43 protein-coding genes (1 of these 43 running past the window's edge) are annotated in these 57,671 nt (G+C 32.7%); 26 read left to right on the top strand and 17 right to left on the bottom strand.

The window, feature by feature from the left end; genetic code table 11:
- The 7 genes in view from ACUUYC_RS13415 to ACUUYC_RS13385 are tightly spaced (at most 25 nt apart) and all read left to right on the top strand, a layout consistent with a single transcriptional unit that may run on beyond the window.
- Positions 1–496, top strand: partial view of a beta-glucosidase gene (locus tag ACUUYC_RS13415; RefSeq protein WP_474266435.1) — the final stretch only. It extends 1,607 nt beyond the left edge of the window; only the last 496 of its 2,103 coding nucleotides appear in the window; the start codon falls outside the window, past its left edge; it ends in the stop codon at positions 494–496.
- A gap of 18 nt (positions 497–514) precedes the next feature.
- Complete coding sequence (locus tag ACUUYC_RS13410) at positions 515–1,375, top strand: carboxylesterase family protein (protein ID WP_474266434.1); 861 nt, start codon at positions 515–517, stop codon at positions 1,373–1,375.
- Positions 1,376–1,400: 25 nt separating this feature from the next.
- A complete protein-coding gene (locus ACUUYC_RS13405) occupies positions 1,401–2,369 on the top strand; it encodes an SMP-30/gluconolactonase/LRE family protein (RefSeq protein WP_474266432.1) in 969 nt (322 codons plus the stop codon).
- A 25-nt stretch (positions 2,370–2,394) separates the two neighbouring features.
- A complete protein-coding gene (locus tag ACUUYC_RS13400; protein ID WP_474266431.1) occupies positions 2,395–4,686 on the top strand; it encodes a glycoside hydrolase family 3 N-terminal domain-containing protein in 2,292 nt (763 codons plus the stop codon).
- Entirely contained in the window at positions 4,687–5,181 is a 495-nt protein-coding gene (locus ACUUYC_RS13395; protein ID WP_474266430.1) for a gluconokinase, read from the top strand.
- Positions 5,174–6,565 carry an NADP-dependent phosphogluconate dehydrogenase gene (gene gndA, locus ACUUYC_RS13390; RefSeq protein WP_474266429.1) on the top strand — a complete coding sequence of 464 codons (1,392 nt, stop codon included), beginning with the start codon at positions 5,174–5,176 and terminating at the stop codon, positions 6,563–6,565. The genes ACUUYC_RS13395 and gndA overlap by 8 nt, the downstream gene beginning before the upstream one ends.
- A 6-nt stretch (positions 6,566–6,571) precedes the next feature.
- Positions 6,572–7,927 (top strand): GntP family permease, encoded by a 1,356-nt coding sequence (locus ACUUYC_RS13385; protein WP_474266427.1) that lies wholly within the window; start codon positions 6,572–6,574, stop codon positions 7,925–7,927.
- 22 nt (positions 7,928–7,949) lie between these two features.
- Here ACUUYC_RS13385 and ACUUYC_RS13380 read toward each other — a convergent pair whose 3' ends face one another.
- The 3 genes from ACUUYC_RS13380 to ACUUYC_RS13370 all read right to left on the bottom strand — a co-directional run bounded on the left by ACUUYC_RS13380 (position 7,950) and on the right by ACUUYC_RS13370 (position 9,575).
- The gene (locus ACUUYC_RS13380) at positions 7,950–8,531 is read right to left on the bottom strand and encodes a hypothetical protein (RefSeq protein WP_474266425.1); all 582 of its coding nucleotides are present in this window, start codon (positions 8,529–8,531) and stop codon (positions 7,950–7,952) included.
- A gap of 64 nt (positions 8,532–8,595) precedes the next feature.
- Positions 8,596–9,081 (bottom strand): hypothetical protein, encoded by a 486-nt coding sequence (locus ACUUYC_RS13375; RefSeq protein ID WP_474266424.1) that lies wholly within the window; start codon positions 9,079–9,081, stop codon positions 8,596–8,598.
- Positions 9,081–9,575 (bottom strand): DUF2867 domain-containing protein, encoded by a 495-nt coding sequence (locus ACUUYC_RS13370; protein WP_474266423.1) that lies wholly within the window; start codon positions 9,573–9,575, stop codon positions 9,081–9,083. Before ACUUYC_RS13370 ends, ACUUYC_RS13375 begins: the two co-directional genes overlap by 1 nt.
- A gap of 103 nt (positions 9,576–9,678) precedes the next feature.
- On the opposite strand from ACUUYC_RS13370, the gene ACUUYC_RS13365 reads away from it, so the two are divergent.
- On the top strand, positions 9,679–10,302 hold the full coding sequence (locus ACUUYC_RS13365; RefSeq protein ID WP_474266422.1) for a TetR/AcrR family transcriptional regulator: 624 nt from the start codon (positions 9,679–9,681) through the stop codon (positions 10,300–10,302).
- Positions 10,303–10,327: 25 nt separating this feature from the next.
- Here the strand turns inward: ACUUYC_RS13365 and ACUUYC_RS13360 are convergent, their stop codons facing one another.
- The 6 genes from ACUUYC_RS13360 to ACUUYC_RS13335 all read right to left on the bottom strand — a co-directional run bounded on the left by ACUUYC_RS13360 (position 10,328) and on the right by ACUUYC_RS13335 (position 25,185).
- Entirely contained in the window at positions 10,328–10,783 is a 456-nt protein-coding gene (locus ACUUYC_RS13360) for a GNAT family N-acetyltransferase (RefSeq protein WP_474266420.1), read from the bottom strand.
- Between the two features lie 36 nt (positions 10,784–10,819).
- The gene (locus ACUUYC_RS13355; RefSeq protein WP_474266419.1) at positions 10,820–14,125 is read right to left on the bottom strand and encodes a VCBS repeat-containing protein; all 3,306 of its coding nucleotides are present in this window, start codon (positions 14,123–14,125) and stop codon (positions 10,820–10,822) included.
- Between the two features lie 228 nt (positions 14,126–14,353).
- Entirely contained in the window at positions 14,354–15,895 is a 1,542-nt protein-coding gene (locus ACUUYC_RS13350; RefSeq protein ID WP_474266418.1) for a RagB/SusD family nutrient uptake outer membrane protein, read from the bottom strand.
- Between the two features lie 20 nt (positions 15,896–15,915).
- Positions 15,916–18,954 (bottom strand): SusC/RagA family TonB-linked outer membrane protein, encoded by a 3,039-nt coding sequence (locus ACUUYC_RS13345; protein WP_474266416.1) that lies wholly within the window; start codon positions 18,952–18,954, stop codon positions 15,916–15,918.
- A 602-nt stretch (positions 18,955–19,556) separates the two neighbouring features.
- Positions 19,557–23,732 carry a hybrid sensor histidine kinase/response regulator transcription factor gene (locus ACUUYC_RS13340; protein WP_474266415.1) on the bottom strand — a complete coding sequence of 1,392 codons (4,176 nt, stop codon included), beginning with the start codon at positions 23,730–23,732 and terminating at the stop codon, positions 19,557–19,559.
- 70 nt (positions 23,733–23,802) lie between these two features.
- Entirely contained in the window at positions 23,803–25,185 is a 1,383-nt protein-coding gene (locus tag ACUUYC_RS13335; protein ID WP_474266414.1) for a sugar porter family MFS transporter, read from the bottom strand.
- 380 nt (positions 25,186–25,565) lie between these two features.
- On the opposite strand from ACUUYC_RS13335, the gene ACUUYC_RS13330 reads away from it, so the two are divergent.
- The 4 genes from ACUUYC_RS13330 (at position 25,566) to ACUUYC_RS13315 (ending at position 29,270) form a co-directional block, all read left to right on the top strand.
- The gene (locus tag ACUUYC_RS13330; protein ID WP_474266413.1) at positions 25,566–27,704 is read left to right on the top strand and encodes a thioredoxin domain-containing protein; all 2,139 of its coding nucleotides are present in this window, start codon (positions 25,566–25,568) and stop codon (positions 27,702–27,704) included.
- A gap of 148 nt (positions 27,705–27,852) precedes the next feature.
- Positions 27,853–28,044 (top strand): hypothetical protein, encoded by a 192-nt coding sequence (locus ACUUYC_RS13325; protein ID WP_474266412.1) that lies wholly within the window; start codon positions 27,853–27,855, stop codon positions 28,042–28,044.
- 118 nt (positions 28,045–28,162) lie between these two features.
- Positions 28,163–28,348: a hypothetical protein gene (locus ACUUYC_RS13320; protein ID WP_474266410.1), complete on the top strand. Its 186-nt coding sequence runs from the start codon at positions 28,163–28,165 to the stop codon at positions 28,346–28,348.
- A gap of 553 nt (positions 28,349–28,901) precedes the next feature.
- Positions 28,902–29,270, top strand: a complete 369-nt coding sequence (locus ACUUYC_RS13315) for a hypothetical protein (RefSeq protein WP_474266409.1) — start codon at positions 28,902–28,904, stop codon at positions 29,268–29,270.
- Between the two features lie 64 nt (positions 29,271–29,334).
- Here ACUUYC_RS13315 and ACUUYC_RS13310 read toward each other — a convergent pair whose 3' ends face one another.
- The 5 genes from ACUUYC_RS13310 to ACUUYC_RS13290 all read right to left on the bottom strand — a co-directional run bounded on the left by ACUUYC_RS13310 (position 29,335) and on the right by ACUUYC_RS13290 (position 34,867).
- Positions 29,335–30,696 (bottom strand): pyridoxal-phosphate dependent enzyme, encoded by a 1,362-nt coding sequence (locus ACUUYC_RS13310; protein ID WP_474266407.1) that lies wholly within the window; start codon positions 30,694–30,696, stop codon positions 29,335–29,337.
- A 100-nt stretch (positions 30,697–30,796) separates the two neighbouring features.
- Positions 30,797–32,038: an ABC transporter permease gene (locus ACUUYC_RS13305; protein ID WP_474266406.1), complete on the bottom strand. Its 1,242-nt coding sequence runs from the start codon at positions 32,036–32,038 to the stop codon at positions 30,797–30,799.
- Between the two features lie 174 nt (positions 32,039–32,212).
- On the bottom strand, positions 32,213–33,451 hold the full coding sequence (locus ACUUYC_RS13300; RefSeq protein ID WP_474266404.1) for a glycosyltransferase family 4 protein: 1,239 nt from the start codon (positions 33,449–33,451) through the stop codon (positions 32,213–32,215).
- Positions 33,441–34,295 carry a sterol desaturase family protein gene (locus tag ACUUYC_RS13295; protein ID WP_474266402.1) on the bottom strand — a complete coding sequence of 285 codons (855 nt, stop codon included), beginning with the start codon at positions 34,293–34,295 and terminating at the stop codon, positions 33,441–33,443. The genes ACUUYC_RS13300 and ACUUYC_RS13295 overlap by 11 nt, the downstream gene beginning before the upstream one ends.
- Before the next feature lie 56 nt (positions 34,296–34,351).
- Positions 34,352–34,867, bottom strand: coding sequence for a YkgJ family cysteine cluster protein (locus tag ACUUYC_RS13290; RefSeq protein ID WP_474266401.1), 516 nt, complete (start codon positions 34,865–34,867; stop codon positions 34,352–34,354).
- Between the two features lie 302 nt (positions 34,868–35,169).
- Here ACUUYC_RS13290 and ACUUYC_RS13285 point away from each other — a divergent pair, with 302 nt between their 5' ends.
- Positions 35,170–35,874, top strand: a complete 705-nt coding sequence (locus ACUUYC_RS13285; protein ID WP_474266400.1) for a class I SAM-dependent methyltransferase — start codon at positions 35,170–35,172, stop codon at positions 35,872–35,874.
- Positions 35,875–35,935: 61 nt separating this feature from the next.
- On the opposite strand, the gene ACUUYC_RS13280 is transcribed toward ACUUYC_RS13285, so the two are convergent.
- Entirely contained in the window at positions 35,936–36,469 is a 534-nt protein-coding gene (locus ACUUYC_RS13280; RefSeq protein WP_474266399.1) for a DUF2059 domain-containing protein, read from the bottom strand.
- Positions 36,470–36,701: 232 nt separating this feature from the next.
- Here ACUUYC_RS13280 and ACUUYC_RS13275 point away from each other — a divergent pair, with 232 nt between their 5' ends.
- The 10 genes from ACUUYC_RS13275 (at position 36,702) to ACUUYC_RS13230 (ending at position 49,426) form a co-directional block, all read left to right on the top strand.
- On the top strand, positions 36,702–39,041 hold the full coding sequence (locus ACUUYC_RS13275) for a T9SS type A sorting domain-containing protein (RefSeq protein WP_474266398.1): 2,340 nt from the start codon (positions 36,702–36,704) through the stop codon (positions 39,039–39,041).
- Positions 39,042–39,202: 161 nt separating this feature from the next.
- Positions 39,203–40,717, top strand: coding sequence for a helicase HerA-like domain-containing protein (locus ACUUYC_RS13270; protein ID WP_474266397.1), 1,515 nt, complete (start codon positions 39,203–39,205; stop codon positions 40,715–40,717).
- A gap of 20 nt (positions 40,718–40,737) precedes the next feature.
- A complete protein-coding gene (locus ACUUYC_RS13265) occupies positions 40,738–41,334 on the top strand; it encodes a hypothetical protein (protein WP_474266396.1) in 597 nt (198 codons plus the stop codon).
- A complete protein-coding gene (locus ACUUYC_RS13260) occupies positions 41,324–41,695 on the top strand; it encodes a cupin domain-containing protein (protein WP_474266395.1) in 372 nt (123 codons plus the stop codon). The genes ACUUYC_RS13265 and ACUUYC_RS13260 overlap by 11 nt, the downstream gene beginning before the upstream one ends.
- A gap of 216 nt (positions 41,696–41,911) precedes the next feature.
- Entirely contained in the window at positions 41,912–42,127 is a 216-nt protein-coding gene (locus ACUUYC_RS13255; RefSeq protein ID WP_474266393.1) for a hypothetical protein, read from the top strand.
- 216 nt (positions 42,128–42,343) lie between these two features.
- Positions 42,344–43,393 (top strand): hypothetical protein, encoded by a 1,050-nt coding sequence (locus ACUUYC_RS13250; RefSeq protein WP_474266392.1) that lies wholly within the window; start codon positions 42,344–42,346, stop codon positions 43,391–43,393.
- Between the two features lie 186 nt (positions 43,394–43,579).
- The gene (locus tag ACUUYC_RS13245) at positions 43,580–44,425 is read left to right on the top strand and encodes an SH3 domain-containing protein (RefSeq protein WP_474266391.1); all 846 of its coding nucleotides are present in this window, start codon (positions 43,580–43,582) and stop codon (positions 44,423–44,425) included.
- Positions 44,412–47,462, top strand: coding sequence for a ligand-binding sensor domain-containing protein (locus ACUUYC_RS13240; protein ID WP_474268495.1), 3,051 nt, complete (start codon positions 44,412–44,414; stop codon positions 47,460–47,462). The genes ACUUYC_RS13245 and ACUUYC_RS13240 overlap by 14 nt, the downstream gene beginning before the upstream one ends.
- Positions 47,463–47,630: 168 nt before the next feature.
- Positions 47,631–48,383 carry a LytR/AlgR family response regulator transcription factor gene (locus ACUUYC_RS13235; protein WP_474266390.1) on the top strand — a complete coding sequence of 251 codons (753 nt, stop codon included), beginning with the start codon at positions 47,631–47,633 and terminating at the stop codon, positions 48,381–48,383.
- 476 nt (positions 48,384–48,859) lie between these two features.
- Complete coding sequence (locus ACUUYC_RS13230) at positions 48,860–49,426, top strand: hypothetical protein (RefSeq protein WP_474266388.1); 567 nt, start codon at positions 48,860–48,862, stop codon at positions 49,424–49,426.
- A 206-nt stretch (positions 49,427–49,632) separates the two neighbouring features.
- Here ACUUYC_RS13230 and ACUUYC_RS13225 read toward each other — a convergent pair whose 3' ends face one another.
- Entirely contained in the window at positions 49,633–50,487 is an 855-nt protein-coding gene (locus tag ACUUYC_RS13225) for a hypothetical protein (protein WP_474266387.1), read from the bottom strand.
- Between the two features lie 262 nt (positions 50,488–50,749).
- Between ACUUYC_RS13225 and ACUUYC_RS13220 the strand changes: the two genes are divergently transcribed.
- Both ACUUYC_RS13220 and ACUUYC_RS13215 read left to right on the top strand, forming a co-directional pair.
- Positions 50,750–51,589 (top strand): GLPGLI family protein, encoded by an 840-nt coding sequence (locus ACUUYC_RS13220; RefSeq protein WP_474266386.1) that lies wholly within the window; start codon positions 50,750–50,752, stop codon positions 51,587–51,589.
- A gap of 80 nt (positions 51,590–51,669) precedes the next feature.
- Entirely contained in the window at positions 51,670–54,378 is a 2,709-nt protein-coding gene (locus ACUUYC_RS13215; protein WP_474266385.1) for a carboxypeptidase regulatory-like domain-containing protein, read from the top strand.
- Positions 54,379–54,615: 237 nt separating this feature from the next.
- Here ACUUYC_RS13215 and ACUUYC_RS13210 read toward each other — a convergent pair whose 3' ends face one another.
- Positions 54,616–56,412, bottom strand: coding sequence for an AAA family ATPase (locus tag ACUUYC_RS13210; RefSeq protein WP_474266384.1), 1,797 nt, complete (start codon positions 56,410–56,412; stop codon positions 54,616–54,618).
- A gap of 372 nt (positions 56,413–56,784) precedes the next feature.
- Here ACUUYC_RS13210 and ACUUYC_RS13205 point away from each other — a divergent pair, with 372 nt between their 5' ends.
- On the top strand, positions 56,785–57,171 hold the full coding sequence (locus tag ACUUYC_RS13205) for an HU family DNA-binding protein (RefSeq protein ID WP_474266383.1): 387 nt from the start codon (positions 56,785–56,787) through the stop codon (positions 57,169–57,171).
- Positions 57,172–57,671 lie beyond the last annotated feature (500 nt).

Raw genomic sequence — 57,671 nt, 5'->3', positions numbered from 1 at the left:
ACATTCGTTTGGTGCAACTTCGTATCCAGGTGTTGATATGACACAAGAATACAAAGAAGATATCTTAGTAGGTTATCGTTGGCACGATACAAAAGAAATTGAACCACAATACGCGTTTGGTTATGGAATGTCATACACAGACTTTACCATCAAAAATATTGCGATTGACAATAAAAAACATACAAAAAATGGTACAATAACAGTTACCTGTGATGTTACAAATACTGGAAACAGTAATGGTGCAGAAGTTGTACAAGTATATATTGGAAAATCAAAATCGAAGGTAAAAAGAGCCGTAAAAGAACTCAAAGGATTCTCTAAAGTTTTCTTGAAAAATGGAGAAACGCAATCTGTTTCAATTAAAATCGATGTTGAAAAACTAGCGTTCTATGACGAATCAATTGCAGATTGGAATATAGAAGAAGGAACGTATGAAATCTATGTTGGAAATGCTTCTAACAACATTTCTAAAAAGCTAAAAGTAGCTGTAAAATAAACGTTTACAGTAAAATATATGAATGTATTTAAAAATGTATCAATACTAGTATTGTTATTTTTTTTAGGATGTAAAAACACTTCCGAACACAAAACGGAAACACTTACACCGGAAAAGATCGATTCATTATTGGTAAAAAATACATTCAAAGCTTCCAATGGGTTGGAAATGCCATATCGCTTATTCAGTCCAAACAATTCAAATGATCAACAAAAACCGTTGGTCATCTTTTTACATGGTCGCGGAGACCGCGGAACGGATAATGGTTCACAAATCTATCATGAAGCCGGAATGATCACAAATTCCAATTCATTACTAACAGCTGAAATGCAAGTCAAATATCCTTGCTATATCCTAGTTCCACAATGTTCCGACAAAACTAAAAATGAAGAATGGGCAAAATGGGTTGGAAACTCACCAGAAACTCCATTCAAAGGATTAGGAAAAGATGGTTCATACATCATGAATTCTATTCCTTCCGAATCTGGTGAAGCAGCCTTAGAACTAATTGAAAACACAATACAAAGCAATAACATAAATCCTACTAAAGTATATCTAGTAGGAATATCTATGGGCGGATTTGGCACTTGGGAATTTGTAGCACGAAAACCGCAGCTATTTGCAGCTGCTGTTCCAATGGCTGGTTATTCTGATCCATCAAAAATTGAAAACATAAAACACATTCCATTTTGGATTTTTCATGGAAATATTGACAAATGGAATCCAGTTGAAGGTTCACGAAACATGTATACATTATTATCAGAAAAAAATGCAGATGTTACGTATACAGAATATGAAAACACGCAACATGGAGAAGCTTTCAAAAAAGCATTCAAAGAAGATAAATTAATACCTTGGCTTTTTTCTAAATCAAAATAAAAGCATTCAAATACGAATCATACACATGAAAAAATATATTCTTATACTAGCAATGGCAACCATACTTACCAACTGTAATTCAAATGAAAAACAACCAGAGAAATCTGAAGAATCAACTAAACTTAATGAAATTACGGTTGCTTATAGAACTGATGCAGCGTTAGGAGAAGGCGCCATTTGGAATCATGAAACAAACGAATTGTATTGGATTGATATTGAAGGAAAAACGCTCAACATGCTAAACCCTAAAACGAAACTAAATCGTTCGTTTTCAACAGCTTCACAAATTGGTACTGTGGTTCCAAAAAACAAAGATGAAGCACTCATTGCATTAGTTGATGGTATTTACACGATGAATCTTAATACAGGTCAAACAACTGTATTTGCTGACATGGAAAAACAATTAGTAGGTTGTAGACTCAATGATGGAAAATGTGATCCTGCGGGAAGATTGTGGGTTGGTTCTATGAATTGGCAACAAGAAAAAGGAAAAGCAAAACTATTTATGGTTCAGAATGATCATTCGGTTACTACCAAAATAGACAGCGTAACTATTTCTAACGGAATTGTTTGGACAAAGGACAAAAAAACAATGTACTACATTGATACGCCAACATCTCAAATAAAAGCCTATGATTATGACAACACAACAGGAAACATTTCAAATGAACGTGTTGCTGTTCAGGTTGATTCAGCATTAGGTTTTCCTGATGGAATGACGATTGATGAAGAAGACATGGTTTGGGTAGGAATGTGGAATGGAAATGCAGTCATTCGATTTAATCCAAAAACTGGAAAACTACTTCAAAAAATAGACGTTCCAGCACACAATATTACTTCATGTGCATTTGGTGGCGAAAATTTAGAAACACTCTATATCACAACTGCCAAGCTAGATATGACACCAGAAGAGTTAGAAAAGTATCCACTTGCAGGTTCTGTATTTAAAGTGAATACTGGCATAAAAGGAGTAAAAAGTAGCTTCTTTAAATAAAATTCCAACATAACCAATCATAATAATGAACGTACACCAACCAATCAACCGCTTTATAAAACCATTCTTTTTTGTGCTACTAAGTTTTCTTTTTATAAACTGTGCAAACGAAGAAGCTTCAACTGCAAAAACAACTGCTGAAGATGACAAAATAGAAGTCAAAATCAACGAAATACTTGCCAACATGACGCTTGAAGAAAAAATTGGGCAAACCAATTTAAGAGGAACTTCAAGCAGGGTAAAAGGTCAATTGCCCGAAGAATTAAAAACTGCAGTGAGAAATGGTGAAATTGGCGCTTTTTTAAATGTAATGAACCTTGATTATGTAAAAGAATTACAAAAAATTGCTGTAGAAGAAAGCCCGAATGGAATTCCTTTAATTTTTGCACGTGATGTCATTCATGGATTCAAAACCATCTTTCCTATTCCATTAGGTTTAGCAGCTTCTTTTGATGCTGAAATCACAAAAAAATCATCCGAAATTGCAGCTTTTGAAGCAAGTTCGGCAGGAATTCGATGGACATTTGCACCAATGTTAGATATTGCTAGAGATAGTCGTTGGGGACGAATTGCAGAATCACCAGGAGAAGATCCATACTTAGCTGCTATCATAGGAAAAGCCTATGTGGAAGGTTTCCAAGGAAACGATTTAAGCAGTCCAACAACGATGGCAGCCTGCGCAAAACACTTTATTGGATACGGTGCAGCTATTGGTGGACGTGATTATAACACGGTAAACATGTCAGAATCTTTACTACGGAATGTATACTTACCACCTTTTCAATCCGCTATTGATGCAGGATCAGCAACAGTAATGACTTCTTTCAACGAAGTAAATGGAATTCCAGTAACTGGAAATGAATTTTTATTGAAGGATGTATTAAGAGGTGAATTAAATTTCAACGGTTTCACCGTAAGTGATTGGGATTCTACGGTAGAAATGATCTCACATGGTTTTGCCAGAGATCAAAAACATGTAGCAGAATTGTCTGCAATTGCTGGTTTAAATATGGAAATGACAAGCAAAGCATATGAAAATCATTTAAAAGAATTAATAGAAGAAGGAACAATCACAGAAGCTCGATTAGATGAATTTGTGAAAAATATACTTCGTATTAAATTACAATTAAATCTATTTGAAAACCCGTACATTCCAGAAGATCACACAGGGAATTTATATGCAGAGTCACATCTAGCGGAAGCAAAAAAAGCAGCTATAAAAAGTACTGTTTTATTGAAAAATGAGAACATTCTTCCATTAGCAAACACAACAAAAGTGGCGGTAATTGGTCCATTGGCAAACAAGCCACACGAACAATTGGGAACTTGGTCATTTGACGGCGAACGCGAACACACTGTTACACCAGTAGACGCATTCAAAAAAGCAAATACAAAGTATCAGTTTGTAGAAGGTTTAACGTATAGTAGAGACAAAACAACCAAAGGATTTAGCAAAGCTATCACTGCTGCAAAAAACTCAGATGTGATTCTATTTTTTGGTGGTGAAGAAGCCATATTATCTGGAGAAGCACACAGTAGATCTAACTTAGATTTGCCAGGCGCACAAATTCAATTATTAAAAGAATTGGCAAAAACAGAAAAACCAATTGTTTTGGTAATTATGGCTGGAAGACCAATAACAATTACAAATATTATTGATGATGTAGATGCTGTTGTAATGGCTTGGCATCCTGGAACTATGGGCGGAGAAGCATTGCACGAAATTATTTATGGAATCAGCGAAGCAGAAGGAAGATTGCCAGTTTCATGGCCAAAAAATGCTGGACAATTGCCATATTTCTACAATCATAAAAATACAGGAAGACCAGCAGAAGTTGATCAATTTGTACAGATGGATAGCATTCCAATCGGTGCATGGCAAAGTTCTTTAGGAAACGATTCGCACTATTTAGACATTGGATATACACCACATTTTCCATTCGGGTATGGTTTATCATACACAAATTTTAAATACGAAAACCTCACAGTTGCAAAAGATACTATTGGTTTTGATGAAGAGTTAACAATTACGGCAACCATTACAAATACTGGGAAAAGAGACGGAAAAGAACTTGCGCAGTTATATGTGCAGGATGTTGTGGGAAGTATTACACGACCAATTAGAGAACTCAAAGGTTTTGAACATGTATATCTAAAAAGTGGCGAAACTAAAGAAGTAAGCTTCAAGATTTCATCAGAAGATTTAAAATTTGTCAACTCAAAAATGATCAATGCTGCCGAAGAAGGAAAATTTAATGTTTGGATTGGTCCAAATGCTGCTTCTGGATTAAAAACATCATTCTATTTAAAAAAATAGATGGCAAATATCATACTTATTATGGGCGTTAGTGGTTGTGGAAAAACGACCATTGGAAAAAAATTAGCAACAGCATTAGAACTTCCTTTTTTTGATGGAGACGATTTTCATCCGAAAGAGAATATTGATAAAATGACGCATAATATTCCGTTAAATGACGCAGATAGACAACCTTGGCTGGAAATTTTGGCAATACAAATTAGAGAATGGTCAACAGCTTCGGGCGCAATCATAGCATGTTCGGCGCTAAAAGAATCGTATCGACAAATACTCGCAGCGCATGTTAACACTATAAATTGGGTGTTCCTTTCGGGAAGTTTTAAAACGATTCAACAGCGCATAGAACTTCGTGAACAACACTTTATGAAATCAACCATGTTGCAATCACAATTTGATGCACTTGAAATTCCTACCTACGGATTTCATATTGATATTGAACAAGAACAGGAAAAGATTGTTACTGAAATTATAGAAAAACTACACACAGATGCATAAAACAGATTTCGGTTTACTAGGTTTGGGCGTTATGGGGAAAAGTATCAGCTTGAATATTGCTGATAACGGTTTTTCTATATCAGTGTACAACAGAACAGAAGCAGATGAAGTACATGTCGTTGCTGAATTTATTCATGAAAACTCAAGCTACACAAACCTTTATGGATATACTGATATTGCTGAGTTTGTAGCTTCTATCCAAAGACCACGAAAAATTTTATTAATGATCAAAGCAGGAAACGCAATTGATGCTGTACTAACACAATTACTTCCTTTTCTTGATGCTAATGATATGATTATTGATGGTGGAAATTCGTTATACAAAGACACGATAAGAAGAACTGAAACCTTAGCTTCTAAGAACATTCATTTTGTAGGTTGCGGAATTTCTGGTGGTGAAGAAGGCGCGCGAAAAGGACCTTCTATTATGCCTGGCGGAAGTACGGAAGCATACAAATATATTGCTCCGATTTTAGAAAAAATTGCTGCAAAAGATAAAAATGATAAAGCATGTTGTATACATGTTGGAACTGATGGCGCTGGACATTTTGTAAAAACGATTCACAATGGTATTGAATATGCCGAAATGCAATTGTTGGCAGAAATCTATGCGATACTTTCCAAAACACACACAAATGAAGAAATTGCAAGTGTTTTAACAAAATGGAACTCAAGAAGTGAAGCCAGTTATTTGTTAGAAATTACAATTGCTATTCTGCAAAAAAAAGAAGGTGAAGATTATATTCTTGATCGAATTTTAGACAAAGCTTTGAGCAAAGGAACTGGATCATGGTCTAGCAAAGCTGCATTGGATTTAGGAATGCCTTCTACCATGATTTCTTCGGCTGTTTTTGCACGATATATATCTTCTTTTAAAGAGCAAAGAGTGAAATTTTCTAAACCTATTAATAAGTCGGATGTTACCGAAGGTATTGAATTTCAAAGTTTAGAAAACGCGTATCGTTTTGCAAGAATCATCAATCATCAACAAGGATTTGAATTGATTCAACAAGCTTCTAAAACATATAATTGGACATTGAATCTTTCCGAAATTGCACGTATTTGGACAAATGGCTGCATTATTCGTTCAAAATTCATGGAAGATTCTATAGGTATTCTAAAAAATCATCAAAATTATTTTGAAGACGAACAAACATTTGAATCGCTTCGTTCTTCTGAAAAACATATCGTAAAAGTATTGCAATGTGGTTTATCAAGTAGAGTTGCATTAGATGCTTTTAGTTCAGCTTATAACTATTGGGTTTCTATGACAACGGCAACATCATCTGCAAACATGATTCAGGCACAACGCGATTATTTTGGCGCGCATACATATCAACGAAATGATATTGATAGTACAGCATTTTTTCACACAAACTGGTAACCAACTATGATCGACTATTCTTTAATTTCAGCAGTATTTATCGGTATTTCCATTTTATTATTTTTAATTCTTAGACTTAAAATTCAAGCATTTGTTGCGTTGTTAATTGCGAGTATTGCTGTGGGAATTATTTCAGGAATGCAACCAGCAGCTATTATTACAACTATGAAACAAGGTATGGGAGATACGCTTGGTTTTGTAGCCGTTGTTGTTGGTTTGGGCGCTATGTTTGGCGCTATTTTGGAGCATTCAGGCGGTGCAAAAGCATTGGCTTCATATTTGTTAGAAAAATTTGGAGAAAAGAATGCTTCTTGGTCAATGGTTGTCACAGGTTTTTTTATTGCAATTCCTGTATTTTTTGATGTCGCATTTATCATTTTAGTACCACTACTCTATTCGCTACAGCGAAAAACAAAAAAATCATTGTTATTGTATGCTATTCCGTTATTAGCAGGTTTGGCAATTACACATGCCTTTATTCCACCAACACCTGGGCCAGTTGCCGTAGCAGATATTTTAAAGGCAGATTTAGGTTGGGTAATTTTGTTTGGTTTTTTAGTGGGAATTCCGACTGCGATTGTTTGCGGACCGCTTTTTGGAAAGTATATCGCGAACGAAATTTTTGTAGCTGCACCAGCTTCCGAAATTGAAGAAAACGATACTAAAGAAGCTGTAAAAAACTATCCTTCAGTACGCATGATTCTTGCCATTATTGGAATTCCAATTGTATTAATTGTAAGTAATACTGTTTTGAATAGTGCTTTGTTTGAACCAGAAACCATTCCTGTTGAAGTTAAGGATTGGTTGGGAATGATTGGTCATCCGTTTACCGCGTTGATTTTAGCAAATTTGATTGCTTGGTATTTTTTAGGCATTCGCCGAAATTTTACCAAAGAGAAACTTTTAGCGATTACTACAAAATCTATGGGGCCAGCTGGAATCATTATTTTACTAACTGGAGCTGGAGGCGTTTTTAAGCAGGTTTTAGTGAATACTGGAACTGGAGAGATGCTTGCCAACTATTTTGCAGATAAAGGTGTTAGCATATTGTTATTTTCGTTTTTAGCGGCTGCTATTGTACGTTTGTTACAAGGTTCGGCAACAGTTGCCATGATTACCGCAGCAGGAATTACAGCGCCTTTGTTAGCAGTTGATATTTCGGCTATTGATAAAGCATTGTTGGTCATTGCAATTGCTTCAGGAGCTTCTATTGCTTCTCATGTAAATGATAGTGGTTTTTGGTTGGTGAGTAAGTATTTAGGCTTGACCGAAAAAGAAACCTTTAAAAGTTGGACAATGATGACTACTTTACTTGCGCTTACTGGTTTTGTAACAGTTGCTATATTTTCGTTGATTTTTTAGATAACTTTTATCAACTTTAGTCTTAGTTATTTTCAATACTTTTTACAACACTACTGATTGGAGTTATTTGAACCGCTTTATTATCATTTTTTAGATAGAAAATATAACTACTATTGATGCCCATAATTTTCACATCAATTTTATCTCCATCAATAAATACTATATGATCTGTATATTTAATTTCATTGCTTTCTATTCTATCAGAAGCTTTCATTCCTTTTCCAATTCCTGTTCCTATAAAGAATCCAAATAAACCGACTGAAAGCAAGAATAAAAACCTTTTTAAAAGCTCCGATTCAACTTGTATATTTGTTAAATTTTCTTCCAGTTTAAAACCTTTTTTAAACCAATTCTTTTCTCTTCTTTTTACTAAAAATTTAGGGAGTTGAAACACTAAAAGTAGTATTACAAAAAATACGACTAAGGTTATAATACTAGAAGTTAGTTTTGCAATAGGACTCATTAACACATCCAAAATACCTGAATAACTTAGGATATTAACACCTATTTGATTGTAATAAAATGTTTCACTTAAAATTCCAATTGCGATTAAGTAGATATAACCAACGGATAGAATTTCTTGAAAGGATTTTAGTTTATTCATTTAACAACAGTTTAAAAAATATTGAAGAATAATTGTGATCGCTAAAATACATATTTATATACAATTACATCAGTTTGTACAACTTTCTCAATGTACGTACCCAAAAGCTCCAATTGCTTTTCTTTTGTGTATTTGTAAGATTGTTTTCTAATTTATCAAAAGCATCTTCCAGTAAAGCATCATGCAAAGAACGTATGGCAAAAAGCCAGTAAAATGTAGCTTTCCCAGAAGTTTTCATTTGTATAGTATGTATAATTTCTGTTTGATTGACTCCAAGTTGTTTTAGTTCTAGCTTATGAACTCCATCAAATCCTTTTGGATTGGTGAATCGAAATTGTATGATTTCTTCAGGTTGATATTTTTCAATTGTATACCGAATGGCGCCGTGTCCGCCTTTTGCACCAACCTTTACTCCTTCTTTAAATTTCATAGCTGGCCATTTTTCTTTTGGCCAAACCTCATCATTTTCAGTAGCAAGCGTTTTTAGTGCAGTAATTATCTTTTGTTTTGACGTTTGTATATTTCGTCTATGTACATTCAATACGTTCATTATGAATTACTTTTATAAGCATTTTTAACCATTCGCTTCACTACTATTCTGTGAAAAGGTTTTACAAGACTCATATATATTTTTCCCGTTGTGTTATTATATTCAACTAACGTAATTACTTTGATATTATCAAAATTTTCTTCACTGTTTACGACAACAGCTCTAAAATTTAGATGTGAATCGTTCGCACCTAAAATAATTTCATTTGTGGAAATAGAAAATATTTTGAAGAATGCAATATAACCTCCAACACGAAAATCTTCATTATAATCTGGTGGAATTCCTGTTTTTAACCCGATCAATTTTACAATTTTATTTCTAAATATAAATAATCGTTCAACCCATTTTGGTGAATTGTTAAATATTAAATGTGTAATTTCTTGAAGCGTGTTTGTATGATTTGTAGTCGAAAAAGTATCTGAGAAATCAATTTGTTCCAGTAATTTTCCTTCTAAGTAACGTGAAGGTGTCACTTCTTCTTTTACTTTTTTCATATTGAAAGTATTTGATTAAATTTTCACTTTATTATTATTTAGTACAAATGTACTAATTTTTACGAATTAGGACAAGTGTACTATATTTTTTAGTTTTGCGGATATGAGCAATACTAAGCAGAAAATATTGAAGCAATCATTATTACTTTTTAATACTGATGGATTGGATCGTGTTTCGTTACGATCTATTTCCAATGCATTGAACATGAGTGTTGGCAATCTTCAGTATCATTTTAAGAAACGTGAAGATATTATTCAAGAGCTATATTTTCAGTTAGTTACGACTATAGATACTGCAATTGCGCGCAGTGCAGAATCGCATCATAAATTGGAAGAGTTTTTTAAGATTACAGAAGTAATTGTTACTTGTTTTTATGAGTATCGATTTATTTTTCAAAACTTTACATCTGTTATGAATCAGTATGCCATGATACGAGAACATTATCAAGAATTGATGAAAAATAGAAAACTTCAGTTTTTAGCTTTTACCAATGTATTGATTCAAAATGATTTGATGCGTAAAGAAATGTTGCCAAATGAGTATGATTTTTTGTTCTTAAGAGTTCAAATTTTGAGTGATTTCTGGATGTCTTCTGTCATGAGCCAATCAAAAAAAATATCTCAAAAAGTAGTATTCCAGTATACTGAACTGATTTATCAAACGATTTTTCCGTATTTAACAGATATCGGTCAAGAAGCATATCAAAAAATTTATAAATCGATGTAAATCAAATACGAATGCATCATTCAGGTTAGTCTTCTATTTGCTTCTCAAATTTTATTTTACGTATCCCATGATTTGTGTCCCATTGTTTGACTTCCATAAAACCAAATTTCTTGTAAAGTGTAGAAGCTGGCATATTGTCTAATCCTGTTTCAACAATAAATAATGTTGAATCGAATTTATCCAATACAAATTTCATTAGTTTGCTTGCGATTCCTTGTCTAAAAAAAAGTGGATCTACAACTAAGCTTGCAATGTGCGTGTACGAGTCGGTATGAATAATTTCAACAACAGCTGCTAATGTTTCATCTTTAAAGTACCCAAAAAAGTCAGTGTCACTTTGTATATAATTGTCAAGAGGTCTTTGCAATGGAGGAAAGTTTACTGCTTTTAAAAGTTTCGCTTCCACTTTGTATGACACTTGAAATACAGCACGTATTTTTTTAGCTATTGCTAAGTTGGTATGTTGAAGTTTTTTGATCATTTCCCTGTAAAACTAAACAAAAGATTTTACTTTTCGCTACAGATTGTATTTAATGAATTGTAAGTAGTCATTGTTCTTTACAGAAAGAATATAAGATGTATTTCCAATAGTAATTGTTTGCAAATCTTTTACGTCTCCAGATGTATAAAATCCACTTTGTGTAACAGGGATTGATTGAAATTCTCCTTTTCCATTTCCTTTTAAGAATGCTCCATGACTTCCGTCATTTCTTGGTGTTTCTACTTCTGAATTGTATAAATTTCCTGCAATTAATACATCTAAATTTCCATCTTTATCATAATCATCTACCAATATTTGATTGATGCTAGAAAGCTGTGCTTCCATTGCCAATTGATGAATTTTAAAACCAGTTTTTGTATTTTCTAGATAGATACTTGCAAACGATTTCACTTGATAATGCAATGCATTTTCTAATTTTTTCTCTCCATATACATCAATAAGCGTTGCTGTTGAAAATTCGTCGTAGTTTTTAAATTTTTGCTTTATCCCAGGAACTTGTTGTGATGAACATTGACGACCTCGTAACGGATATTGTTCTCCATCTTCATAGTAGCTTAATACGATATCTTCTTTTGAATTTTGGTCAAAATCTTCCACATAGATATCAAAAGTTTCGTCTGCTGTTGCTTTGTATTTATAGTTTAATCCGTTGTTTCCTATTACATAATCTACATCACCATCATTGTCAAAATCACCTTTGTTTATGCTCCACCACCAACCTGTAGTTTTATTCAGCCCGAATTTCTCTGTTACATTTTCAAAAACTCCGTTGTTGTTTTGCAAAATAGTAATTGGCATCCATTCGCCCACAATAATGATATCTTCCCAAGAATCGTTGTTAAAGTCTGTAACAATTGCGCTTGTAGCCATTCCTAATTCTTCTAAGAAAGGTGCTACAGTTTCAGTGTTATCTTCAAATTTCACCTCATTAGTTGTAGATCTATTTTCCAATAGATAACTTGAAGTTGGAAACGGATATTTGCCAGGCGTTTGTCTTCCTAAAACCAATATATCTTGTTTTCCATCTTTATTATAATCTAATTCATATATACGTGAACCACTGATTTTATTTTCAGGAATTGCCGTTTCACTTTTTTGAAATTGCCCATTTCCATTGTTGACATATAATCGATCTTTTAGGAAGTTTGAGTTTTTTGAAAATTCATAACCGCCGCTTACTACATACAAATCTTGATCACCATCTTTATCTGGATCAAAGAATAAAGCACCTGAATCTTCTGAGATTTTATCAATGTCAAAAGCAGTTGTTTCTTGTGGTTTGAAACCATTTTTAGTTTGCATGTATAATGTTGCAGCCATTCCAAAAGATCCACCTACAAAGATATCTTCTAAACCATCATTGTTAACATCCGTAGTCGCAACCGCAGGTCCAAGTGTAGACATTTTATGCGGTAATAATACTTGTGTAGCAAAGTCGTCATGATCGTTTTCACGATGTTTAATGCTTTTGGAAAGTGTTGTGTCAGTTGTGAATAATGTAGTTGTTGGGTTTTCGGTATTTGGTTTTTGGTGTTGAGGCTTAAAAGTAGCTTCGTTGTGATCTAGTACGAGTGTTTGATTAGCTTTGACATTGTTTTGCTTGAAGATTTTACCATCATTCCAAATGACTTTAAGACTGTCAATTTGCGCTATTTTTTCCAATCCGAAATGTAATTCAGGAGCAACTGATGATTGAAAACCTCTTGTGAGTGTCAATTCTTGCACTTGTTGTTTTCCATCTGAATGTATAATAACTCGTGAACCTAAACCATATTTGTTCTTACTATTTCCTTTGAATTGAACTTTTAGATAGTTGTTGATGTTGGAAGCATTATTTTGAAAGATGACAGCTTCTTCATCTATGTTGTTTATGATAATTTCTAAATCGCCATCATTGTCTAAATCTGCGTAGACTGCACCATTTGAAAATCCTTTGTGTTCAATTCCCCAATCTTGATTTGTTTTTTTGAATTCTAATCCACCTAAGTTTTTGAATATGAAATTGTCAATTTTTTCACTTGGAATTAGTTTACTTTTTTCGAGAAGCGATAGTTTTTCATATTCATCTTTTCCTATATTCTTAAAGAAATCTTTGTTATTGATTTCTTTTCGCGTTCCGTTACTTACAAATAAGTCTTTGTGTGAATCGTTATCAAAATCAGCAAATAATGGCGCCCAACTCCAATCGGTTGAAGATGTTCCTGTTAAACGAGAAATGTTAGAAAATTTCGGCACACCGTTTTCTATAAATCCAGTATTGAGTTGCATACAGTTGTGCATGTATTGATAATGAAAACCGTACAGAACCGTTTCATAGAATAATCGTGGATTCATGCTTGCCATATTCGCTTTTTGACGACGATTGTTGTCAGCGTCCATATCAGCTTGAAAGATGTCTAAGAAACCATCATTGTTAATGTCTGCAATGTCAACGCCCATTCCGTAAAACGCCGTTTGATTCGTTGCTTCTTTGATCACTTCCTTGAACGTTCCATCTTGATTGTTGATGTACATGAAATCTGGAATACTGTAGTCATTTGAAACGTATATATCCAACCAGCCATCATTGTTAATATCTGCAGCAGCGATTCCAATAGAGAAACTATAGTTTTTTACACCAGCTTCTTCAGAAACATCTGTAAACGTATTTCCATCGTTTCTATATAGTTTATCCGATTCAATCGTTTTTGGGTTTTCCATACGATTTTTGTAGATCATATTTGGTGTAGAAGGATGTCCTATTGGATAGTTTGCCAAATACATATCTAAGTCACCGTCATTGTCATAATCGAAAAAAGTTGCTTGTATTGAGTTTCCTTCATCAGCAATTCCATATGCTTCTGCAGCTTCAGTAAATGTGTTGTCTTTGTTGTTTATGAATAGTTGATTTTTTTTGTTTCCGCTTTTTCCTGCTACCGAACAGTAGATGTCTAAATAACCATCATTATTTATGTCTACCATTGTCGTTCCAGTATACCAACGTTCGTCTCCAAAAGCATTGCTGCTTTCAGTTATATCTTTAAATTCTAGATTTCCTGTATTTAGGTATAGTTTGTTTTGCACTTGATTTCCAGTGAAGAATAGGTCTGGTAAACCATCGTTATTGATATCGCCAACAGAGACGCCTCCACCCATGTAAATTGAGGTGTATTTGAAGTAGTTTAGAGAATCTGTTTCAACCAATTTATTGTTGAACGTGACATTCGTTTTGTGTGAGTCTAGCTTTGTAAAAAGCGTATCTGTAGTAGCGGTTGTATCATTTTTGGGAGAACAACTGTAGATGAGAAGTAAAACAAGAAAAACTCTGCTAAGTTTTTTCATTAGTGAGTTAGGTTAGATTATATGAGATAGGAATACGTTTTTAAAACAAAACCTAAACCAAAGACTCCGTTCTTCAACGGAGTTAGTTCAACATATTATTTTGAGTTCTCCTTTACAAGTTTCCTCAAAATTGAGTTTCACTAAAAATAACAAAGCAGTATGGCTAAACACACTGCTTTGTTAAAAGCAATTCAAATATTGTACTATTTAATAAAAATTGACATTTATTTAGTAACCAGGATTCTGATCAGCTACTGTCAATTCTCCATTTTTATCAATTTCTGTAATAGGAATAGGGAATAAATCATTTTTAGAAGCATATCCAGTTCCAGCTAATTCTGTTGCTGCTCTTCCCCAACGAACTAAATCCCAAAAACGTTGTCCTTCGTGTGCTAATTCTAAGAATTTTTCATCTACAATAGCATCAAATAAATCGGTTCCTGCTAGTGACATACTAACGTCTGCCAATCCGGCTCTATTTCTAACTTTATTTAATTCAGTACGTGCATTTCCATCTTGTCCAGCTTTGTTGTATGCTTCTGCAGCTAGTAATAATACTTCTGCATAACGGAATATTCTAAAGTTTGTACTGTAGTTTAATTCACGAACTCCATCAGAACTTGTTTCTTCTGACCTTGAAGCATATTTTGTTCTAATTGATCCTTCATAATCCCAGATAACTCCACCAGTAGCACTTGTTGGATCAACATTTCCTCCAGCAGCTATTAATTCAGCTTCTGTAAGAAGTGTAGCAGCTTTTCTGTTTGTATCTCCGGCCGCATCAAATGCATTTGCAAGTTTAGCAGTTGGCAGGTTGAATCCCCATCCATTTAATAATCCAGTACCTGTTACGTCAAAGATTCCATCTCCTCTAGGTCCCATTAATTGGATGTGTAAGTTACTTTCGTTTCTTCCTCCCCAAGCAATATTTCCCCAGTCTCTTCCAGACGTAGAAACAAAACCTAGTTCCACTAAAGATTCTTCTCCAAATTCACTAGCTTGAGTCCATACATCAGCAGGTGTAGCTTCTAAATCGTGAGATGGATTTCCAATTACTGACTGAAAGAAAGGTAATGCTTCTGAGTGTCTTTCTTGGAATACTAATACTTTCCCCATTAATGCTTCAGCTGCTCCTTTTGAGAATCTGAATTCGTCAGCTACTGCTGATTTTGCAGGTAAGTTTGCGATTGCATCTGTTAAGTCTGACTCAACTTGCACATAAATTTCTGCTCTTGTTGATTTTCCTAATCCAAAATCGGCAGCTCCTTGTGGCAATGTTAATCGTAATGGTACATCACCAAACATCGTTGTTAATTCAAAGTAACACCAAGCTCTGATAAATTTAGCTTCAGCTGTTGCTCTATCTTTGTTACTTAAAGTACTTTCCTTTAAGCTTTCAATTACTAAGTTAGACAGTGCAATAGTACTATAAAAGTTATTCCATACACTTTCTATAGATCCGTTAGCTGTTGAGATATTTGCATAATCATCAATATCTTGCAATTGAGGTTGATCACTTGAGTTACCTCCAGCTGCATTTGCATCATCTCCAGGAAGTAGTTTTACAAGAAAGGCACTGTGCCAATCTCTACTATAGTTTAAGTGAAATAAATCATAGATACCGATTACGGCTGCTTCTACATTTGCTTCCTCTTGGAAAAATGTTTCTAGGTCTTCTACATTTTCAGGATCGTTTGTAGTAAAGTCATCACTACATGCAATTATTCCTAAAAATAAAATTACTGCGGTTAAAAAAATATTTTTTTTCATTTTCAAAAAGTTTTTTTTGATTAAAAGTCTAATGCTAATCCGAAAATCATTCTAGCTGCTGTTGGATAATAACCTCTATCTACTCCAATATCATTAAATCCAAAGTTTCCAATTTCAGGATCTAATCCTCTGTATTTTGTGAATGTAAAGTAGTCATCTAAAGATAAGTATAATCTTAGATTGTTTAAGTGTAGTTTTTCCGTTATTCTTTGAGGTAAAGTATATCCAAATTGAATTTGCTTTATTCTCATGTATGAACCATCTTCTACCATTAAGTCAGTATCGTACGAATCAGTAATTGTTGCAGCTGATGGAAAAGTTGCATTATCACCAGGGTTTTGCCATCTTTCATCGAAATAATGTACAAGTTTATTAGTGATAGGTCTAGAAGGTTGGTTGTACGAAGTAAAGATTTCGTTTCCAAGAGTTCCCTGGTATTGTAAATTAAAGTCAAAAGCTTTGTATTGGAACGCAAGGTTTCCTCCAAATAACACATCTGGATGTGGTGAACCGATAAATGTTTTGTCAGCATTTGTAACGTTTCCGTCACCATCTGTATCTACTCTTTGTAATTCTCCTGTTGCTGGATCAACTCCATTTGTTTGGTATCCGAAGAAGTACCATGCTGGTAAACCTTCTGTAAATCTTGTAATTCCATCATCATTTTGTGGCGCTCCAGCACCTTTGATTGATGTTCCTTGAGGTAAGAATAAGATTTCAGTTACTTCGTTTTTTAACGTAGATAAGTTTGCATTGATTTGATATTTGAATTCATTATCATTGTTTGAGTATCCTACTTCAAATTCAAAACCTGAGTTTTCAATTGTTCCTGCGTTGAATTCATTAGATGTAAATCCTGCTGAACCTGGTGTAATTAAACTACCATCAGATACAATTAAGTCTTCTGTTGTTTTCTTGTAGTAATCAACTGAGAAACGTAATTTGTTTTTTAGTGCTCTAAAGTCAACACCAAAGTTTGTTTGTGTTGATGTTTCCCAAACTAAATTAGCGTTTGCAAATCCTGTAATTTGTGCTCCTCCAACACCTAAGTAATCAATTGGCTGTCCATTAATGTTTCTTGTAATACTAATAAGATCTGAATTTCCTGATAAATTAGATTTGTTACCATTTTGTCCCCAACTTCCTCTTACTTTGAAGTAGTTTACAAATGAATCTGGATTCCAGAAATCTTCTTTAGACGCTACCCAACCTCCAGAGAATGCTGAGAATGTACCAGCTTTGTTTGCTGTTGGGAATTTGTCAGAACGATCACGTCTTATAGATGCTTCAAACAAGTATTTACCTGCATAATCATACGATAGTCTACTATACATAGAAACTAAGTTGTCTCTGAATGTATTGATATTTGCTGTTCTATCATCTACATTATATCCTGGTAAATCTAAATCGAATCCTGTAAAGTCAGGAATTCCGATAGATCCACTTCTTGATAAAACTGTTGGTATTTCAGTTTCTTCCGCAGAATATCCTGCTAATAAAGAGAAGTTATGATTATCAAATGATTTCTTATATGAAGCAAAGTTTTCCCACAACCATCTTTTTGAGCGTATTCTTGACTCAGACATTGTAAAAGTTGTATTCTGCGATTCAGAAGCTACGAAGTATGGTGTAATTGTATTTTGATTTAAAAAATCTCTGTACTCATATCCAAATCTAGTAGTGAAGTTTAATCCTTCTAAGATGCTAAATTTCGCATAGATTGTAGATAAAAATTGATTATTCTCATTTAAAGTTCTGTTTACATCTGCCAATGCAACCGGATTTATAGTTTCTCCCGTAGAATATACTGGATATCCATATATGGCTCCATAACTACTCGTTAGTAATGGTACATCTGGGAATCCATTATCTGCTGCTCTAGTAATTACTTCTTGCGGTATTCCTCCTTCGGATGTATACTTAACTGGCGTTAATGGATCTAATACCAATGCATTTTGTATTACACCACGTGTATCATTGTTTTCCTGAACACCTCGTTTATTAATAAATGAAGCCGTAGCACTTGCACCAACTTCTACCCAATCCGTAAGTTCCGTTTTTAAGTTTAAACGAAATGATGTTCTTTTAAAAGAAGAGTTTTCTCTTGCTACAATACCATCTTGATCGGTATGCGCTACTGAGAAATAATATCCAATATTAGCAGCTTCTCCTGATAGACTCAAGTCATAACGTTGCATAAAAGCTGTACCAAATAATGCATCAATCCAATTGGTATCAATTCCGTTATCAACTACTGAAGTAATTCCTGCTTCGTTCATGTATGTTACAAACTCAGACGCATTCATTAACTCTATATCACTTTGTAAAAATTGAGCTCCAATTTGCGAATTAAAGTTTACTTTGATGCCTTTACCTTTTCCACTTTTAGTTGTAATGATGATTACACCATTTGCACCTTCTGTACCATATATTGCAGCTGAAGCAGCATCTTTTAATACTTCTAAGTTTTCAATATCTGATGGTGGAATGTTATCAATGGTAGAAACTTTCATTCCATCTACAATAAATAAAGGTTCTGAGCTTCCACTTGATCCTGTTCCTCTAATTCTAATTCGAGCACCTGAACCTGGCGAACCAGATGATGAAGAAACGGTAACACCAGAAGTACGACCTTGTAATGCTTGTTCAACACGTTGGTTAGAAACACTTTTAATGTCTTCACTGTTTACACTTGATATTGCTCCTGTAACTAAGCTTTTCTTTTTAGCACCATATCCTACAACAATTACTTCATCTAATGCTGCGGCATCTTCTACCAAAGCAATATTTACTGTAGCTTGCCCATTTACGGCAACTTCCTGTGCAACATATCCAACATAGCTTACAACTAATGTTGCATCTGAAGCTACGTTGTTTAGTGTGTAATCACCATCAAAGTTTGTTGATGTACCATTATCGGTTCCTTTTACTACGACTGTTGCACCGGGTAAAGGTCCGTCAGCACTTGTTACTTTCCCTTTGATAGTTTGCGCTTGTAAAAAGCTTCCATAGAGAAAGGCTATTAAAAAGAATAGCTTTTTTAGCGGTATAATCTTCATAGAAATTGGTTTAATGTTAGTTAGTTTGTTTTGTTTGAATATTGATTTTAAAAAATAAAAACGATGAGAAAAATTATTAATCCAATAATTGCAGCAATGAGAATTAACTCATTTAGCATTTTCCATTTAAATTTTTTAATTCGCATTTCACAAATGTTAAAAAAATATTAATTAATTAATGTGAATTATAAAGCATATGATGCAAATTTTGATGCGTTTTATAAAAACTACAACGTTGTCGTAGCATATGTTTTAGTATATACGCTACATTTTTCACATTCTAACAAAACAGTAGAATAAAAAACCTTTGTTATTAATTTTCAAGCACTTAGATTTTATTCTTTATAATAAATGATGCTAAATTTCATAAAAAAGCAATCACAGCACATTTGTTGCATTGTACTTTTTGTATATATACATCAATTATTATGATTGTTAAAAAGAAGTGTGTGTATTATGCCTTCTTTAAGAGTGTGTTTTTTGGTTTAATTCAACATTTCCTATTCTCATCAAACAATAATAAAAGAACTGTTGTAAACAAAAAATTGCTTTCCAACATCCTTAATTGGTAAAGCAATTTCTTGTTTTATGAATATGTAAGATTACGACTTTGTGCTTTCTATTTCCTTTGGTAAGACACCAAAATGACTTTTGAAACATTTTGTAAAGTATGATGGAGATGAGAAACCAACCTTGTAGCAAACTTCACTTATATTATTATTTCCCATTTCTATAATTTGCTTTGCGCGAAGCAATCGAATATTTCTGATAAACTCGTTTGCTGTTTGATTTGTCAATGCTTTTATTTTTCGATAGAATTGACTTCGACTTAGGTTTAATTGTGAAGCTAACGATTCTACATTTAAGTTTGGATCACCAATACTTTCATTGATGTAACCTAATACTTTTTCAATGAATTCTTTGTCAATGGAAGTTGTCGTTTTATTATCTGCATCACTGATTACACTAAAGTATTTATTAAAAATTAATTGTCTACTTGTAATTAATTGTGAGAGTCTTAATTTCAATAAACCAACATCAAAAGGTTTTACCATATAAGCATCTGCCCCATTCTCAATACCTTCCATTCGGTTTTCAATACGTGTTTTTGCCGTTAGCATTAGTAATGGAATATGACTCGTTTTGATGTCACTCTTGATGTGTTTACAGAACATAAAACCGTCCATTTCAGGCATAATTACATCTGTCATGATAATATCAGGCAAGAATTCTTTTGCCAATTGCAATCCTTCTTTTCCGTTCTTGGCTAGTAATATTTTGTATTGACTTTTTAATTCATTTTTTAGGTAATTACGCAGCTCCGTATTGTCTTCTACAATTAATAAAGTATGTGAGGTTACTGTTATTTTTTCATCTTCTTCAACTATAGTTTCTGTAGTAGTAGCAGGAATTATAAAGTTTTCTTCTGCCTTAATTTGATCTTCTACTTTTTCTGTTAAACGTTCATCTTTGCTAAAGTATTCACCACTGGCTGGCAATACAATTGTAAAAGTCGTTCCAGTACCAACTTCGCTTGTTACTTTGATTTTTCCTTTGTGTAGTTTTACAAAATTTTGCACTACCTCTAAGCCAATTCCTGTTCCGCCATAATAGGTTTTGTTAAGATTATCAACTTGGTAGAAGCGCTTGAAAATTTTATCAATTTGATCTCGTTTTAATCCTGGCCCAGTATCTGAAATTGCAATTTCAATGGCTTTTATTTTTTCGTTTTCATTTGCCAATGGTAAATCGACTAAGTCTTCTTTTGCAGAAAGATCTACTGTAATTGCGCCACCATCTTGTGTAACTTTAAATGCATTTGATAAAATATTGAAAATTATTTTTTCCAACATGCTTTCATCTGCCCAAGCAGAAATGTCTTGAATATCCGTGTCAATACTTAGATGAATGTTTTTGATAAATGCTTCTTCCTTGAAATGGCTCGCTACTTTTTTTGTAAATGAAACTAGATTGAGTTCTCTAACTTTGATTCTAACTTTATCTAATTCTAACTTTCTAAAATCTAATAGTTCATTGATTAAACGATATAATCTGTTCGTATTTTTATGAATTGTATTATGCTTTTCTTTTATTCTTTCTGGCAATACAGTACTATCATTTTTGATGATGTCTTCTAACGGGCCAATTATTAATGAAAGTGGCGTTCTAAATTCGTGTGATATGTTTGTGAAAAACTGTAATTTCTTTTCATTCAACTCTTTTTCCAACAAACGATTGTTACGTTCATTTGCAACCAATTGTTTTTCTTTTATTCGAGTTCGAGTAACTCTATTCAACAGATATATACCTACTAAAAAGAGTAATACGTAGGATAATATTGCCCAAATAGTTTTCCACCAAGGTGGCAAAATTGTTATTTTTAAATGTAAGGGCGATTCATTCCAAATACCATCATTGTTTGCCGCTTTTAGTTTGAATGTATAATTACCTGGATCTAAATTTGTGTAGGTTGCGCTCCGTTTTTTACCCACAAAGTTCCAAGCCGTTTCATAACCTTCTAAGTAGTATGCGTATTCATTTTTTTCTGGTCGTGTGTAGTTAATACTTGAATATTCTATGGTGAAAACCGATTGTTTACTATTAAGTGTTAAACTATCTGTTTTAGAGATTACTTTTTCCAGAGGTGATTTCTCTTCATTAGGAATTACATTTTCATTGAATAATTTAAACTCTGTAAGGTATAATGAAGGTACATTTTTATTGAGTTTGATATCTAATGGATTGAAATAATCAACACCTTGAAAGTTTCCGAAATATAACAATCCTTCTTTGTCTCTGAATGCCGAATTGATGTTATAATCATTCGACAAAAGTCCGTCATTACTCGTATAGTTTGTAAACGTATTGTCTTTTACATTTAGCTTTGTAATTCCTGAATTTCCCGCTAACCAAATGTTTCCGTCTATACTTTGCGTAATTCCATTGACATTTTCTTCAACCAAACCATTTAGTTTATTATACCAAATAAACGCATCAGAAGCACGATCGTATTTACACATTCCGGCACCGCGCGTTCCAATCCAGATTGAACGATCTGTGCTTTCATATATTGAGAAAATTTTAGATGAGCTATTGTGATTGTTGAATTTTTTGGGCATTTTATTCCGCATTGGAATTACACGTAACTCATCATTATCTAGTTTTTCAATTTTAAAAAGACCTAATTCAGTACCAATCCATATATGATTATTACGATCTACAATTACTTTTCTCACTTCAATATTTGCTAATCTATTCGTTAGAAAATCACCAAAATTGTAATGTATAAATGTATTCGTTTTTGGGTTGAATGAATGTAATCCATTATTATATGTTCCTATCCAAATAATACCTTCTGCATCTTCATCTAGTGTTAAAATTCTATTTGAAGTTAACGCTCCATTCGTATTCTTTGTGGTGTAATTGATGAATTTTTTAGTGTTCTTTTTCAAGCAAAATAATCCTTTATCCCAACTTCCTGCCCAAAGATTTTTAGTACGATCTATTAAAAGTGCTTCAATATAATCACTTGTCAATCCTGAATATGCTTGACTATTAGAAGCATTTATATGCGTAAATTTATTTTTTTGCTTATCCAGAATGTCAATTCCTCCACCATCCATTGCTATCCACAATTTATCATTTTCATCTTGTACAATAGCAGTTACAGAAACGTGTTGTAATGAATTTGGGTTTTGAGAAGAGCTTTTTATTTCATTGAACTTATCATATAATTTATCATAAACAGATATTCCTTTATTGTAATATCCAAGCCAAATTCTTTCGTCGTTATCTATATATAATGACCATATAGAGTTCGATAAAACACCATCACTGTTGGTTTTATTAGCTTGATAATTGTTTAAAATAGTTCCGTTTACGTCAATATGATATAATCCATCATTTTCTGTTCCGCATAATAACGTTCCATTTTTAAGATCTACAAGCGATAAGATTTTATTTGTTGAGAAAGAAAAGTTGTCAATTTCCAAAAATGTTTCACTATTGGATGTTTCAACAGGTTTCACTTTCATTAATCCGTCAGCTTCTGTTCCTATCCAAATATTATTTTGTGTATCTATAATTAATGATTCTATTTCATTTTGAATAAGAACATCTCCGTCTTTATTTTTAAATGTAGAAAGTCGTAATGTATTCGTTTTATAATCGTATTCTTTGATTCCTCTATTGGTCGCTACATAAACTTTTCCAGATGTATCTATTTGAATTGCTTTAATATTCAACGAAATTGACTCTAAATATTCACTACTTAGAATTCGTTCTATAGTGAAATCGTTCAAATTCATTTTGAACATTCCTAAATCAAGTGTTCCTATAAAAAGGTTTCCATTTGCATCTTCGTGTAAACTCCTAACAGAGATATTTTCATCATTTTCTGTTTGGAATGCTGCATTTGGAATTCGCTTAAATCGATCATTATCACGATCATATAAATTCAGTCCATTTTCTGTTCCAAGCCACAATCTGTTTTTACTATCTAAGTATGAACATTGTACAAAGTTACTACTAAGCGAAGTGGAGTCGTCAATGATATATTTGTAGGCATCATAACTAATTCCGTCATAACGATACAATCCTGCACCATTAGTTCCTAGCCAAATAAATCCTAAATCATCTTGAATAATTGTGTAGATTCCAACTTTAGAAATTCCTTCTTTGATACTCACAAAGTCATACTTCTGAATCGTTTCTTGCGACCAAGAACTGAAACAGAAAAAGCACAGTAGTATACTTATAAAACGGAACTTCTTTTTCATATGAATATAATTTCTACGATCAAACTTATTCAAATTTACATTTCTATCAAATTTTTAATTTAAAAACCCTTTATGCTTCTTCCCAAAAACCTTCAATTTCTTCAAGCGATTTCCCTTTCGTTTCAGGAATGTATTTATATGTAACAAACACAATGACAAGGATAAACGCTATGAATATGAAATATGGTAATGAACCATTCCAAGTCGGTCCATTATTAACGTCGCTTCCCATGACAACCGGAAACGATTGTGAAACTACATAGTTTGCTGCCCATTGTGCTGCAACAGCAACAGACATGGCTACACTTCTAATTTTGTTTGGAAACATTTCTGATAGTATTACCCAAACCACTGGTCCCATTGATAAAGCAAACGAACCAATAAAGATTAGAACGCCTATCAATGAAATGATTCCTACTGATTGTTGTTGTAAGCTTACGCCTAATAATAAAAAACCAAGAATCATTCCTCCAGAACCAATATATAATAAAGGTTTTCTACCAAATTTATCTATTGTAAACATCGCTACAAACGTAAATACTAAGTTTACAAATGCTAATAATATTTGTTGTGCTAATACATCTTCTTTTCCAAATCCTAATGCTTTTTCAAAAATATCTGCTCCATAATACAACACTGCATTGATTCCTGTAAATTGTTGTAAAACCGATAATACTGTTCCTATAATAATAATTCCTAAAATCACTTTTGAAAAGTAGTTCACTTTTACTGTATCAGTAGTTTTTGATAGTGATTTTTTTATGTCCTCCAATTCCTGAGCTGCAATTTCTTCATCATGAATTTTATTTAAAACTGCTAACGCTTCTTCATCTTTTCCTTTTAAAGCTAACCATCGTGGGCTTTTTGGCACTAAAAACAACAGTCCTAAAAATAATCCGCTCGGGATTAACTCTGACCAAAACATGCGTCTCCAACCATATTCAATATTTTGTGCTTCTGATAAACCATTTCCAATAAAATAGGTAGCTAAGAATACTACGAAAAACCCAATTACAATAGCTAATTGGTAATAGGTTACCATTTTTCCACGAATATTACTTGGAGCTATTTCAGCAATATACATTGGTGCATTCATTGACGCAATTCCTATTCCTAAACCTCCTAAAATTCTAAAAAACACTAATATAGAAACCGTTTGCGGAAACAATTCTGGCAATCCAGAACCATATGCTGATAGTGAAAAAAGAATGGCAGAAATAATCAACGATTGCTTTCTTCCTAATTTAACACTTAACGGTCCGGCAACAATTGCTCCAATAAAACAACCTAATAATGCACTACCTACAACCCAACCTTTCATGACATCATCTAACACAAAAAATTTACTTAAATAAAATTGCGCTCCATTAATGACTCCAGTATCATAACCAAATAGCAATCCACCTAAAGCGGAGACGGCAGTTATGAGCAGTAAAAAAGTTTTTTTAGACATAGATATTGATTTATGGTTGTTAGTGTATTAAATTTTTCTAAATGTAGCGCGATAAAAAAATAGAAATGTGATAAATCGAGCAAATCATAAAACAAATGATGCATCCTTGAGACTATTGACTCAAATAGCATTCGCAACATATTTTAATTCAATCATATTCAAAAGAAATTGAAATTTTAATATTGAACTCGTGCAAACTTTTTTAATTTGCTAAAAAATTATTATTCTTAGCGCTGTTTTTATCTTTTTTTCTTTCCGTAGCTATGGCTATGCAACTCAAAAAAGCTTTCAACAGAATTAAAAATCTTTAATTTTCGCTTAAACCTAAAAAGTTTGCATGAGTTCATTATATTCCATCAATCGATTGTTACTTTTATAAAATGATTCTATTTCAACATCTAACGAGATTTAAATTCTATTTAACCGGCACTTTACTTATATGTATTTTGGGTTGTGTTTCTAAAACCGATACTAATCGTAAAAATGAACATCAATATACAAATGAATTGATTAATGAAACTAGTCCGTATTTATTACAACATGCACACAATCCTGTAAATTGGAAGTCATGGAATCCAAAAGCGCTTGCACAAGCTAAAGAAGAAAATAAATTAATTATTATTTCTGTTGGATATTCTGCATGTCATTGGTGTCATGTAATGGAAGATGAAAGTTTTAAAAATGATTCGGTTGCCAAGTTGATGAATGATAAATTTATCAGCATTAAAATTGACAAAGAAGAACGACCAGATATTGATCAAATATACATGAATGCTGTGCAATTGATGACTGGAAGTGGCGGTTGGCCATTAAATTGTATTGCGCTACCAGATGGACGCCCAATTTTTGGCGGCACGTATTTTACCAAAAGACAATGGATGAAAGTACTCAATGATATTTCATCATTGTATGAGAAAAATCCTGAGAAAGCAGTAGCATATGCTGAAAGATTAACGGAAGGAATCCAAAAGTCAGAACTAATTACATTAAATAAAGAAAAAACTCCTTTTACTCTTGAAACGATTGATAGTTACATAAAAACTTGGAATTCCTATTTAGATTTTAATAAAGGCGGACAACAAACAGATATCAAATTTCCAATGCCTAATAATTTGGCATTTCAGCTACGTTACGGTGTTCAATATAACGATGAAAAAGTACAAGAATATGTAAATACAACATTAAAAATGATGGCGTATGGTGGCATATACGATCAAGTTGGTGGTGGTTTTTCAAGGTATTCTACAGATAAGAAATGGCATGTTCCACATTTTGAGAAAATGCTATACGATAATGCACAATTGGTCAGTTTGTATTCAGAGGCATATTTGGTAACAAAAAATGAATTGTATAAAGAAATCGTTGCAGAAACCTTATTATTTGTTCAACGTGAATTAACTACCGAAAATGGAGCGTTTTATTCTTCACTTGACGCAGATAGCATGACAGAAAGTAACGAACTGGAAGAAGGTGCTTTTTATCGTTGGACGAAAGATGAATTGGAAACCATCATTACAGAAGACTTTGAATTATTTAAAAAATATTACAATGTCAATTCGTATGGAAAGTGGGAAGGTGATCACTATGTATTTATTCGAAAAGATGCTAAAGCTGACTTTGCAGAAAAAAACAAACTCACTATTGATGCACTTGAAACAAAAATAAATTCTTGGAAAAAATTAGTATTTGAAGCGCGTGAAAAAAGAGCAAAACCACGACTAGATGATAAGGTATTGACTTCTTGGAATGCTTTAATGCTAAAAGCGTATGTTGACGCGTATCGTGTATTTGGAACTTCTGAATATTTAGAAGCTGCTAAAAAGAATGCTAATTTCATCGTGCAGCAACAACTTAGAAACGATGGCGGATTGAATCATAATTATAAAGATGGAAAAAGCAGCATTAATGGTTATTTGGAAGATTACGCTTCGGTAATTGATAGTTTTATTGCGTTATATCAAGTTACTTTTGATGAAACTTGGCTACAGAAAGCAAAAGAGTTAACAGATTATGCAATTGTTCATTTTAAAGATGAAAACACACAAATGTTTTATTTTACATCTGATACAGATGCTGATTTAATTGCTCGAAAAACGGAAGTGAATGATAATGTAATTCCTGCTTCAAACTCTATTATGGCAAACAATTTATTCAAGTTGAGTCATTATTACAGTGACAAAGATTACGGTACACAAGCAAAGCAAATGCTAACGAACATCATTCCGAATATAGACAATTCACCTTCTACTTATTCCAATTGGTTACAATTGATGGCAAACTACGCAAGTCCGTATTTTGAAGTCGCTATTGCAGGTTCTAAAGGATTGGAAAAAGCACAGCAATTAAACACCTATTATTTACCAAACATTCTCATTGCTGGTTCATTAGGTGAGAGTACAATTCCATTGATGGAAAACCGCTTTGTTGAAGATGACACATATATTTATGTATGTGTAGACGGAACGTGTAAACTTCCTGTAAATGATGTTGAGAAGTCTATTGAATTGATGAAAAAGTAGTCTAAAAAGGCGATAAATACTGTTTACCAACATGTTATAGAATATAACTTTATGTAATAAAAGCTTAACTCAATTTAGGCATTTTCAATATTTGGGTAACAAATTCTGAAGTTGGTAACTTTCTAATTATTAACTTAATTTTTTTATTATGAAAAAACAGAATTTAAAAAGTTTATCGCTTAACAAAAAGTCAATTTCAAGCTTAAAATCTAACGTTGTAATTGGAGCTGCTCCAAATACACAAACGTATTGCAATTGTCAAGGTCCTGTTGCTGAACCATTAACAATAGAAACATATTGTTGGGGAACTTCAGGTCTTTACAGATGTGGAGCTAAATAAATCGACAATTATTGAAAATTAATTAGTTAGCGAGCTTCGGCTCGCTTTTTTATTGTCCGCTATTTGACAATAGTTTACGTTACTTTTTTTATCTTGAAACGAATCAAAACCATATATTATGAAAAAAAGAGCAACACAAAACCTATCATTAAACAAAACATCTATCAGTAAATTAGATAGTTTAACAGTAATTGGAGGGAAATTAAGTCCTAATCAAGAAACATTTCCTGTTGGTGTGTGTACTTGTAACTTATCTTGTCATTCATGTCCAGATTGCCCAACAGAACTAGAAACTGCAAGGTAGTTTCTGTATATTTCAAAAAGAACAAATAGAAAACTCCAAGTATTGAAATACTAAGAGTTTTTTGTATTTATAACTATATCAAATTAAAAAAAATATTGTTCATCTTCCTGTCTTTACAGTGAAACTATTAGTTAAATACAATATTTTAGGAAAAAAGTTGTTATTTTTGTGTTCACTTTGAAAGAATTATAAGATTTTTTTAATCTAGTTCTGACAACAACATTCATGTTTTTTCTACATTGATTATCCCCAAAATCAAGTAAATTATCTCATGAATTTTCTTTGATGAATATACCTCTTTTTAGTGTTCAAAATGAATTTAACCTGTTTTAAAAAAATTAAAACCACTTAGCAAACTATTGATAATAAAGAGATTGCGAATAATTTAGATTTTAAACCTTTTTATTTTTTATTTTTCTAGCGGAACATCATGAATCAGCATTAAAGACATTCACATAACAAACTAATGTCGTAGAAATAACAAATGTCAATTATTTCTATTTTAATACTCATTTCATAAAACGCTAAAAATCAATAGTTAAAAATTATTTTTGTGAGTTTTTTTTTATATTTTTATGCTGTGAAAACAAAAATTATCATATTATTATTTTTCATATTTGCGCTCAATTTACGCGCTAGTGTTCCTGAAAAAACAGAATATCAGTTACAGGATTATATTACTTCTAAAGTTATTGCTCAACAGGATAACGATACAAGTATAATAAATACTCCTACAATAACTGATAATGAAAGTGGTGGTATTAGTGATGCTGGGAAAAGAGAAAAATTAAATTCCATTCTAGGGTATTCAATTTTCATCTTTCTTTCTGTGTTAATTATTATTCTTATTGATAATAGAAATTTAGAAAAACGATATAAGAAACTTGCTACTGATTTTCAAAATAAAGATCCACTCTTATAAAATATAAGTCATAAAAAAAAGTCGAATAGTAATATTCGACTTTTTTTGTATCTGGTATTTAGGACTAATTAATCCCTTTAATAATATCGTATTTTGTAATGATATGGTACTTATCGTTTCCTAAATCAACCAATACTGCTTGGTTGTCTTTTGTTATTAATTTAGAAATATCATCAATAGAAGCGTTTTTATGCACTATAGGAAAAGGCGCTTGCATGATTTCAGAAATATATAGATCACTAATTTCTTTGTTTTCCATATATTTTGAGAATAATGCGGTTTCATCAATTGAACCTACAAAACCTTCTGCATCAATTACAGGAATTTGAGAAATTTTGAATTTTCGCATACGCTCAATTGCATGTGAAACTAATTCTCCCGTTTTTACAGTTACTAATGGTTTACTATGATGATCTTTAATTAAATCGGCAGCAGTTGAAATTTCTTCTTCTAAGAAACCACGTTCACGCATCCAATCATCATTAAACATCTTCCCAACATATCTACTTCCATGATCATGAAATAAAACAACTACAACATCATCTTTTGTAAAATGTTCTTTTAACTGCAATAACCCTTTGATAGCAGAACCAGCAGAATTCCCTAAGAACATTCCTTCTTCTTTTGCTAAGCGTTGTGTGTACACAGCAGCATCTTTGTCAGTTACTTTCGTAAATCCATCAATGATATCAAAGTTTACATTTTTAGGTAAAATATCTTCTCCAATTCCTTCTGTGATATACGAGTAGATTTCGTTTTCATCAAAGATTCCTGTTTCATGATATTTCTTAAAAACAGAACCGTACGTATCAACTCCCCAAATTTTTACATCGGGATTTTGTTCTTTTAAATATTTTCCAACTCCAGAAATTGTTCCTCCAGTACCAACTCCAACAATAAAGTGTGTTATTTTCCCATCAGTTTGTTTCCAAATTTCTGGTCCAGTACTTTCATAATGCGCTTTTGCATTACTTGGATTATCATATTGGTTTACATACCAAGAATTCGGAGTTTCTTCACCTAAACGTTTCGAAACTGAGTAATACGAACGTGGATCATCTGGCTCAACAGCTGTCGGACATACCACAACTTCTGCACCAACGGCACGTAAAATATCAATCTTTTCTTTCGATTGTTTGTCTGCCATCACACAAATAAGTTTGTATCCTTTTACAACGGCAGCTAATGCTAATCCCATTCCTGTATTTCCAGAAGTACCTTCTATAATAGTTCCGCCTGGTTTCAAACGTCCATCAGCTTCTGCATCTTCAATCATCATTAACGCCATTCTATCTTTTACAGAATTTCCTGGGTTAAATGTTTCATATTTTGCTAATACCAAAGCGTCAACATCTTTCACTAAGGCATTCATTTTCACCATTGGCGTATTTCCAATAGTTTCTAATATATTTTCTGCGTATTCCATGCTTCTAATTTGAGGTGCAAAGATACAAACTCTCTTTAGATTTATGTTATGGAATTGAAAAGTCTTGTATTCCTATAGTTTAAACCAAAAAAAAGGGCATTTACTGAAATTTGATTGCTTTTACAGGTGTAATTTTTGTGATGATATATGAAGGAAGAATTAGCATTAATACACATAGAACCAATGTTCCTATATTCAATGCTATAATATGCCAAACTTCTATATGTGTTGGAATGATAGCTGTATGATATTGTTCAGGATTTGGAAATTTGAGAAAGCCAAACGCTCGTTGCGCCCAAATAAGTCCAACACCAATAATATTCCCCAGCAACAATCCAATTGCAATTAAATACGTTGCATTATACAAGAATATTTTTCGAATACTTAGATTATTACTTCCTAATGATTTTAAGATTCCAATCATTGGTGTTCTATCTAAAATCAATACCAATAAAGCAGTAATCATGTTAATTCCGCCAACAATGATAATAATTCCAATGATGAGAAAGATATTTACATCAAACAATGAAATCCATTCAAAAATAAACGGAAACTTTTTAATGATGCTTTGTGTAGTTAAATTTGAAGGAGTAATTGAGTAGATTTCATCTTCTTTTTGTCCAATGGTTTCAAAATCATTCAGGAAAATTTCAAAATTTCCAATTTGATCTTTCTCCCATTTATTTATTCGTTGGATGTGACGAATATCTATTAACATTACATTCTCATCAAACTTCTGAAAACCAGATTCGTAGATTCCGACAATTTCAAAAGTACGTTCGTTTGGAATTTCGCTTGTGTTTTCTTTTAAGAATAGCGTTTTAAATGTATCGCCTAACTTAAATTCTAAACGCCTTGCTAAATATCTTGAAATTAGAATTTCTCTATTTTCACGTTTCTCAGATACATTCGGCAAACGTCCTTCTTTTAAGAAATCTTCAAATGGCTGCCAATTATAATCTTTCCCAACACCTTTTGCCAACACACCTTCAAATGTTTTTTCGGTGCGAATAATCCCTGCTTTTGTAGCAACTGCCTGAATATGCTTAATACCTTCAATTTGTGTAAAGTCTGGATAAAATTCCTGATTCGCATCTACGGGAAATAATGAAACCTCCGAATCATTATTGTCAAAAGTAGAAATTTGAATATGTCCATTAAATGCAGCTACTTTTTCTTGAATCGTTTTTTGCAGTCCCATTCCAGTAGCAATCGCAATCATCATCATTACAATACCAATCGCAATTGCAGCAATGGCGATTTTTATTATGGTGGCTGATACACTACTCTTATACTGTTTTGCCTTTATAATACGTTTGGCAATAAAAAACTCGTAATTCAAATTAAAGAATGATTTAATAGATTGTTCAAAAATACATTTTTATTGTTGTTATTAATCGGATTTTTCACAAGATATGATGCTACAGCACAACTAAACTCCAAGAAACTGCTTTAGTACCAAATTCATTTTTAATAAGATTGAAGAATATAAAAACTCAATTCTAGCTACTCACAACTAACCTTTATTCTTCGCTTCTATCCAAAGTGACATATATTTAGTGCTTCTTATTGTGTGTAATTGCAACATACTTCCAAAGAAATTTTGTGTACGATGTGCTTCTAAATTGTTGATTGTTGTTTCAATCTTTTCTAATAATTGTTCTCGAAAGTATTCTTTTTGATAACGCTCAGCTAGAATTTCAAAACCATTTTGTTGCGCTTCTAACCAACGATCTTTGTCTGTATATAATTGTACAGTTTCATCAACTAAAGTTTCAATATCATCTGAAACAATTCCGTTCCAAGACGAATTTCCATGCATGCCTTCTGCGCCGATTGAAGTTGTGACACATGGCGTTCCGTTTTGCATTCCATCAATAAGTTTACCTTTTAAACCTGCTCCAAAACGCAAAGGTGCCAATAAGATTCTCGCTTTTGAAATTACTTCTGAAGCACTTTCGGCGCGTCCATGCACAAAGAATTTTTCTTTTGGTTGATTCAATTGTAAACTCTTTTGCTTCGCATATGAACCATATATGTGCATTTCTACTTTGGGTAATTTTTTTCGTAAAATTGGCCAAACTTCTTTTTTTAAATACAACACCATATCACGATTTGGCGCATGCAAAAAGTTTCCAATGGTGACAAAATGTTGTCGTTCTTCAAAAGTTGGCAATACTTCTATTTGTGCTTTTGATACTTTTTCTAGCATAAACGGAATGTAGAGTAACAAAGAAGCATCTATTTTGAATTCATTCACAAGCAAATCGCGTTCTACTTCGGAAATTAGCAACGAAACATCACATCGCAAAATACTGGCAATTTCGCGTTGTGCTAGTTGATACGTTTTAAGCATATCTACATGAAACTCTTTTCCATCTTTTAGTGCTTGATGTCGTGCTTTTCGCAAACTATGCACATCTTCTGTATCGAGAATTCGCAATGCATTTGGGCAGTTTTCTGTAATTCGCCAACCAAATTGCTCTTCCATCATAAAACGATCAAACAATACAATTGTAGGGTTTAGTTTTTTGACAAATTCATCAAAACTTGCATCATTAATCTGGATTGTTTCTGAAGTAATTCCGAGTTCATTTAAATCAAAAACAAATTCACTTTTTGCTGCTGGACATGCAAAAGTAACTTCCCAATCTTGAGATCGAAATATTTGTAACAATTGCAACATCCGAGTTCCTGCGGCAGAAGAATTTGGTTCTGGCCACACATAACCAATGATTAAAACCTTATGATTCATCAGAGTTCAATGTTGTTGGTGCGCGGTATTTGTTGAAAGGAATTTTTAATAGACTTTTCAGGTTTGCATTTTCAGTCGCATCCGGATATGTATCAACTCCATAGACTAACGTTTCAGGATCTTTGGTTGCAAATGTTTGAAAAATTCGATCCCAAATAGAAAAAATATTTCCGTAATTAGTATCTGTATATGGCAGTGTATGATGATGATGAACCTTGTGCATATTTGGCGAAACAATAATGTAACTAATCCATTTATCAACCACTTTAGGAATTCCAATATTAGCATGATTGAATTGTGATAAAACCACAGACATCGATTGATATAACATAATAATTGCCACTGGCGCGCCAACGATAAGTACTCCAAGTAATGTAAAAACAAAACGAATGACACTTTCACCTGGATGATGACGATTTGCCGTCGTTGTATCTACATGTGTATCTGTATGATGTACCAAATGAAAACGCCACAATACAGGAACTCTGTGTTCTACATAATGTGCCAACCAAGCGCCAAAAAAGTCTAATGCGGCAACTCCAATTAATACATACCACCAAACTGATAAGGTTGGAAATTGTAGATCAATCCATTGTAAAATTCCAAATTTATTGGCAACTGCCCATTCTGATGCTTCAAAAAGCATGAAGGCTAAAAAGAAGTTAATTAAAATTGTTGTGAGTGTAAAAAAAATATTGACTCCAGCATGTTTAAACTTCTTATAATCAAATCGAATTAACGGAATGACATATTCAATCAGCCAAAAAAAAGCGATTCCTCCAATTAAAATAATACTTCTATGCGAAGATGGAATAGAATCAAAATAAGTTAAAATAGTATCCAAAATGATAAGATTTTATAAGTGTTCAACGTTTTTAAAGATACTGTTTTTCTTGAAATTTATCGAGATTGTTTTTTTCCTTTGCTTTCCATAATTGTTTTTAGCTTTTCTACAATATTATAGGTTGCCGGGCAAATAGAAATATTGTTCATGGTAATTTCAGAAATCTTGTGAAATTTTTTGCGATTGGTATGTGGATATTCTCTACATGCCTTTGGACGCACATCATAAATCATACATTCATTATCAGCTCCTAAAAAATGACAAGGCGCACTTTGTAGTACATAATGATTGTCTTCATCAAAAAATAAAAATTGACTTATAAATTGATGCTCTTTCATCTTAAAATGCTTTGAAATTCGAGCAATATCAGCATTTGTAAAAATAGGACTTGTCGTTTTACAACAATTAGCACATTCCAAACAATCTGTTTTTTCAAATTCTTCTTCATGCAATTCCTGCATCATATAATCTAAATTCTTAGGCGTTCTCTTTTTTAATTTATTAAAGAATTTTTGGTTCTCAACTTGAACGTCTCTTGCGAGTTTAGGAAGTTCGTTAATAAAATCTTGCATGGGCTTTTCCTGTTTGCAACAAAGGTAAATTATATTTTTTTGTTTTTATTGGGTAACAAATATTTTAAAGTAGAACTTATCTATATAACACAAGTTATATGAGTTATTTTCATTTAAAAAAATAACAAAGGTTAAAATACTAGGGCTCTTAAAATTGGGGGATTTTTAGAATCTAGGTTAATTATTTAGGTTATAGTTAACATAAAGCAACGAGAAATACTTTGTACGAATCGTTGCTTTTTTTATGTCTTTTCAACTAATTTCAATTACTTGATGTACTTTTGTCTGCTAGTATTATTTGTATGAAAGATTTATTCGGGAAAGCCATTTTAGATTACCAACAAGGTAATTACACAGAAGATTTAATGACTTCAACTTCTATTTCAGAAGAAGACTCATTGCCGCTTCCGTATTTATTTCGATCATATTCAGAAATGCCTAAGCTTGAACAAACTGCACTCCATTTATCAAAAGGAAAAGTACTAGATGTTGGTTGTGGCGCTGGGAGTCATAGTTTGTATTTACAAAACGAACGCAACTTAGATGTTACTGCAATTGATGTTTCCGAAGCAGCGATTGAAGCTTGTAAACTGCGAGGAATTTCAAAAGCTATCCAAACGGATGTATTAGAGTTTACTGGAAATTTTGATACAATTCTATTATTAATGAATGGAGCTGGAATGTGCGGTAAGCTAAAACACATTGCTAACTTTTTGAATCATCTCAAAACGCTATTAAATGAAGGTGGACAAATTTTAGTCGATTCTTCAGATATCATTTATATGTTTGATGAAGATGAAGATGGTGGTAAATGGATTCCGTCTGAGACAGATTATTATGGAGAACTCATGTATCATGTAAGCTACAAAGGCGAACATGAAGCACCTTTTCATTGGCTATACATTGATTACAATACGTTACAAAATGCCGCACATGCATGCGGTTTACAATGCCAACTCTTATTGGAAGGCGAACACTACGACTATTTAGCAAAGTTGACAATGTAAAAAAGTTCACTTCGAAAATCTCAGTGAACTTTTGTAATCTATAATATGTATGTAGTTTAGTTTAGTTTAAACTATATCCTTTTTCGGCTAATTTATTAATCACATTTTTATACAATGCTCCACTCCATTGCATAGAGATTTCTCCTTCAATTTTTGCCAATCCATCTTTACTAGAAATCATTTTCTGCCCAGTTTCTGAATCATAAAAGTTTCCTATCTGTTGTCGTTGTACATCTGTTAACTTGGTTGTATCTGTTAGCATTTGCTTTGCTGCTGTAGATTCATAAAAAGCAGTCATTGTTTTAATATCATTCAATGTAAAATATGCTTTATATGCAGAAACCAAAATGGCCTTTACATCATCAACTTGTTTTCCTTTTACACTTTCTAACTCTTTCCAAACAGCTTCTGGGATTTTATAATCTTTAAATTGTTTGCGCAACATTGTAAACATTCCTTCAATAGCACCTTCATATTGTTGCTGTGTTCCGTTTATCGTTAAATAATGCTTTACATTTTCTATATACGGATCTGTCTGCGCAAAAGAAGTTTGTAAGCTGCATAAAAATAAAACGGCAATAAATAATTTTTTCATATTAAAAAATAAAAACGGGTAGGTGTTTTATACTAAGAAAACTTTTCAAATAGTATTCCAAAAGCTGCACAAAGATATTTTTTTATTGTTAAATTCGTTAAATTTTGATAAATTATAGGAAAAATACATCAAAACCTGTTACAAATTAAAAAAAACACAGTTAAAATGTTATTTTTTTGTTAATTTCCCGTCAAAAATTTTATCAAACTAAATCAAACACAACTATTTACCTATGAAAAAAATTACTATTCTTGTGCTATTAGCTTTTATATTCCAGGCGACAGCTCAAAATTCTCAACGTCCGCAACCTGAAAGTTGGAATCTTTCAGATATTGCAAAAGTAGCTCCAATTGAGCTTCCGAAACCAAACTTAGCTCCATTGCAAGCAGAAGATGCTGTCAATGACTTAGATAAATCAATTCCTTGGCGATTTGGATACGATCATTTTGTAGATTATGGTGTATCAAACGCTGGAGAATGGCATACATTACCAAATGGAGATCGTATATGGAGAATCAACTTTGTTTCGCCAGAAGCGTTAACAATGAACTTAATTTTTGATCGCTATAACATTCCTGTAGGAGGAAAAGTATACATATATAATGGTGATCATTCTCAAATCCTAAATGTATTTACACACCAACACAACAATCCTGAAGAAATTTTAGGAACTTGGATGGTTGATGGTGAAAGTCTTTGGATTGAATATTTTGAACCAAAAAAAGTACGTGGACAAGGACGTTTAAATATTGGAAACGTAATTCACGGATATAGAACATTAAGAACGCCTGACATGGATAATCCTGAAGCCTTAAATGATTCAGGTGCATGTAATGTAGATGTTAACTGTGATATTACGGCAACTTCTGCAACTGCAAACGACATTAAAAATGATGTAAAAAGATCAGTTGGAATGATCGTTGTTGGTGGAAGTGGTAACTGTACAGGTGCTTTAGTAAACAATACAAATAATGATGGAACACCATATTTCTTAACAGCAAATCACTGTTTAGGTGGTTCTGTTGCAGGTTGGGCATTTCGTTTCAACTGGGCAAGTGACGAATCTGTAGCAGATTGTGCTACAAACGCGCCAAGTGTAGATAATTCATTTATTCAAACTGCAAGTGGTGGAATTTTAAGAGCTTCAAACTCTGAATCTGATATGGCATTGGTAGAAATTACAGATGCTACTTTCTTTGCAAATAATAGTGCTGATTTAGTTTGGGCAGGATGGAATCGTTCTACAACTGCAGTTCCTTCTTTAAATGTTGGAGTTCACCATCCAAGTGGAGACATTCAAAAAGTATGTGTTGACTTTGAAGGAGCAACACGAGTTACAACAGCATTTAACGGTAACGGAGCAGCAAAAATGTGGCGTATAGCCGATTGGGATTTAGGTGTTACTGAACCTGGATCATCTGGTTCACCTTTATTTGATCAAGATGGATTAATCATCGGAAAACTTTCTGGTGGATCTGCAGCATGTTCTGGAACAAATGACAATGGAGGTTTTGATATTTATGGTCGTTTTGGAGTTTCATGGGATTTTGGTACAACCAATGCTACTCAATTAGAGTTTTGGTTAGATCCAGCAGGAACAAACCCAACATCATTACAACAATTTCCACCATTACAAACATTTAATTTTGATGCGGCTGTGACTGTTTTAAACATACCAACTGATTTATGTGATGGAACTATTACACCAACAATTCGTATTAGAAACGCAGGAAGTACAGTATTAACTAGTGCTACCATTATGCATCAATTAGATACAAATGCTGCAGTTACGATTAACTGGACAGGAAGTTTGGCAATGGATGCTTTTGAAGATATTCCACTTAGTACAATGCCTGTAACAGGTGTTGGAGCACATTCATTTAGTGCTTCTGTTTCAAACCCTAATGGAAATCCAGATGAATCACCATCAAATGATTCTAATGTAAGACCTTTTAATATTCCTGATTCTTACGAAGCTACTACTGTTAGAGTAATTATTACACCTGACCGTTATGGAGCTGAAACAACTTGGCAATTAACAAATTCAGCAGATGTTGTAGTAGGAAGTGGTGGACCATATATAACTACAGGTACTAATGGAACACAACCAGACGAGGTTACAGATGTTACGATTACTGTATTTGACGAATGTTATACATTTACACTATTAGATTCATACGGCGATGGAATTTGCTGTGCTTATGGAGCTGGAACATACAGACTTGAAGATCAAGACAACAATATTTTAATCAATGGTAATGGAGATTTTGGCGCAAGTGCTACGCACCTATTCAAAGTGATTGCACCATTAAGCGTAAGCGAAGAAGCATTAGCAAGTAACTTACGTATTTATCCAAATCCATCTGCTGCTGACTTTACAATTTCAGTAAATAGATTTTCAAACTTATCATATGAAATCAGTAGTGTTACTGGACAAAGAATACAAGCAGGAACTTTTACAAACGGTTCAAACACGTTATCAATGCAACGTGAAGCTGCTGGTTTATATTTCATTAAAATCTTAGATACAGAGACAAACATAAGTATCACAAAGAAGATTATTAAGTACTAAATATTAGTACCAAAACTACAATTATAAACATCCGTTTTTCTTAGGAAAGACGGATGTTCTTTTTTATAAAAATTTGCAATCCAACAAGTTTATTGGAAATCTAGCTACAATCTTTTTAGACTTCATTAAAATCACTTATTTTTAACGAAATTTTGGAAGCAATGAGTAGTATGGAGAATTTTAAAGATCATATTGACAAAGGATATACAACCAAAGGTGATTATATTACTATAGGCGCTGCAATGCATGAAGGCGAAACAATCACTGATGCATATGTAAAGATTCCGTTGAAAACATTGAATCGTCATGGATTGATTGCTGGAGCAACTGGAACTGGAAAAACGAAAACGTTGCAAATTCTTGCTGAAAATTTATCTGACAAAGGAATTCCTGTATTATTAATGGATTTAAAAGGTGATTTAAGTGGAATAGCACAACCAAGTCCTGGGCATCCAAAAATTGACGAACGTCATACTAAAATTGGGTTTCCATTTGAAGCAAAAAACTTTCCAATTGAAGTACTTTCATTATCTGATCAAGATGGTGTTCGCTTGCGTGCTACCGTTTCAGAATTTGGTCCTGTTCTACTCTCTCGAATTTTAGATTTAACCGAAACACAATCTGGAATTGTCGCTGTAGTATTTAAATATTGTGATGATAATAAAATGCCATTGCTTGATTTAAAAGATTTCAAAAAAGTATTGCAATACGCTACAGACGAAGGAAAAGAAGAATTCAAAGAAGAATATGGACGAATTTCTAGTGCTTCTACAGGTGCAATTTTGCGTAAAATTGTAGAGTTAGAACAGCAAGGCGCAGATTTATTTTTTGGTGAAACTTCGTTTGATGTAGAAGATTTAACTCGAATTGACAAAGATGGAAGAGGTTATATTAATATCATTCGCTTAACGGATATTCAAGATAAGCCAAAATTGTTTTCAACCTTTATGTTGAGTTTATTGGCTGAAATCTATGAAACATTCCCTGAACAAGGTGATAGTGGACGACCAGAATTAGTTTTATTCATTGATGAAGCACATTTAATCTTTAAAGAAGCTTCCAAAGCCTTATTAAACCAAATAGAAAGCATTGTAAAATTAATTCGTTCTAAAGGAATTGGATTATATTTTGTGACACAAAATCCAACTGATGTTCCTGATGACGTATTAGGTCAATTAGGATTAAAAATACAACATGCTTTGCGTGCATTTACTGCAAAAGATAGAAAAGCAATCAAATTAACAGCAGAAAACTATCCTGATTCTGAATATTATGATACTGCTGAAATATTAACTTCATTAGGAATTGGGGAAGCGTTAGTTTCTGCTTTAGACGAAAAAGGAAGACCAACTCCATTAGCTGCAACCATGTTACGTGCTCCAATGAGTCGTATGGACGTATTAACACCTTCAGAATTAAAAGAAGTAATTGACAATTCTAAATTGGTCAAAAAATACAATGAGGAAATCGATCGTGAAAGTGCGTATGAAATGCTGAATAAGAAAATTGAGAAAGCAGAAGTTCTTCATGCTAAAGAAAAAGAAAAAAAGGAAAAATCAAAAGCTTCAAGAAGTTCAAGGAGTAAGAGTACACGACAAAACCCAATTATAAAAGTTCTTACAAGTGCAACATTTATTAGAAGCATTTTGGGAATTCTTAAAAAAGTTATTAAATAATAAAAAATTAAAAATAGTAGATGAAAAAAGCATTGTTCCTTGGAATTATCATTGTTTGTTTGGCAAGTTGTGCAAAAAAAGAAGATCCTTTTTTAATTCAGAAAGATCAAATTGGAAATTTACATAAAGAAATTACTGTACAACAATTAGATTCAATCTATGCAAACGATTCGTTGGTGAAGCGTATTGGTGAAGGCGATTATGTACAAGCTGGTGACGATAAATATTTGGTTTATGAAAAAGGTGGAAAACAATTATTAACGTTGACACCAAGACAGCAACATGATAAAAACGAAAAGATAAAAACGATTCAAGTTCATGATGAACGCTTTAAAACAGCAAAAGGAATCTCTACAAAAAGTACGTTCAAGGATATTAATGAAAACTATAGCATTCAAAATATCTATAACACAATGAATAATATTTTGATTATTGTTCAAGGAAACGAATATTTTACAATTGATAAAAAAGAGCTTCCAGAAGATTTACGTCACGATCCAACTTTAACTATTGAAGCTGTTCAAATTCCAGATGCTGCCAGAATAAAATACTTTATGATCAATTGGGAACATGCTGAAACAGCAGAAACTGAAAAAGATACTAAAGATGAGCACTAAAAAGTATCATATTCAGAAAGCACCTTTTGTAGTTCCAACGACAGATGGAAAGTTAATTGAAGAACATTTTGGAAATGCTACAGATGGAAATCCGAATGTGAGTATTGCGCATATGGTTGCTCCACCAAAATGGAAAGAACCGTTTCAAACGCCAGCATTTGATGAATTCACATACATCATTAAAGGAAAAAAGCAGTTTATTATTGACGATGAAACAATTGTACTAGAAGCTGGACAATCTATCAAAATTGAAAAAAACACACGTGTTCAATATTCAAATCCATTTGAAGAGGATTGTGAATATTTAGCAGTTTGCTTACCTGCTTTTTCTATGGACTTAGTAAATAGAGAAGAAGAATAGTAAAAAAATACATTCAAAAAAAATACTACAAAGCAGTAATGAGATACAAATCATTGCTGCTTTTTTTATGTTTTAAAACGAATTCTAGTTTAACACTAACGAATTCTAAAAGCACTCCTAAAAACCGTGAAGTTGCCACTACATTTGAAATGTAATTAAGAAACAAAGTCATCTTAATCGCACTTAGAAATTACAAATTTTAAAAGAAAAAGAAAAATGTGGTACGATATAACAGCAACAAAAATGATTCAAAAATACTTGAATATCTATTCGCAAATCAACTTGCAGTTTGATAGTAAAGGAAAAGTAAACACGGTTGCTTTGTTTCAAGAAGGCAAATGGATTTCGAGTCCAACACTCGCAAAACGAATGCGATTACAACACATTATGTTGCCGATAAAACAAAAAGCATCTATTACACTAAAAAGATAAATTAGGTTGGTTAGTTGGGTAAAATCAGCTTGAATACTTTTGACGGCTGTCAAAGGTTACTATCTAAAGTTATTGAAGAGTGGGTTTTCAAAAAGCAATACAGATAGTGATTTCAATCCGAAAGCAGATTGATCTTATTCAAGCTGATTTTTACACTAAATCAACAAAAAATATAACAACACAAACAACAACGTATAATTTTAAAATCACAACACTATGAAAACAAAAGCAATAAAAATGGCAACATTCATGGGACTTGTATTAACACTAGTATTTGCATGTTCCACAAAAGACGACACAAACAACATCGCTTCAATGGAAGCAAGCGAAGTTGTAGCAAAACAACAAGCAGTTGTGTTTATCGCAGGTTACGATAAAGGTTCACAAACGTATTATAAAGATGCAAAAAAACATTTTCAAGCACAGAATTATACAATTGTAGATGATGCGTTTTCGCTTCAAGAAATCATTGCTTGGTTAAATAAAAATCACAACGAACACGATTATAACGAAATTCATATTGTAAATAAAGGAAATGCAAAACAAGGACTTTCGTTAGAAACAACAATTCACGGCGCACGTTTGTCACATGAATCATTATTAAACTGTTTAAAAGAAAGTAAACTTCCGAAACTACAAAATGTATTAGCAGAAGATAGCAAACTCGTTTTTCACACATCTGAATTAGGAAAAAATAAAGCACTTTTACAAATACTAAAACAAACATTTACGGCGAACTATCAGCCAAAAGTATTTGCAACGCCACATGCTACCGTTTTTAATGGACAGTTTCAAAAACATTTCTTAGCAAAAGCATTTTATGGATACTATCCAACAGCACAATCGCCTGGAAATGTAGATTTATCAAAACAATTTATCCACAACTATCCGTATGAAGATATTCACTGGTTAGATGCGATTAGAACAAAAGAAGAAGATGAGCCAGGAAAAGCATTTGCATACAAATTCAATATTCCAATTCGTTGGGAAGTAACATTTTCAGATGATGAAGATCTTCCAACGTTAGCTGATGCGAACGAAATTATGGACTGGATAGACGACAACGAAGCATATGGTCAATTGGTAAAAGACACTGGAATTCCGTTAGAAAAATTTAGATGGAAAGCTGTAAAAGTTGGTCAAAAAATAATCATAAAAGGAAAAACAACAGCAGTTTGTGTAATGAAGCCAATGATGCAACGTAACAATCCTTTATCATATGTTCGCACAGAGTTTGACAACCAACGTTACTACACACAATTATAATGTGTCATTCCGCACTCGTTGCGGAATCCACTTTTCGGAATAGATTCCTGCCTTCGCAGGAATGACAATCGAAATCATATAATTAGATTGAGTGCAGTCGAAATGCTTACTTACGGAATAAGCATTTTCGATTGCACTTATTATAAGAACTAAAAAAACCTATCAATTTTAACCTATATTTGTTTCATGCACACATTAAAACCCAAAACCAGCATTGTACTTCTTTTCTTTTTCTGCATAACATACATGTATGCTCAAGAAAAAGAAATTACACATGTTTATGATAACTTCAGTATCAATAAAACATATGCGTTATATGGTGATAATGTAAAATTGAGAGCTGAACCAAATACAACTTCAACTGTTGTGACTTTAGTACGAATTGGTGATGAAGTAACGATTCTTAAAAAAACGGATCAATTCTTAGAAACTTCAACTTTCAAAACGGCTTGGTATGAAGTAACTCACAATGGAAAAAAAGGATTTATTGCCGGTCAATTCATTGCAAATGCTCATAAAAAAAGTGGAAATCAACATTTTTACGTTAAAAAACAATTAAATGACGAACAAGGTGTTCTACATATCAGAACCGTATTTAACAATGCCACAAAAGCACATACAGAAACCACAGTAAAGCTTCTGAATAGTAATATAGGTTTGACTTTTGAGAAATCACATGATTTAGAAAATGTTGTTCAAATTGTGGAAGTGAACTATTATGGAGATTCATGCGGAGCTGAAAATGGTTATTCGGTATTATTTTTGAAGGATGACTACACATTGGTCAAAGTTGCAGATTTATCGCTTATTGGTGATGGTGGAATTTATGGTTTAATTGAAAAATTTACCTATAAATTTAAAGAAGAAAACGGACAACCTATTATCATATTTACCAAAGAAGAAGAGGAAGCTATTGATGAAGAAAAAGGCTGGTTTGAAACCAAAAGTATGAGACGCACCTATGAATGGAATGGTTCAACATTGGTTCCTGAATTTTCAAAAGAATTCAAAAAACGTGATGCTTCAAACTAATATGAAATTGATTTCTAACATACAACTTCTACTCGTTTTTTTAGTGTGTAACATTTGGTTTTCTGCTGCACAGAACAATCAATTGCGATCGTATACATTAAAAGATGGTTTGCCACAATCACAAGTAAACGCTATCGTTCAAGATGAATTAGGATATTTATGGATTGGAACACAAGGTGGCGGAATTGCACGTTTTGATGGACTTTCATTTACCATATGGAAAGAGAAAAATGATTTGGGTTCTAACTACATTCATGCATTACATTTTTCAAAAGATACGTTACTTATTGGAACACGACAAGGACTTTCCGTTCGTGTAAAGAACAATTTTAAAAATTATTCTACTCCAAGAGTATATGATATTGAAACCGTAAACGGGAAAACATATTTAAGCACAAAAAAAGGATTGTATTATTACGAAATTGATGAAGGAACAAAACCGCTAAATTGTAATCCAACTATCAATGCAACGCAGATTAATGATATTTTGTTTGATGGAACTTCGTTTTGGATTGCTTCGCGAAAAGGATTGTGGAAAACAGATCGTTTGGAAAATTCGGCAACATTCACGAAAATATTAGATGGCGATTTTAAATCATTAGCACAATACAAGCAAAAAGTAATTGCAGCAAGTTACACAGATGGAATTTTTACGTTTACGCCGAATCAAAAAGGATTTCAAATTGTTTCAGATACTAGAAAAATTAATAGCATTACGGTAATTAATGATGCTGAATTGTGGATGAATACTACAAATGCAGGAATCAAACGAATTAACTTAACAGATAATTTACCCGAAAAATCAATTACAAAACGAAACGGTTTATCGGTTTACAACATTCGTAAAGTTTTTAAAGACAGACAAGATAATATCTGGATTGGTTCTTCTGGCGGCGGATTATTTAAGTTTGAAAAAAACAACTTTAGACATTACACAAAAAATAATGGTTTAACTGCAAATCGAATTTACGCTGTTCACGAATTCAACAAAACATTGTGGTTTTCTACATCTGAATCTGGTTTAATGACAATTGATTCTACAGGAATTCATCGAGAAACGGTGACCAGTGAATATTTAGATGAAAAAGTAAAAACCTTAACCAATGACAAAGAAGGTCGCATTTGGGCAGGAACAGAAGGAAAAGGAATCTATATCTATCAAAAAAAGATCAGAGATTCTATTGTTTATGACAGCACACTTGTAGATGAAATCACATACGAAACTCAAAAAATTGAAGACATATTTACGGCAAGTATTACGTCGGAAGATGGTTTACCTTCCAATTGGGTAAGCAATATAAAAATATTCGGTTCGCAAATCTGGATTGCTACATATGCTGATGGAATTGCACGCTTTCAGTATGATTACGACAAAAAACAATTATACAATCTAAAAACATTTGGCGCGCAAGAAGGTATTAAAGATTTGTCAATTCGCGATTTAGCTCGTGATGAAACTGGTCGTATTTGGTATGCTACCAACAAAGGTCATTTAGGCTACATTAAAAATGATAAAGTAAAACATATTGAACCTACAAATGTAACTGGAAATGAAGTCGCAATCGGAACCATTCGTTTTCATAATTACGACATGTATATTGGTACTTTCGGAAAAGGAATTTGGTATTCTGAGTTATCTTCAAAACTAAAATTCAAACAGTTACAAGGCGAGAAAGATTTATATTCAGACAATATATATCAATTAATTTTTGATGATAATGGTACACTTTGGGCAGGAAGTGAAGGCGGCGTTGATCAAATTACACTCAACAAAAAAAACGAAATTACCAACGTTATCCATTATGGTAGAAATGATGGCTTTTTAGGAATAGAAACCTGTCATAATGCAATTACAAAAGATCCCGAAGGAAATCTTTGGTTTGGAACTATTTATGGTTTAACGAAGTATGCACCTTCAACATCTGAACAACAATCGTCTAAACCACAAATACATTTTGAAAACATAGAAGTTGAGTATAGAAGTTTAGATTCAATTGACTTACGCGATTGGACAAATACTGACAAACAATTACAATTATCCGAAGATAAAAACAACATGGCATTTCAGTTTCGCTCTGTTGATTTAGACAATCCGGAATCAATTGTATATCGCCACAAGTTTGATGATAAAACGTGGAGTCCGTGGACGAAAGAAAGTAAAATTACGTTTGGAAACTTAGATTACGGAGATCATAATTTCTTAGCACAATCACGTAATAAAGATTGGTTGGAAAGTGATGCAATTGGCTTCAAATTTCATGTCATTCAACCATTCTACAAAAAAACGTGGGTTCGTAATGTGTTTTGGTCAATTCTTGGTTTGATTATCGCTTTTATCATTTACAGCTATATCAAACGTGTAAAAGCGAAAAACCGTGCCATTCGTGAACGTTTACAATTAGAAAATCATTTGCTTTCGCTAGAACAAAAAGCATTGCGTTTACAGATGAATCCGCATTTTATTTTCAATGTTTTGAATGGAATCAAAGGCATGAGTAGAAATGATATTACAAAAATGGACAAGACCATCAATACATTTGCGGTGTTATTGCGTGAAACATTGACAAATTCTAGAAAAGATTCAATATCGCTTGCGCAAGAAATCAAAACCTTGAAGAACTATGTAGAAGTGGAACGTTTGATGGCAAGCAAAGATTTTTCATATGAAATAGAAGTAAGTTCAGACTTAGATCCTGAAGAAGTATTAATTCCTCCAATGCTGATTCAGCCATTTGTTGAAAATGCTATCAGACACGGAATTATGCCATTACAAAGACCTGGCGAACTGAAAGTTCATTTTACAACGGACGCTAACTTTTTGTATGCAACTGTGACAGATAACGGAATTGGAATTCAACAATCACAACAAAATAAACCGAAGACAGATCATCAATCGATGGCATTGCAAGTAACTAAAGAACGAATTGAATCGTTAGCCGGACGCAATACATTAAAAATTGAAGAAGTTTCTGAAAAAGATCATACCTTAGCTGGAACGAAAATTTCATTTAAAATTCCATTAGAAACGGACTATTAACTTCGTAGATATTAGACCGCTGACGCTGTTAGATGTTAGATCGCTTCGCTGTTGGATTTTTGATTGCAGAAACGTCATTTCGAGTGAATTTGTGAAACAAATTAGTATCGAGAAATAACAACACTAATACCTAATACCTAATACCTAATACCTAAAATACTAAAACACATGCTTACTACTGTAATTGTTGACGATATCCCTGCTGCATTAAATATGTTGAAAAGCGACATTGAACGTCTGCATCCTGAATTAAATATTATTGGAACTGCTTCAAGTGTAGTAGAAACTGCTAAATTATTACGCAAGAAACAACCTGATATTTTATTCTTAGATATTATGTTGGGCGACGGTTCTGGTTTTGACGTATTGGAAATTTTCCCAAACTTAACTTCAAAAATCATTTTTGTAACCGCAAGTGATGAGTTTGCCATTCGTGCGTTTAAATTTGCGGCTATTGATTATGTTTTAAAACCATATGCAGAAGAAGAACTTTCGTTAGCAATCAACAAAGCAAAAAGTCAGATACATCCAAACAAAGAACGTTTGGATATTTTAAAAGACACATTGGCGGCTCCAAATGAAAAACCTACAAAAATATCACTTCACACCTTAGACAAAATCATTATTGTAAGTTTGGATGAGATTATTCGTTGCGAATCGGATAGTAATAATACGATCTTCTATTTACAAGATGGACAAAAGATTTTTGTAACCAAAACACTTAAATATTTTTCAGACATGCTGAAAAGTTATCAGTTTTTGCGTGTGCATCAAAGTCATTTAGTCAACCTTCAATTTATCAAAGCTTTCATAAAAACCGATGGTGGTTATTTACTCTTAAAAAACAAAAGTACTGTTCCTGTTTCTGTTCGTAAAAAAGTAGAAGTGATGGAGATTTTAAGTAGTATTCATAGGAAGTAGTTTTTGATATAAGATTCAAAAACACAACTCAAAATACCAAAATCATACTAATTTATTTTACGCATTGAAATTGTTTTCATTTTCTGGGTAATGATTTTTAGTTTTCTACCCTAACAGGTATAAACATTAAAAATTTATTATTATGAAAAAACAAAATTTAAAAAGTTTAAAACTGAACAAACAGGTCATTACTATGATGGAAAGCAGTAATGTAACTGGAGGCGCAAATGGCAATGCAAATGCTAATGCACAACAACCTGTAAGATATCCTTTAACGAGAGTTGTTCGTGTATGTCTTTAATTTTAATAGCGAACTTCGGTTCGCTATTTTTCATTTTCTTCCTTTATACTCTAAAAAAAGTTTATCTTTTTGATGTATTCTTTCCGTTACATTTCTCAAAATCTTTTTAAAACCTACCTCCTTTTTTCATTAGTTTAGAATTCCTTATCTTCAAGTTCATCAAAAAGCGAATATTATGAGAATACTAACTACACTCCTATTTCTAGGAATGGTGATGCTGACTACAGCACAAAACGAACACGAACCTTCTGAAACGAATCCGTATGGAAGTAAAAATCCAAAAGCGCCTGCTCAATTAGATGATTACAAACTAATGATTGGTGCATGCGATTGTAAATCGGAACGCAGAAAACCCGATGGTACTTGGGGAAAACCCGTTAAAACTGCTTGGAAATTTAAGTATATCATGAATGGAATGGCAATTCAGGATGAAACTATAAAAGCAGATGGAAGACATTCGGGAAGCATCCGACAATTTAGTAAAGATAGTTTGCAATGGTATGTACATTACTATGCTTCTGCAACAGCTACTCCAACATTATCTTCATGGAAAGGAAACAAAACTGACGATGGAAAAATTGTGTTATACAAACCGCAAAAAGCACCAAATGGTACGGATGGCTTTTCACGTTTAACGTTTTATGACATCACTGACAAAGGTTACAAATGGATTGGCGAATGGGTTGATACTACTGAAAAAGTAGTGTTTCCATTTTGGAGAATATCTTGTATAAAACCTTAGAAATACTATAAAAACAAAAAAAGCTCTTCGAAAAGAGCCCTTATCCTAGTTATGAAAAAAACATTATAGCTATTTTATTGTTTCTTTACTATAATAAAACAGGAAAGCCACTATCTACCCTACCGATAGACAACTTTTTATTACCATAAAGCAAATCAATCATCAGAAGAGGAATTTGAATCGGAAGATTCTTCTTCTGATCAATTTTAATAATTATCCGAATCATAACCCAAATCTTCAAAATCAGATTCTGGTTCGCTATCCTCTGAATCACTATCAATTACCATACTTGATTTTCCTGCTCTAGATTTAACTATAGAACGCGTTGCGCTACCAAGAGATCTTCTTTTAGGTTTTGATTTACTAGTTTGAGATCGTTTCCGAACTTTAATCTCCTTTCCGTCCATGGTAGTCAATCCATCATGTGCCAATATCATTTTATCGCCAAGTTCCATGTCTGTCCCCGAAAACTTAGTTTGTCTATTGATTCCTTGCATTGCCTCTGCTTCATGCGCCATCCAATGTGCTTCTCTTCTTCTCTTCTTTTTCCCACTAAAGTATACTCTTTTACGTGATTTCTCTCCTTTACTTCCACGCTTACCATACACATAAGCTCCTTTATGCTTATTAGACAATGCCAATGGCGGTACATGATGTCCTGATGTTGGCGAATCTGCTAATTTAGGAGACCATCCAGGATTTGCCAATTGACGTGCTTTCACATATTTACGTACAAGTTTTAAAGAGCCTTTACGCTTTCCTTTGTCCCAACGTGTTTGAGCTCTTTTTCTTAAATGCTTTTTATATTTTTCTGCTTTTGATTTTGTCCACTTCCCCAATTGGGTTACAGAACCATTAGTATTCGTTACTTGCTGAGAAGCTTTTCTTTGAATTGTTGGTGTGTGATTACGCATCTTTTCATGCAGCTTTCTTTGTACAATTGCTTCTGAACGATTGTCTTCAAACTGAAAAGTAGACTTTTTTTTATGCTGCTTTTGCGTGACAGTATTTGCAGCGGCCTTACTTTTTTCATTTTGTATTTTATCTGCATGTGTATGCATAATCAGCTTTTTTAAGTATTTAATGATGATTCTGAATTATCTTAAATATAAGAAAAAAATTACATCTCTAAAAGGCAATTTCGTAATACACTATGAATCAACAGCTATGGTTAGTATCGATTTTCACATATTTTTATAGTATAGTTATGAATTGACTATAAATGCATTACACTTAAAGTAATGTTAATTTTTTTAAGAATTCAATTATTTTGTTTAATCTTTTCGTATATTTGTTAAACAATAATAATCTTATACACTAGCCATGAAATCACTTCTACTAAAATTGTCTTGCCTATCATTTATACTATTACTATCATTTAAAGCAAATGTTCAGGAATTTCAAGGACAGGCTTATTATTTTTCTAAAACTAAAATGGAATTAGGAAGTTGGGGCGCACGCATGAGTGAAGCTCAGAAAAAAGATGTTGCTGCACGTTTAAAGAATCGTTTACAGAAATCATACGTATTAAGTTTTAATAAAGAAGCTTCTGTTTTTAAAGAAGAAGACAAACTTGATGCCGTTTCAGGTGCAACAGATTCTTGGGGAAGTAATTTCTCCAGAGGTTATCAATATAAAAATGTAAAAGAAAATGCATTAGTACAAAGCCAAGAATTTTATGGTAAAAAGTTTTTAGTAAAAGACAAATTACAAGCAATAGAATGGAAAATGGGGAAAGAAACAAAGCAAATAGGACAATACATGTGTTTTAAAGCTACAGCTTCGATTCCAACGAGCGACTTAACTTGGTTTAATTTTTCATGGGCAGACTTACGAAATGCCGCTCCAAAGAAAAATGCAGATGGAACAACGGAAGAAACAAAAGAACCAACAATTAAAATGACTGAAATTGAAGCATGGTATACAGCACAAATTCCAGTGAGTCACGGACCTGCAGAATATTGGGGATTGCCTGGTTTAATTTTAGAAGTAAGTGCTGGAAACACAACCATGTTATGTTCTAAAATTGTGATAAATTCAGGTGAGCAGATTAAAATTGAAGCACCAGATAAAGGAAAAGAAATTACAAAAAATGAGTACCAAGCTACTATTCAGAAAAAAATGCTTGAAATGAGAAACAACCGAGGAAGAAGAAGAGGTTAAAATTTTAATTTAATATTAAACTTTTGCTCTACTATGTAGTCTAAGTTAAAATGAACTACAAAAACTAACCAGAAACACTCATGAAAAAAATACTTTGTATTATCCTATTCTTTATAGCGAACTGCACTTTTGCACAAGTAAAAGTTGAAGGAATTGTCAGAGACAGTTTAAAAACGCCTTTAGAATTAGCAAATGTTATCGCTATTAATAAAAAAACAAGTGCATTAGAATCATATAGTATTACGGACCAAAACGGAAAGTATTCATTAAAGTTAAAAAAGAATAGCACATACAATATTCAAGTTAGTTACATTGGATTGACTACTTTCAAAGATTCACTTGTCATTAAAGAAAGTGATATCAAAAAAGATTTTATTCTTAATGAAGGAAATACCTTAGACAAGGTAGAGCTTACCTATGAAATGCCTGTTACGATTAAAGGAGATACATTGATATACAATGCTGACTCCTTTAAAAATGGTACCGAACGGAAGCTAGAAGATGTTCTTGAAAAATTACCTGGTGTAGAAATTAATGAAGATGGTCAGATAGAAGTAGAAGGAAAAGTTGTGAATAAGTTAATGGTAAACGGAAAGGATTTCTTTGATGGAGATACTAAACTTGCTACCAAAAATATACCATCTAAAGCTGTTGACAAAGTACAAGTATTGCGTAATTATTCAGAAGTTGGTCAGCTAAGAAGTGTTACAAACAATCAAGATAATGTAGCAATCAATATCAAACTAAAAGAAGGAAAAGAAAATTTCTGGTTTGGAAATGTTACTGCTGGTGGCGGTGCTTCTCCTGATAATGAACTCTATTTAGTACAACCCAAACTCTTCTATTACAGTCCAGAATACAGTATTAATTTTATTGGTGATTTAAATAATATTGGTGAAGTTGCCTTATCGCGTCGTGATATTAGAGGTTTTGGTGGTGGTTTTAGAGCGCCAAGTAGAAGTAGCGGAACAAGTATTAATCTTGGTGATAATGGTTTAAACTTCCTAACAAATCAAGGAAATGCATTAGAAATTGAAAATAAGTTAGCTACAGGAAACTTTAGTTATTCTCCAAACAAAGCATTGGATTTAAGCGGATTCCTTATTTACAATAGCAGTCGTATTCTTTCCAAAGAAACAAGTTTTGTACAATATACAGATCCAGCATTGGGGATTCCTGATGAAGCTACCGAACAACGAAGCAGAGAACGTTCTGATCAAGGAGTTGCAAAACTAAGTGCATCCTATAAACCTAACTTTAATAATCAATTAGATTATGATGTTTTGGCTCGTACTTCAAACGATTCACAAGTACAAGGTGTGTTTTCTTCTGTGATTGGAAATACAGATCAATTTAATAATGTAAAACCATTTAGCATCAATCAAAATATAAACTATTATTATACGATTAACGAAACAAATATTCTAGCTTTTGAAGCGCAGCATTTAATTAAAGATGAAGATCCATTTTATAATGCACAATTAGATAATGGACCTAATAGTGCTTTTGATACTACGGCGGATGCGTTAGGATTGGATACTACTTTAGATAATTATAATTTGGCTCAAAACAGACGAATTAAATCGAATCAATTAGATGCCAAACTCGATTATTATAATATTTTAAATGCTAAGAGTAACATCAACGTTACATTCGGAACTATTTTGAGTCGTCAAGAATTCAACTCTAATCTTTTCCAATTCCGTGGTACTGGAGTTCAGTTCAATCCAATTCCAAGTTTCAACAATGGACGCATTACCAACGATACAGAATATAATTTTAGTGATATATATGTTGGTGTACATTACCGCTTAAAGACTGGTAAATTTACTATTACACCAGGATTCTCAGTACATGCATACGGAAATAAAAACACACAGTTTGGAGAAACTTATAAAGACAACTTCTTTAGAGTATTGCCAGATTTTGAAGCACGAATTCAATTTAAAAAGAGTGAAGCATTAACTTTACGATACGACATGCGTAATCAGTTTACGGACGTTACACGATTGGCAGAAGGTTTGATCATGAATAACTTTAATAGTTATCAATTTGGTGAGCCCGATTTACAGAATGCATTATCACACAATGTGAGCTTAGTATATACAAGTTTTAATTTGTTTAATTATACCAATGTGTTTGCTAGAGCATCGTATTCAAGTAATATTGATCAGATACGAAGTTTAACAAATTTTGAAAGTGTTATTCGAACAAATACATTTTTCAATTCTAATTTCGCAGACGAAAACGTGAATGTTTTTGGACGTGTACAACGAACGTTTGGAAAGATCAGAGCAAGCTTAAATGCTAGTTTCAATTATAGCAAGATTAATCAGTTTATTCAAGGACAGCAATCGCTCAATGAAGGTTATACGCAAACATACACACCTAGCGTACGTACAAACTTTAGAGATGCACCAAATGTGAGTGTGCGTTATCGCTACAGCGTAACGAATAATACGCAAGGTGGTCGTAAAACAAAGTTTGTAACAACTGCGCCTTCTATCAATTTTGATGCGTATATCTGGAAACGAATTACGTTCCGTACAGATTATACCTATACAAATCAAGATTTAGGAAATGGAGAATCGCAATCGTTCCAAAACTGGGATGCGACACTTTCATACAGAAAAGACAGAGATGCGAAGTGGGAATATGAAATTAAAGCAACCAACTTGTTAGACATTAGTTCGCAAGTACGAAACACAGCAAATAATTTATCGGTATTTACTTCGGAAACGTTTATACAACCACGTTTTGTAACCTTCCGATTTATTTATACGTTATAAAATATATAAAGATAGTCCGTAGTACTAGTTAGTTAAAAACCGAGCAACAATTGTGAGACTTTGTTGTTCGGTTTTTTTATATTTTTACTTAAAATAGTAATTATTAGAATTGAATTGTTTTTTAAGAAGATTTTTTTTGGTTAAATATAAAGGTTTCTGTATGGTTTCTTAACATGAAAATCCTTGCGAAATTTCCAAATAGAAAATTTAGAAGTAATGAACTATGTTATCTATCGGTCATTCTATATATCCTTCAAATATTCTTCTTAATATAGCTTTCCAGTTATCAGGTATATCTTCAAAAGTATTCCAATCTTTAGTTTGTAAATATGCTTTATACGGTTTATCCTTTGAAGGTGCATTATAGCCTAAACTATCTTCTATACACTCTTTAAGCATTATTCTTTTATCTTCTGTTCGGATTGCTGTTAAAATTCTTGGGTTAACATCCTCTGCGCGCTGAACACCTTTGTCTCTATCATGAATCACAAAGTAATTATTAATACCTAAAGCTTCAAAATATTTTATTAATGGCGGAATAGTAGCTTTTCCTCTAGCCTTTATAAATTGAAAATCTGAATTTATTTTATTTTTAATTTCTGTTGATAAAGTACTAACAGATTTTCTAATAACAACATCTTCAGTATCACCTTCAACTATTACAATTTTCTTTGCGAAAAATGCTCTAGCAAAGTAATCATCAATTTTCACTAACATTTTTACATAATGCCTTTCATCTTCTAATAAGGCTTGAAATTTTTCTGTAATAGAGAAGGCTGTTGAGCTAACAAAAGTGTCTCTATTTATAGAAATGTTGTTTATTACTTGATTTTCATTCTCTCTAGATAAATCAATCATAAAAGGAGAATGTGAAGTACAAACTATTTGATTGTCAGAACCTGCAAGTTCGTAAATTGTATTACGCATTTGATTTGCTGCATTTGGATGTAAAAATAGTTCTGGTTCTTCAAAACATATTATTAAATTTCTTAAATCCCCGTCACGTTCCCTTTTCCAATCTTCTCTAAATTTAAGAAGTGAAAAAGCAGTTGAACGAATCATCCCTGTTCCTTGATAAGAAACATCAGTCATAATATTTGACCCTAATTTAATATCATATCTAGGTTTCAAAAAACTACTTGGGTCTGATAAATTGACTTTAGCTTGGATTTCCGAATCAGGGAAAATGGTTTTAATTGTCTGATTAACTTTCACCATTAATTCTCCAAAAGTAGTTTCTGTATTTTCTGTATCAATTTCTTTTTCTAGTTCCCCAAAGTATTCTTTAACCTTATCAAAATTCTCTGAACTTTCAACTACATCATCAAAGATAGTAGACATTACTTCTCCAAGTGCTGTCTTTTTATTACTATCTATTTCATTTGCTTTGTGTTCAGCTGGAATTAATATGAACTTTGGAAGTTTTGATATTACATTTTGAGGTATTCCTCCAGGATTATTTATCCAATTAAAAGTTTCTTTAAAATCCCAAATAGGTAAAAATGAATCTAGTAAACTTTTAAATTTTGCAACTTTCAAGTTTTGCGAATTATCTATATCAGAAAAATGCTGATTAGTAATATCTTCATTAATACCGCTTTTTATTATAGAATTGATAGTTATTTTTGAATCGTCAAAAATTGAAGTTTTTAGTTCTTTATCTTGTTGCCATATTTCATATTTTGGCTTATTAGAAGAAAAAGTTTTTCTATATTTTATCTTTCGATCTCCATTTTCAATAAATACTCTTCCTTTAAAACCTATCCAATTATCTGCATCAGTTGGAACATTATAAAAAGTTCCTGTAATCTCTATTTCAGAACTAATATTCTCTATACAATTAGTTTCATCATTAAATAATTTAGAAAAATCTTCCAATTTAGGAGTATTGACAGTTAAAAGTAGTTCTATTGCTCTTAAAACAGAAGATTTACCTACGTTGTTCTCTCCAATTAAAAAGGAAGCGTCTCCAAGTAAAATATCAAGGTTCTTACATTTTCTAAATCCTCTAATCTGTATTTTTTCTAATTTCATTCTTGAGTTTTTATAGTAACATTTGTATAATAAGAGCTTTAAAAAAACTCCTATTATTCTTGTAAAAGTAGAACTCTATATATTCCTAATCTTACGGATTCCCGTAACCACAATAAAAAACCTCAAACAATTTTCTTAAGCACCTCAGCAGTAATCAATCCTTTTCTCCTATCCTTTTCTATAGTTTCTCTTGAGTTTTAGTATACATTGTCAAATAGTTTTCATATTTTACTACCTAGTAAATTCTATTTTACTACTTAGTAAACTTTTTTTTGCTACCTAGTAAATATTATTTTTATCTTTAAGAAAAGATTAAAATGTAAGGTAGTCATGTTTAAAACTACTTGAGAAGACATATAAAAACACCCAATAATGGCAATAAAATATAAAGTAATAGAACGCGGAACACCAGGTGTGTCTGGTGGTGGCACAAAGAAATATTATGCATCTACCACAGCACGCCAAAAGATTGATTTAAAACAATTGAGTGAACGCCTAGCAGCAATTTCTACCGTTACTGAAATAGACACGATTGCCGTATTGCAAGGTTTGGTGCATTTGTTACCAGAGTATTTGTGCCAAGGAAGTAGTATTTCGTTGGGCGATTTTGGGACGTTTACCACACATATTCGTAGCGAAGGAAAAGACACGCCCGAAGCCGTAAATGCACAATCTATTAAAGGAGTGAATGTCACCTTTAGACCTAGTGTAGAGTTTAAGAAACGTATGAAAGCTGTGACGTTTAAGAAGCATTCGTAACATCTGTTATTTTATGTTCTTTGCTTGCCTACATTTTCACTGCATCTCGATAGTTACACTAGGTATTTTAAATGTTCTATACTAAAACAAAAGGCATTCGTTTACTTCCGTCTGTATTAAGAAATAATGAACGAGCAAGCGGAAGTGCGAAGCGCAGCTTAACGCATGTAGCTCTGTGAGTGAATGATGCGCAGCAATTTCCTATATACAGAATTGATTTTTTGGTTCGTTTTTTATCAAGAAAAAATGAACAAAGGATAAACTTACAGGCTAAACTTTAGTTTTACTAAACCTTTTTATAATCGAACTACCATTAGAGTTTAAATTGAATATTTAATTTTGTGTGTTCTATACTAAAACAAAAGGCATTCGCTTACTTCCGTCTGTATTAAGAAATAATGAACGAGCAAGCGGAAGTGCGAAGCGCAGCTTAACGCATGTAGCTCTGTGAGTGAATGATGCGCAGCAATTTCCTATATACAGAATTGATTTTTTGGTTC

This window comes from Kordia sp. E (assembly GCF_056033805.1).
The sequence above is the reverse complement of the archived record's forward strand: the minus strand, read 5'-3'. Positions and strand labels throughout refer to the sequence as shown.

Coding starts and splice junctions, on each gene's coding strand:
- ACUUYC_RS13410 (WP_474266434.1), top strand. CDS start 515: ATGAATGTATTTAAAAATGTATCAATACTAGTATTGTTATTTTTTTTA.
- ACUUYC_RS13405 (WP_474266432.1), top strand. CDS start 1,401: ATGAAAAAATATATTCTTATACTAGCAATGGCAACCATACTTACCAAC.
- ACUUYC_RS13400 (WP_474266431.1), top strand. CDS start 2,395: ATGAACGTACACCAACCAATCAACCGCTTTATAAAACCATTCTTTTTT.
- ACUUYC_RS13395 (WP_474266430.1), top strand. CDS start 4,687: ATGGCAAATATCATACTTATTATGGGCGTTAGTGGTTGTGGAAAAACG.
- gndA (WP_474266429.1), top strand. CDS start 5,174: ATGCATAAAACAGATTTCGGTTTACTAGGTTTGGGCGTTATGGGGAAA.
- ACUUYC_RS13385 (WP_474266427.1), top strand. CDS start 6,572: ATGATCGACTATTCTTTAATTTCAGCAGTATTTATCGGTATTTCCATT.
- ACUUYC_RS13380 (WP_474266425.1), bottom strand. CDS start 8,531: ATGAATAAACTAAAATCCTTTCAAGAAATTCTATCCGTTGGTTATATC.
- ACUUYC_RS13375 (WP_474266424.1), bottom strand. CDS start 9,081: ATGAACGTATTGAATGTACATAGACGAAATATACAAACGTCAAAACAA.
- ACUUYC_RS13370 (WP_474266423.1), bottom strand. CDS start 9,575: ATGAAAAAAGTAAAAGAAGAAGTGACACCTTCACGTTACTTAGAAGGA.
- ACUUYC_RS13365 (WP_474266422.1), top strand. CDS start 9,679: ATGAGCAATACTAAGCAGAAAATATTGAAGCAATCATTATTACTTTTT.
- ACUUYC_RS13360 (WP_474266420.1), bottom strand. CDS start 10,783: ATGATCAAAAAACTTCAACATACCAACTTAGCAATAGCTAAAAAAATA.
- ACUUYC_RS13355 (WP_474266419.1), bottom strand. CDS start 14,125: ATGAAAAAACTTAGCAGAGTTTTTCTTGTTTTACTTCTCATCTACAGT.
- ACUUYC_RS13350 (WP_474266418.1), bottom strand. CDS start 15,895: ATGAAAAAAAATATTTTTTTAACCGCAGTAATTTTATTTTTAGGAATA.
- ACUUYC_RS13345 (WP_474266416.1), bottom strand. CDS start 18,954: ATGAAGATTATACCGCTAAAAAAGCTATTCTTTTTAATAGCCTTTCTC.
- ACUUYC_RS13340 (WP_474266415.1), bottom strand. CDS start 23,732: ATGAAAAAGAAGTTCCGTTTTATAAGTATACTACTGTGCTTTTTCTGT.
- ACUUYC_RS13335 (WP_474266414.1), bottom strand. CDS start 25,185: ATGTCTAAAAAAACTTTTTTACTGCTCATAACTGCCGTCTCCGCTTTA.
- ACUUYC_RS13330 (WP_474266413.1), top strand. CDS start 25,566: ATGATTCTATTTCAACATCTAACGAGATTTAAATTCTATTTAACCGGC.
- ACUUYC_RS13325 (WP_474266412.1), top strand. CDS start 27,853: ATGAAAAAACAGAATTTAAAAAGTTTATCGCTTAACAAAAAGTCAATT.
- ACUUYC_RS13320 (WP_474266410.1), top strand. CDS start 28,163: ATGAAAAAAAGAGCAACACAAAACCTATCATTAAACAAAACATCTATC.
- ACUUYC_RS13310 (WP_474266407.1), bottom strand. CDS start 30,696: ATGGAATACGCAGAAAATATATTAGAAACTATTGGAAATACGCCAATG.
- ACUUYC_RS13300 (WP_474266404.1), bottom strand. CDS start 33,451: ATGAATCATAAGGTTTTAATCATTGGTTATGTGTGGCCAGAACCAAAT.
- ACUUYC_RS13290 (WP_474266401.1), bottom strand. CDS start 34,867: ATGCAAGATTTTATTAACGAACTTCCTAAACTCGCAAGAGACGTTCAA.
- ACUUYC_RS13285 (WP_474266400.1), top strand. CDS start 35,170: ATGAAAGATTTATTCGGGAAAGCCATTTTAGATTACCAACAAGGTAAT.
- ACUUYC_RS13280 (WP_474266399.1), bottom strand. CDS start 36,469: ATGAAAAAATTATTTATTGCCGTTTTATTTTTATGCAGCTTACAAACT.
- ACUUYC_RS13275 (WP_474266398.1), top strand. CDS start 36,702: ATGAAAAAAATTACTATTCTTGTGCTATTAGCTTTTATATTCCAGGCG.
- ACUUYC_RS13270 (WP_474266397.1), top strand. CDS start 39,203: ATGAGTAGTATGGAGAATTTTAAAGATCATATTGACAAAGGATATACA.
- ACUUYC_RS13265 (WP_474266396.1), top strand. CDS start 40,738: ATGAAAAAAGCATTGTTCCTTGGAATTATCATTGTTTGTTTGGCAAGT.
- ACUUYC_RS13260 (WP_474266395.1), top strand. CDS start 41,324: ATGAGCACTAAAAAGTATCATATTCAGAAAGCACCTTTTGTAGTTCCA.
- ACUUYC_RS13255 (WP_474266393.1), top strand. CDS start 41,912: ATGTGGTACGATATAACAGCAACAAAAATGATTCAAAAATACTTGAAT.
- ACUUYC_RS13250 (WP_474266392.1), top strand. CDS start 42,344: ATGAAAACAAAAGCAATAAAAATGGCAACATTCATGGGACTTGTATTA.
- ACUUYC_RS13245 (WP_474266391.1), top strand. CDS start 43,580: ATGCACACATTAAAACCCAAAACCAGCATTGTACTTCTTTTCTTTTTC.
- ACUUYC_RS13240 (WP_474268495.1), top strand. CDS start 44,412: ATGCTTCAAACTAATATGAAATTGATTTCTAACATACAACTTCTACTC.
- ACUUYC_RS13235 (WP_474266390.1), top strand. CDS start 47,631: ATGCTTACTACTGTAATTGTTGACGATATCCCTGCTGCATTAAATATG.
- ACUUYC_RS13230 (WP_474266388.1), top strand. CDS start 48,860: ATGAGAATACTAACTACACTCCTATTTCTAGGAATGGTGATGCTGACT.
- ACUUYC_RS13225 (WP_474266387.1), bottom strand. CDS start 50,487: ATGCATACACATGCAGATAAAATACAAAATGAAAAAAGTAAGGCCGCT.
- ACUUYC_RS13220 (WP_474266386.1), top strand. CDS start 50,750: ATGAAATCACTTCTACTAAAATTGTCTTGCCTATCATTTATACTATTA.
- ACUUYC_RS13215 (WP_474266385.1), top strand. CDS start 51,670: ATGAAAAAAATACTTTGTATTATCCTATTCTTTATAGCGAACTGCACT.
- ACUUYC_RS13210 (WP_474266384.1), bottom strand. CDS start 56,412: ATGAAATTAGAAAAAATACAGATTAGAGGATTTAGAAAATGTAAGAAC.
- ACUUYC_RS13205 (WP_474266383.1), top strand. CDS start 56,785: ATGGCAATAAAATATAAAGTAATAGAACGCGGAACACCAGGTGTGTCT.